Source organism: Vibrio agarilyticus, from assembly GCF_012641465.1.
GTDB lineage: Bacteria > Pseudomonadota > Gammaproteobacteria > Enterobacterales > Vibrionaceae > Vibrio > Vibrio agarilyticus.
The window spans coordinates 115,343-173,013 of the sequence record NZ_JABAIK010000004.1; the positions used below are offsets into that span (position 1 = coordinate 115,343).

Annotated in this window: 50 protein-coding genes and 1 tRNA gene (2 of these 51 running past the window's edge); 20 read left to right on the forward strand and 31 right to left on the reverse strand. The window is 47.6% G+C overall.

Annotated elements, in window-relative coordinates; translation table 11 throughout:
- On the forward strand, positions 1 to 6 hold the end of the coding sequence (locus HGP28_RS05285) for a BON domain-containing protein (RefSeq protein WP_168835417.1). 570 nt of this gene lie to the left of the window's left edge; the window shows 6 of its 576 coding nt (coding positions 571-576); its start codon lies off the left edge, out of view; its stop codon occupies positions 4 to 6.
- Positions 7 to 112: 106 nt separating this feature from the next.
- Here the strand turns inward: HGP28_RS05285 and sspB are convergent, their stop codons facing one another.
- From sspB to zapE, 8 genes are all read right to left on the reverse strand, one after another.
- On the reverse strand, positions 113 to 547 hold the full coding sequence (gene sspB / locus HGP28_RS05290) for a ClpXP protease specificity-enhancing factor (RefSeq protein ID WP_168835418.1): 435 nt from the start codon (positions 545 to 547) through the stop codon (positions 113 to 115).
- 3 nt (positions 548 to 550) lie between these two features.
- Complete coding sequence (gene sspA, locus HGP28_RS05295) at positions 551 to 1,186, reverse strand: stringent starvation protein SspA (protein WP_168835419.1); 636 nt, start codon at positions 1,184 to 1,186, stop codon at positions 551 to 553.
- Between the two features lie 96 nt (positions 1,187 to 1,282).
- The gene (locus HGP28_RS05300) at positions 1,283 to 2,020 is read right to left on the reverse strand and encodes a cytochrome c1 (RefSeq protein WP_168835420.1); all 738 of its coding nucleotides are present in this window, start codon (positions 2,018 to 2,020) and stop codon (positions 1,283 to 1,285) included.
- Positions 2,017 to 3,282 carry a cytochrome b gene (locus HGP28_RS05305; protein WP_168835421.1) on the reverse strand — a complete coding sequence of 422 codons (1,266 nt, stop codon included), beginning with the start codon at positions 3,280 to 3,282 and terminating at the stop codon, positions 2,017 to 2,019. Before HGP28_RS05305 ends, HGP28_RS05300 begins: the two co-directional genes overlap by 4 nt.
- Positions 3,282 to 3,872 carry a ubiquinol-cytochrome c reductase iron-sulfur subunit gene (gene petA / locus HGP28_RS05310; RefSeq protein WP_168835422.1) on the reverse strand — a complete coding sequence of 197 codons (591 nt, stop codon included), beginning with the start codon at positions 3,870 to 3,872 and terminating at the stop codon, positions 3,282 to 3,284. The genes HGP28_RS05305 and petA overlap by 1 nt, the downstream gene beginning before the upstream one ends.
- A 399-nt stretch (positions 3,873 to 4,271) precedes the next feature.
- A complete protein-coding gene (gene rpsI, locus HGP28_RS05315; RefSeq protein ID WP_168835423.1) occupies positions 4,272 to 4,664 on the reverse strand; it encodes a 30S ribosomal protein S9 in 393 nt (130 codons plus the stop codon).
- Positions 4,665 to 4,679: 15 nt separating this feature from the next.
- Entirely contained in the window at positions 4,680 to 5,108 is a 429-nt protein-coding gene (gene rplM, locus HGP28_RS05320) for a 50S ribosomal protein L13 (RefSeq protein WP_168835424.1), read from the reverse strand.
- Between the two features lie 318 nt (positions 5,109 to 5,426).
- The gene (zapE, locus tag HGP28_RS05325; protein ID WP_168835425.1) at positions 5,427 to 6,530 is read right to left on the reverse strand and encodes a cell division protein ZapE; all 1,104 of its coding nucleotides are present in this window, start codon (positions 6,528 to 6,530) and stop codon (positions 5,427 to 5,429) included.
- A gap of 163 nt (positions 6,531 to 6,693) precedes the next feature.
- On the opposite strand from zapE, the gene zapG reads away from it, so the two are divergent.
- The 3 genes from zapG (at position 6,694) to degS (ending at position 10,014) form a co-directional block, all read left to right on the forward strand.
- Positions 6,694 to 7,134, forward strand: a complete 441-nt coding sequence (zapG, locus tag HGP28_RS05330) for a Z-ring associated protein ZapG (protein ID WP_168835426.1) — start codon at positions 6,694 to 6,696, stop codon at positions 7,132 to 7,134.
- Positions 7,135 to 7,279: 145 nt separating this feature from the next.
- The gene (locus tag HGP28_RS05335) at positions 7,280 to 8,644 is read left to right on the forward strand and encodes a DegQ family serine endoprotease (RefSeq protein WP_168835427.1); all 1,365 of its coding nucleotides are present in this window, start codon (positions 7,280 to 7,282) and stop codon (positions 8,642 to 8,644) included.
- Between the two features lie 308 nt (positions 8,645 to 8,952).
- Entirely contained in the window at positions 8,953 to 10,014 is a 1,062-nt protein-coding gene (gene degS / locus HGP28_RS05340; RefSeq protein WP_168835428.1) for an outer membrane-stress sensor serine endopeptidase DegS, read from the forward strand.
- 136 nt (positions 10,015 to 10,150) lie between these two features.
- On the opposite strand, the gene parC is transcribed toward degS, so the two are convergent.
- The 6 genes from parC to nudF all read right to left on the reverse strand — a co-directional run bounded on the left by parC (position 10,151) and on the right by nudF (position 17,248).
- On the reverse strand, positions 10,151 to 12,415 hold the full coding sequence (gene parC, locus HGP28_RS05345; protein WP_168835429.1) for a DNA topoisomerase IV subunit A: 2,265 nt from the start codon (positions 12,413 to 12,415) through the stop codon (positions 10,151 to 10,153).
- A 2-nt stretch (positions 12,416 to 12,417) separates the two neighbouring features.
- Positions 12,418 to 14,349, reverse strand: coding sequence for a DNA topoisomerase IV subunit B (parE, locus tag HGP28_RS05350; RefSeq protein WP_168835430.1), 1,932 nt, complete (start codon positions 14,347 to 14,349; stop codon positions 12,418 to 12,420).
- A gap of 296 nt (positions 14,350 to 14,645) precedes the next feature.
- Entirely contained in the window at positions 14,646 to 15,233 is a 588-nt protein-coding gene (yqiA, locus tag HGP28_RS05355; protein WP_343033811.1) for an esterase YqiA, read from the reverse strand.
- Positions 15,234 to 15,258: 25 nt separating this feature from the next.
- Complete coding sequence (gene cpdA / locus HGP28_RS05360; protein WP_211091894.1) at positions 15,259 to 16,101, reverse strand: 3',5'-cyclic-AMP phosphodiesterase; 843 nt, start codon at positions 16,099 to 16,101, stop codon at positions 15,259 to 15,261.
- A gap of 24 nt (positions 16,102 to 16,125) precedes the next feature.
- Complete coding sequence (locus HGP28_RS05365; protein WP_168835432.1) at positions 16,126 to 16,584, reverse strand: DUF1249 family protein; 459 nt, start codon at positions 16,582 to 16,584, stop codon at positions 16,126 to 16,128.
- A 31-nt stretch (positions 16,585 to 16,615) separates the two neighbouring features.
- Positions 16,616 to 17,248: an ADP-ribose diphosphatase gene (gene nudF, locus HGP28_RS05370; protein WP_168835433.1), complete on the reverse strand. Its 633-nt coding sequence runs from the start codon at positions 17,246 to 17,248 to the stop codon at positions 16,616 to 16,618.
- Positions 17,249 to 17,542: 294 nt separating this feature from the next.
- On the opposite strand from nudF, the gene tolC reads away from it, so the two are divergent.
- Entirely contained in the window at positions 17,543 to 18,883 is a 1,341-nt protein-coding gene (gene tolC / locus HGP28_RS05375; RefSeq protein ID WP_168835434.1) for an outer membrane channel protein TolC, read from the forward strand.
- Between the two features lie 133 nt (positions 18,884 to 19,016).
- On the opposite strand, the gene hldE is transcribed toward tolC, so the two are convergent.
- From hldE to HGP28_RS05395, 4 genes are all read right to left on the reverse strand, one after another.
- On the reverse strand, positions 19,017 to 20,447 hold the full coding sequence (gene hldE, locus HGP28_RS05380; protein ID WP_168835435.1) for a bifunctional D-glycero-beta-D-manno-heptose-7-phosphate kinase/D-glycero-beta-D-manno-heptose 1-phosphate adenylyltransferase HldE: 1,431 nt from the start codon (positions 20,445 to 20,447) through the stop codon (positions 19,017 to 19,019).
- Between the two features lie 131 nt (positions 20,448 to 20,578).
- Positions 20,579 to 23,401: a bifunctional [glutamate--ammonia ligase]-adenylyl-L-tyrosine phosphorylase/[glutamate--ammonia-ligase] adenylyltransferase gene (gene glnE, locus HGP28_RS05385; RefSeq protein ID WP_168835565.1), complete on the reverse strand. Its 2,823-nt coding sequence runs from the start codon at positions 23,399 to 23,401 to the stop codon at positions 20,579 to 20,581.
- A gap of 251 nt (positions 23,402 to 23,652) precedes the next feature.
- A complete protein-coding gene (locus HGP28_RS05390) occupies positions 23,653 to 24,909 on the reverse strand; it encodes a methyl-accepting chemotaxis protein (RefSeq protein ID WP_168835436.1) in 1,257 nt (418 codons plus the stop codon).
- A 476-nt stretch (positions 24,910 to 25,385) separates the two neighbouring features.
- Entirely contained in the window at positions 25,386 to 26,900 is a 1,515-nt protein-coding gene (locus HGP28_RS05395) for a CYTH and CHAD domain-containing protein (protein ID WP_168835437.1), read from the reverse strand.
- 206 nt (positions 26,901 to 27,106) lie between these two features.
- Here HGP28_RS05395 and HGP28_RS05400 point away from each other — a divergent pair, with 206 nt between their 5' ends.
- The 3 genes from HGP28_RS05400 to HGP28_RS05410 all read left to right on the forward strand — a co-directional run bounded on the left by HGP28_RS05400 (position 27,107) and on the right by HGP28_RS05410 (position 30,261).
- Positions 27,107 to 27,787, forward strand: coding sequence for a TIGR00153 family protein (locus HGP28_RS05400; RefSeq protein WP_168835438.1), 681 nt, complete (start codon positions 27,107 to 27,109; stop codon positions 27,785 to 27,787).
- Between the two features lie 142 nt (positions 27,788 to 27,929).
- The gene (locus HGP28_RS05405; protein WP_168835439.1) at positions 27,930 to 29,189 is read left to right on the forward strand and encodes an inorganic phosphate transporter; all 1,260 of its coding nucleotides are present in this window, start codon (positions 27,930 to 27,932) and stop codon (positions 29,187 to 29,189) included.
- Between the two features lie 496 nt (positions 29,190 to 29,685).
- Positions 29,686 to 30,261, forward strand: coding sequence for a TIGR04211 family SH3 domain-containing protein (locus tag HGP28_RS05410; RefSeq protein ID WP_211091902.1), 576 nt, complete (start codon positions 29,686 to 29,688; stop codon positions 30,259 to 30,261).
- A gap of 182 nt (positions 30,262 to 30,443) precedes the next feature.
- Here HGP28_RS05410 and HGP28_RS05415 read toward each other — a convergent pair whose 3' ends face one another.
- The gene (locus HGP28_RS05415) at positions 30,444 to 32,762 is read right to left on the reverse strand and encodes an AAA family ATPase (protein WP_168835441.1); all 2,319 of its coding nucleotides are present in this window, start codon (positions 32,760 to 32,762) and stop codon (positions 30,444 to 30,446) included.
- Between the two features lie 100 nt (positions 32,763 to 32,862).
- On the opposite strand from HGP28_RS05415, the gene HGP28_RS05420 reads away from it, so the two are divergent.
- Complete coding sequence (locus tag HGP28_RS05420; protein ID WP_168835442.1) at positions 32,863 to 34,116, forward strand: multifunctional CCA addition/repair protein; 1,254 nt, start codon at positions 32,863 to 32,865, stop codon at positions 34,114 to 34,116.
- 119 nt (positions 34,117 to 34,235) lie between these two features.
- Here HGP28_RS05420 and HGP28_RS05425 read toward each other — a convergent pair whose 3' ends face one another.
- Genes HGP28_RS05425 through folB form a run of 3 tightly spaced genes read right to left on the reverse strand, consistent with a single transcriptional unit; the run spans position 34,236 to position 35,928 of the window.
- Positions 34,236 to 35,039: an undecaprenyl-diphosphate phosphatase gene (locus HGP28_RS05425; RefSeq protein ID WP_168835443.1), complete on the reverse strand. Its 804-nt coding sequence runs from the start codon at positions 35,037 to 35,039 to the stop codon at positions 34,236 to 34,238.
- Positions 35,040 to 35,092: 53 nt separating this feature from the next.
- Complete coding sequence (folK, locus tag HGP28_RS05430; RefSeq protein ID WP_168835444.1) at positions 35,093 to 35,572, reverse strand: 2-amino-4-hydroxy-6-hydroxymethyldihydropteridine diphosphokinase; 480 nt, start codon at positions 35,570 to 35,572, stop codon at positions 35,093 to 35,095.
- A complete protein-coding gene (folB, locus tag HGP28_RS05435) occupies positions 35,569 to 35,928 on the reverse strand; it encodes a dihydroneopterin aldolase (protein WP_168835445.1) in 360 nt (119 codons plus the stop codon). Before folB ends, folK begins: the two co-directional genes overlap by 4 nt.
- Positions 35,929 to 36,374: 446 nt before the next feature.
- On the opposite strand from folB, the gene plsY reads away from it, so the two are divergent.
- Complete coding sequence (gene plsY, locus HGP28_RS05440; RefSeq protein ID WP_168835446.1) at positions 36,375 to 36,971, forward strand: glycerol-3-phosphate 1-O-acyltransferase PlsY; 597 nt, start codon at positions 36,375 to 36,377, stop codon at positions 36,969 to 36,971.
- 26 nt (positions 36,972 to 36,997) lie between these two features.
- Here the strand turns inward: plsY and tsaD are convergent, their stop codons facing one another.
- Entirely contained in the window at positions 36,998 to 38,014 is a 1,017-nt protein-coding gene (gene tsaD, locus HGP28_RS05445) for a tRNA (adenosine(37)-N6)-threonylcarbamoyltransferase complex transferase subunit TsaD (protein ID WP_168835447.1), read from the reverse strand.
- Positions 38,015 to 38,245: 231 nt separating this feature from the next.
- On the opposite strand from tsaD, the gene rpsU reads away from it, so the two are divergent.
- The 5 genes from rpsU to HGP28_RS05470 all read left to right on the forward strand — a co-directional run bounded on the left by rpsU (position 38,246) and on the right by HGP28_RS05470 (position 42,962).
- A complete protein-coding gene (gene rpsU / locus HGP28_RS05450) occupies positions 38,246 to 38,461 on the forward strand; it encodes a 30S ribosomal protein S21 (RefSeq protein ID WP_001145625.1) in 216 nt (71 codons plus the stop codon).
- Between the two features lie 28 nt (positions 38,462 to 38,489).
- Positions 38,490 to 38,933, forward strand: coding sequence for a GatB/YqeY domain-containing protein (locus HGP28_RS05455; RefSeq protein ID WP_168835448.1), 444 nt, complete (start codon positions 38,490 to 38,492; stop codon positions 38,931 to 38,933).
- A gap of 90 nt (positions 38,934 to 39,023) precedes the next feature.
- Entirely contained in the window at positions 39,024 to 40,790 is a 1,767-nt protein-coding gene (gene dnaG / locus HGP28_RS05460; protein ID WP_168835449.1) for a DNA primase, read from the forward strand.
- Between the two features lie 99 nt (positions 40,791 to 40,889).
- Positions 40,890 to 42,743 (forward strand): RNA polymerase sigma factor RpoD, encoded by a 1,854-nt coding sequence (gene rpoD / locus HGP28_RS05465; protein WP_168835450.1) that lies wholly within the window; start codon positions 40,890 to 40,892, stop codon positions 42,741 to 42,743.
- Between the two features lie 143 nt (positions 42,744 to 42,886).
- A tRNA-Ile gene (locus tag HGP28_RS05470) sits at positions 42,887 to 42,962 on the forward strand.
- Here the strand turns inward: HGP28_RS05470 and HGP28_RS05475 are convergent.
- Positions 42,950 to 43,159, reverse strand: coding sequence for a hypothetical protein (locus HGP28_RS05475; protein WP_168835451.1), 210 nt, complete (start codon positions 43,157 to 43,159; stop codon positions 42,950 to 42,952). The genes HGP28_RS05470 and HGP28_RS05475 overlap by 13 nt on opposite strands.
- Positions 43,160 to 43,904: 745 nt before the next feature.
- Between HGP28_RS05475 and HGP28_RS05480 the strand changes: the two genes are divergently transcribed.
- Positions 43,905 to 44,705, forward strand: a complete 801-nt coding sequence (locus tag HGP28_RS05480) for a hypothetical protein (RefSeq protein WP_168835452.1) — start codon at positions 43,905 to 43,907, stop codon at positions 44,703 to 44,705.
- 8 nt (positions 44,706 to 44,713) lie between these two features.
- Positions 44,714 to 45,484, forward strand: coding sequence for a hypothetical protein (locus HGP28_RS05485; RefSeq protein WP_168835453.1), 771 nt, complete (start codon positions 44,714 to 44,716; stop codon positions 45,482 to 45,484).
- 1,058 nt (positions 45,485 to 46,542) lie between these two features.
- Here HGP28_RS05485 and HGP28_RS05490 read toward each other — a convergent pair.
- The gene (locus HGP28_RS05490) at positions 46,543 to 47,178 is read right to left on the reverse strand and encodes a LysE family translocator (RefSeq protein WP_168835454.1); all 636 of its coding nucleotides are present in this window, start codon (positions 47,176 to 47,178) and stop codon (positions 46,543 to 46,545) included.
- A gap of 403 nt (positions 47,179 to 47,581) precedes the next feature.
- Here HGP28_RS05490 and HGP28_RS05495 point away from each other — a divergent pair, with 403 nt between their 5' ends.
- Positions 47,582 to 49,363 (forward strand): bifunctional lysophospholipid acyltransferase family protein/GNAT family N-acetyltransferase, encoded by a 1,782-nt coding sequence (locus HGP28_RS05495; RefSeq protein ID WP_168835455.1) that lies wholly within the window; start codon positions 47,582 to 47,584, stop codon positions 49,361 to 49,363.
- A 153-nt stretch (positions 49,364 to 49,516) separates the two neighbouring features.
- On the opposite strand, the gene HGP28_RS05500 is transcribed toward HGP28_RS05495, so the two are convergent.
- The 3 genes from HGP28_RS05500 to HGP28_RS05510 form a co-directional block, all read right to left on the reverse strand.
- A complete protein-coding gene (locus HGP28_RS05500) occupies positions 49,517 to 51,388 on the reverse strand; it encodes a methyl-accepting chemotaxis protein (protein ID WP_168835456.1) in 1,872 nt (623 codons plus the stop codon).
- 207 nt (positions 51,389 to 51,595) lie between these two features.
- Positions 51,596 to 52,111, reverse strand: coding sequence for a hypothetical protein (locus tag HGP28_RS05505; protein ID WP_168835457.1), 516 nt, complete (start codon positions 52,109 to 52,111; stop codon positions 51,596 to 51,598).
- A 257-nt stretch (positions 52,112 to 52,368) separates the two neighbouring features.
- Entirely contained in the window at positions 52,369 to 52,947 is a 579-nt protein-coding gene (locus HGP28_RS05510; RefSeq protein WP_168835458.1) for a TetR/AcrR family transcriptional regulator, read from the reverse strand.
- 94 nt (positions 52,948 to 53,041) lie between these two features.
- Between HGP28_RS05510 and HGP28_RS05515 the strand changes: the two genes are divergently transcribed.
- On the forward strand, positions 53,042 to 53,581 hold the full coding sequence (locus tag HGP28_RS05515) for a dihydrofolate reductase family protein (protein ID WP_168835459.1): 540 nt from the start codon (positions 53,042 to 53,044) through the stop codon (positions 53,579 to 53,581).
- Positions 53,582 to 53,585: 4 nt separating this feature from the next.
- Here HGP28_RS05515 and glmS read toward each other — a convergent pair whose 3' ends face one another.
- A complete protein-coding gene (gene glmS, locus HGP28_RS05520) occupies positions 53,586 to 55,418 on the reverse strand; it encodes a glutamine--fructose-6-phosphate transaminase (isomerizing) (protein WP_168835460.1) in 1,833 nt (610 codons plus the stop codon).
- Between the two features lie 218 nt (positions 55,419 to 55,636).
- On the opposite strand from glmS, the gene HGP28_RS19340 reads away from it, so the two are divergent.
- Positions 55,637 to 56,161, forward strand: coding sequence for a type II secretion system protein (locus HGP28_RS19340; protein ID WP_168835461.1), 525 nt, complete (start codon positions 55,637 to 55,639; stop codon positions 56,159 to 56,161).
- Between the two features lie 45 nt (positions 56,162 to 56,206).
- Here HGP28_RS19340 and HGP28_RS05530 read toward each other — a convergent pair whose 3' ends face one another.
- Together HGP28_RS05530 and HGP28_RS05535 are read right to left on the reverse strand one after the other, a co-directional pair.
- On the reverse strand, positions 56,207 to 56,617 hold the full coding sequence (locus HGP28_RS05530; RefSeq protein ID WP_168835462.1) for a type 2 periplasmic-binding domain-containing protein: 411 nt from the start codon (positions 56,615 to 56,617) through the stop codon (positions 56,207 to 56,209).
- Positions 56,618 to 56,626: 9 nt separating this feature from the next.
- Positions 56,627 to 57,671, reverse strand: partial view of a hypothetical protein gene (locus tag HGP28_RS05535; protein WP_168835463.1) — the 3' portion only. Its footprint extends 56 nt past the window's final position; only the last 1,045 of its 1,101 coding nucleotides appear in the window; the start codon falls outside the window, past its right edge; the stop codon is at positions 56,627 to 56,629.

Sequence of the window (57,671 nt, forward strand, 5' to 3'; positions counted from 1 at the left end):
CAGTAAGCGTCTGCTGCTAGGTTGTGATTCAAACAGAGTAAATAGACATACAAAAAAGCAGCGCCGGGCGCTGCTTTTTTTATTCATGAATCGCTATGGTTTTACAACGCGGCTACTTCACCACTCGTAAACTTGGGCGCCCTTTCGGACGAGCCGGCTCTTCACTATTATCATCTTCGATGGAAGCCTCAAGCACGTCATCATCGGGCAAAGCCATATAAGCTTCTTCCGGTTCAAACATAGTACCGGCACCGTTTTCACGAGCGTAAATCGCTTGTACAGCATACAGCGGCACAATCACAGAGTGTGGACGACCACTAAAACGCGCGTGAAAGGTGATGCTGTCATTACCTAACTCAAGGTTACCCACCGCGCGCGGCGCTATGTTCAAAATAATTTGACCATCTTCGACGAATTCTTGTGGTACACGAACCCCAGGAAGTGTCGCTTGAACAACAAGATGCGGCGTCAAATCATTATCAACCAGCCAATCGTAAAATGCGCGAAGCAGATACGGACGGCGTGGTGTCATGCTTGAAATATCCATGAATTAACGAACCAAACGCATTTCACGCTCAGCTTCGGTCAACGAAGCCAAGAACGAGTCACGTTCAAAAACACGGTTCATATAGACTTTGATCTCTTTCGAGCCTGGGCCGATAAGATCAATACCCAATACAGGCAAGCGCCATAGTAACGGAGCAAGATAGCAATCAATTAGGCTGAACTCTTCACTCATGAAGTACTCATATTCAGCAAAAATTGGGGCGAGGGTCAGTAGGTCATTACGCAGCTTATTACGCGCCGCTTCAGATTCCTCAGCATTACCTTTGACAATTTTTTCTGCCAATGAATACCAGTTACGCTCAATGCGGTACATCATCAATCGGCTATTACCGCGAGCAACTGGGTAAACGGGCATCAATGGTGGGTGAGGAAAACGCTCATCAAGGTATTCCATGATGATTTTAGAGTCATATAACGCAAGTTCACGATCAACCAGAGTTGGTACTGATTTGTATGGATTCAGCTCAATCAGCTCTGCAGGAAGATTACCTTCATCAACCAGCTCCACTTCTACGCTTACGCCTTTTTCCGCCAGCACGATACGCACTTGGTGGCTATACAAATCTGATGCACTTGAGAATAGAGTCATCACCGAACGTTTATTGGCAGCTACAGCCATGGAGCCCTCCAGTACACTGAAAAGAAAAAGCAATGGAGGCTAAGCCTCCATTGCACATTAAATATAATTGAGATCTAACGACCGATGATAGCACATTTAATGGACATCACGCCAATACTCTTTCTTAAGCAGCACTACGATGATAGTAAAGAGAACCAAAAATCCCATCACCCACCAACCGAGTGTGTGCCGTTCAAGCTTAACCGGGTCGCCTGAATATTCTAAAAAATTAACCAAGTCACGTACTGCGTCGTCGTATTCGCCACCACTCAGTTCGCCAGTACCGTCGGTTTGAATGCCAACCACGACCGCAACCTCTTCCCCATCGATGGTCTGAGTTTCAATAATCGGGGTCGGTACGCCTTGAAGCTCTTCAAGCACATGTGGCATGCCAACGCTTGGAAACACGACGTTGTTGACGCCAAACGGGCGAGACGGGTCTTGGTAGAACGAGCGCAAATAAGTGTAAAGCCAATCAGTCCCACGAACACGAGCCACCAAGGTCAAATCAGGTGGTGGAGCACCAAACCAATTTGCCGCTTGTCTTGCCGGCATCGCATTCACCATTTTGTCACCAATTTTTGCTTCGGGGTCAAAAATCAAATGCGCTTTCATTAAATCATTGGGGATCCCCAAATCATTCGCCACCCGCTCGTAGCGTTGATATTGAGTCGAATGACAAGCGAAACAGTAGTTCATAAACAGCTTTGCACCATTTTGCAAAGACGCCTGATCCGTTAAATCATTATTCGCACTGTCCAAAGGCACTTTGGCCCCTGCCGCCATCGCCAAGGAAGGCAGCATGGCAAACAAAATTACAAGCCATTTTTTCATTTGAATCTCACCCTCTCTGGTAATGGTTTGGTTGCCTCATTCTTACTGTAAAAAAACAGCAAAACGAAAAACATGAAGTAACACAAGCTAAAGATCTGTGATAACACGGTATATGTTGGTGTCGCAGGCAGCGCGCCTAAGATCCCCAGAGCAATAAAGCTAATGGTGAATTGAACAATATTAATCAAATGAAACTTACTGCGATATCGATATGAACGGACTCGGCAACGATCCAGCCAAGGCAACACAAACAGAACGGCAATCGAAGCGCCCATCAAAATCACGCCGAGCAACTTATCTGGCACGGCACGCAAGATGGCATAAAATGGTGTGAAATACCAAACTGGCGCGATATGTTCAGGTGTCTTCAGTGGATTTGCTGCTTCAAAGTTTGGCGGTTCAAGGAAATACCCACCCATTTCAGGATTAAAAAACAGGACATAACAGAAAAAGAACAAGAACCCGGCAACGCCGACCATATCTTTTACTGTGCCGTAAGGGTGAAACGGTATTGAGTCTATGATGTCGTACTTATTAGAGTAATACTCATGAAACTTAAACTGCGTCTTATAATTCGCGCCCATAGTGCCTTTCGGTAGCTTGGTCTCGATACCATCAGGGTTATTTGACCCCACTTCATGAAGCGCTAGCACGTGCAGCACCACTAATAAAAGCAATACAATTGGCAATGCAATAACGTGGAGGGCAAAGAAGCGGTTCAAAGTGGCCCCCGAAATGATGTAGTCACCTCGAATCCATAGTGTCAAATCGTCACCAATCACAGGGATTGCGCCAAACAGTGAGATGATCACCTGCGCGCCCCAATACGACATCTGCCCCCAAGGGAGTAGATACCCCATAAAGGCCTCTGCCATTAACACGAGGAAAATAAGCATACCGAAAATCCACAGTAGCTCGCGCGGCTTTTGATATGAACCATAAATCAACCCGCGGAACATGTGCAGATAGACCACCACAAAAAACGCCGACGCGCCCGTTGAGTGCATATAGCGCAACAACCAGCCATAATCGACATCACGCATGATGTATTCAATGGATGCAAAAGCCCCCTCTCCAGAAGGGACATAGTTCATGGTTAACCAAATTCCCGTAAGGATCTGATTCACGAGAACCAGCATGGCCAGAGAGCCAAACAAATACCAAAAGTTAAAATTCTTTGGCATCGGATATTCTGATAAATGCTTACGGTAGGCATTCATCATAGGTAGGCGTTTTTCAACCCAATCGAGTACCACTTGCATTATGCATCCTCCTCATCAACGCCAATCAAAATTTTGGTGTCACTTAGATACATATGCTTTGGCACAACTAAGTTCAATGGTGCAGGCACCCCTTCAAATACACGTCCTGCCATATCAAACTTAGAGCCGTGACAAGGACAGAAAAAACCAGATTTGACGCCCTGCACTTGCTCAGAAAAGGTATTAGGTAGATAGGTGGGAGAGCAACCTAAGTGAGTGCAAAAACCAACCGCAATAAAATATTCCGGCTTAATCGAACGGTAAGCATTTTGGGCGTAAGCGGGCTGCTGCTCCATTTGCGATTGGGGATCGCGCAGCTGTCCATCAATCACTGTGAGGTTATCAATAACCGTATTGGCGCGACGAACGACCCAAACTGGCTTTCCTTGCCACTCGACTCGAACCATCTGCCCTTCTTCCAGTTTACTGACATCAACTTCAACGGGTGCACCTGCGGCTTTTGCTTTGGCACTTGGGTTCCATGATTTAATAAAAGGCACGGCGACAGCGGCAGCTCCCAACCCTCCCACAACAGCAGTTGTGGCAGTCAGAAAACGCCTGCGTCCGTTATTTAATGGCGCATTGCTCATCCAAACATTCTCCCATTTGCTCCTTGTGGATAATCATCATTCCTTAACTAGAGCCTGGCTAACAAAGTGTGTAATTCGTTCTTTTTATAGGTGAGAAATGATAATTTAATTCCTCACTTTTTGACAAGATAAAGCTACCTTTTTGTAACAAATGTGAGGTGAGTCGCCCACAATTTCACAAATAATTTAAATTTATTTACGCAAAAGAATGGCCGTTAGATAACGAAGCCGTATTTGAATTTGGAAACAGGATGAGAAGCGGCAATCGCAGGATAGACAGGATAGACAGGATAGACAGGATAGACAGGATAGATAAAAAACAAAAAGCTCGACCGAAGTCGAGCTTTTGAAGCACAGTTCCAGATTGCTCTGGAAGCACCAATTTCCAATCGTTGGAAATTAACGCTTAGAGAACTGTGGACGACGACGTGCTTTACGTAGACCAACTTTCTTACGTTCAACGCAACGAGCGTCGCGAGTAACGTAGCCAGCTGCACGTAGAGCAGGACGTAGAGATTCATCGTATTCCATAAGAGCGCGAGTGATACCGTGACGGATAGCACCTGCTTGACCTGAAATACCACCACCTTTAACAGTGATGTATAGGTCTAGTTTCTCAACCAATTCAACTAGCTCAAGAGGTTGCTTAACAACCATGCAAGAAGTTGGACGACCGAAGTACTCTTCAAGCGCACGCTTGTTGATTACGATGTTGCCGCTGCCTGGTTTGATAAAAACACGTGCAGCTGAGCTTTTGCGACGGCCAGTGCCGTAGTATTGATTCTCTGCCATTTTCGAAATCCCCAATTAGATGTCTAGTACTTGTGGTTGTTGAGCAACATGGTTGTGCTCAGCGCCAGCGTAAACTTTAAGCTTACGGTACATAGCACGGCCTAGAGGACCACGTGGAAGCATGCCTTTAACTGCAAGCTCAAGAACCATTTCAGGTTTACGATCGATCAACTTATCAAAAGTGATTGATTTTAGACCACCTGGGAACTCAGTGTGACGGTAGTACACTTTGTCTTTAGCTTTGTTACCAGTTACAGCTACTTTCTCCGCATTGATAACGATGATGTAATCACCAGTGTCAACGTGAGGAGTGTATTCAGCTTTATGTTTGCCACGTAGGCGAGATGCAATTTCACTTGCAAGACGGCCAAGAGTTTTACCCTCTGCGTCTACAACGTACCAGTCGCGTTTTACAGTTTCTGGTTTAGCAACGAAAGTTTTCATGCTAATAATAACCCGTTAATTCATATTTAAACTTAAAAGAGCATAACCGCTTATGCTCCACACTGTCTAAGAGCCCAGTCATCACCCCTTCGAGCGGTTGGCACTCTCGACCCAATTTCGACATAACGTCGATAAAAGGTCTGCAGTAACGGTGGGTCGCAGGATTATAGAGAAGAGCGGAGAAAAAATCACCTTTTTTTTGTTAATTACATCTCACTTTTTCGCCCCTATCACGTCAATCCATTTGAGATCGTACCTAAGTCACCTTAAGAAACGGAATTCAGCGAAAATGACTCGGTTTGTCGACCCATTCAAACATTACGCAAGATGTTCACGCGCTAAATAGTCATGACTTTGCATCTCGATCAAGCGGGAACAACATCGCTCAAATTCAAACGTCAGTTGCTGGCCTTGATATAAAGACGCTAATGCCACCTCAGCGGACATAATTAAAGTCACATTGCGCTCGTAAAACTCATCAACCAAAGCAATAAATCGGCGCGCCGCTGACTCCTCTTTACTGTCCATCACGGTGACATCAGCCAGCAACACCGTGTGATAAACACGCGCCATTTCGATATAATCATTGGCACTGCGGGCACTTTGGCACAGCTGCTTAAAACTGGCAAACAACACCCCATCCCCGGCTGCAATGACCTCTATTTCACGTCTTTGTATCGCGATGGATTTCGTGACACTGTGCTCTTGATTGACTAATTGATGGTAGTATTGCTCTAAATTTTGACGCGCTGCGGTATCCAACGGATAGTGGTAAATCTCAGCTTGTGCCAAAGTTCGCAAGCGATAATCAATACCACTGTCAATATTCATTATCTCACAATGTTGCTCAATCAGATCGATAGCAGGTACAAAGCGCGCGCGCTGTAACCCATTTCGATAAAGACCTCTCGGTTCGATATTTGATGTCGCCACCAGGACAATGCCTTGGGCAAAAAGCGCTTTGACCAGTGTAGCCAAAATCATTGCATCGGTAATATCACTGACAAAAAACTCATCAAAACAGAGCACATCTACACGCTGCTTGAATTGCGCCGCCACCACATCCAGTGGATCAACCGTATCGTTAAGTTCATCCAATGATTGATGAACATGATACATAAAATAATGAAAGTGCAAACGCTGCTTGCGAGGTGTCTCTAGTGCATCAAAAAACAGATCCATCATGTAGGTTTTTCCTCGGCCAACACCACCCCAGAAATAGATCCCTTTGGGCGCCGGAGTAGGCTCGACGGATTGACCGGTAACACGTTGCCATAAGCTGCGACTGGGCGCGGGAGTATCTTGATAGTTTGTCAATTCCCGTTGTAAACGCTCGAGCCTCTCAATAGCCTGCGCTTGCACTTTGTCATACTGAAAGCCGGATGTTTGAATATCTTGCTGATATTTTTCAAGTAATGTCATAAGCACATTCCACAGCCTGTGAATCGAACGTCGCGCCTTCTGCTCCCTGCAATGAGTCACAAATTTGAACGCGAATTTTTGCTTTATTGCCTTTAGATCGCATAGTAACATGGAGCGACAAGCTGTGTAACCACTCGGTAAACAACATGTTAAAGGAGCAGCAATGATTTGGATGTATACCCTTGGCGGGTTAGTCGTTGGCGTGATCATTGGTGTTGTCGCGACCAAATTGAGCAGTCCCGACCACAAAAAACAAAAAGCCACTTATAAAGAACTTGAAACGGCAAAATTTGCACTGGAGCAGCAACGTCAAGAGCTGGTTGATCACTTCGCACAAGCGGCCGAAATGCTTGATGTACTTGGTAAGGATTACAGCAAACTTTATCAACATATGGCGAAAACGTCGGCTGAGTTATTGCCAAACTTGCCCGCACAAGACAACCCATTTGATAAGAAACTCGCTAAGGCGGATAACCGTGACGACGAAAATGCCGTTAGCGAACCACCAAAAGATTACGCAAATGGCGCAACTGGACTCTTTTCAATGCAACAAGCCATTCCGGTAAGTTCGCCTGACACTCAAACAGTGAGAGAGAGCGCCTAAGCTTCATTCACTGAGATGCTGAACTAATTGAGAAAACATCAGTCTCAACCTTCACTAAGATCCATTGAAAACGACTCTATCCCATCCCATTTTTATATAGAGTCGTTTTCAAAATAAAATAAGATGTTATTGAAGGAGTTATTGGATGAAAAAAACCTTACTTGCCCTTTCTTTATTGTCGCTCAGTTTAAGCAGTGCCTATCTTGCGCCCGCCTACGCAGCGCTTCCGTTCAGCGTCGATGGCAAAGAGCTGCCAAGTCTTGCACCGATGCTAGAACGAGTCACCCCCGCCGTTGTCAGTATTGCTGTTGAGGGTAAACAGGTTGAGCGAAGCCGCCTACCAGAACAGTTCCAATTCTTTTTTGGCCCCGAGTTTCCTGAAGAGCAAGTGCGCGAACGCCCTTTCCGTGGACTGGGCTCCGGCGTCATTATCGATGCCGATAAAGGGTATATCGTGACTAACTATCATGTCATTAACGGCGCCGATGAGATTCGCGTTCGTTTGCATGATGGGCGTGAATACGAAGCTGAATTAATTGGTGGCGATGAAATGTCTGACGTTGCCCTACTCAAACTTGATTCGGTCAAAGATCTGACCGAAGTCACTCTAGCCGATTCAGACAAACTGCGTGTTGGCGATTTTAGCGTTGCGATTGGCAACCCATTTGGCCTAGGTCAAACCGTCACCTCAGGTATTGTCTCAGCACTGGGGCGCAGCGGTTTAAATGTGCAAAACTTCGAAAACTTCATTCAAACCGATGCCGCAATTAATAGTGGTAATTCTGGCGGCGCTCTGGTCAACCTCAACGGTGAGCTGATTGGGATCAACACCGCAATCCTTGGTCCTAATGGCGGCAATGTGGGTATTGGTTTTGCCATTCCTTCCAATATGATGAAAAACCTCACCGAACAAATTCTTGAATTTGGCGAGGTGAAACGCGGTATGCTTGGCGTTCAAGGCGGCGAAGTCACCTCTGAATTGGCCGAAGCGTTAGGCTATGAATCAAGTAAAGGCGCTTTTGTCAGTCAAGTCGTTCCCGACTCTGCTGCCGATAAAGCGGGAATACAAGCCGGTGATATTATCGTTTCCATCAACGATAAACCCATCAGCACCTTCTCTGAGCTGCGTGCAAAAATTGCCACATTGGGCGCTGGAAAAGAGGTCAAACTCGGTGTACTTCGTGATGGCAAGAGCAAAACGTTTGACGTAACGCTTGGTGAAGCGCAGCAAGCCAAAGCCAAAGCCGAGAGCTTACATCAAGGTCTCAGTGGCGCTGAGCTGAGTAATACCACCAGTCAAGATGCCATCGAAGGGGTTAAAGTCACTCAAGTGGCAGAGAACTCACCAGCGGCTCGTTATCAATTGCAACCGGGCGACATTATTATTGGCGTTAATCGTCAGCGAGTGAAAAATCTGGCCGAGTTCCGTCAGGTAACGGAAAACCACCCAGGCGTGCTAGCACTCAATATTCAACGTGGCGATCGCACGCTCTACCTCGTAGTACGTTAATAATATACCCAAATAACTTGGCGTTTGTGAGTGCTAGTCAACAACGCCACAACCTCAAGTAGGACGGGGATAACGGACGCTTTGTTATTGAAGTCACCCTTTCAATAAAAAATGAGGTTTACTAACATAAAAAGCCGCTCAAATGACGCGGCTTTTTTGTTATTTTGCGAGCAAATGGTATCCTTTGCACTCGCTGTTTGATTTAAAGCCACCCTTTATTAGAGAGCAGCCTATACCCCTACAACTTCAAGTGAAAAGGGTATGAATCAGACTTATGTAAACGCCACCTGCCATGGTGCGGAGAAATCATGCTGAGTTATGTATTGAGGTCGGTCTTTTTAGGTCTTGCCACTGCGGCGATTGTCCTTGTGGCCTTACCGACCATAAAAGCGCGAGTGCAACCGTTTGCAACACCACCAAGTAATCTTGCTGAACTGCAGGTCTCTTTTAATGACGCGGTACGTAATGCTGCGCCTGCCGTCGTCAATATTTACAGCCGTCAATATCTCGAAAATGACCGCACGCGGCTGTCGACTCAGGGCTTAGGGTCCGGCGTCATTGTGTCTGAAAAAGGCTATATCATCACCAACTACCATGTGGTTGCGCAGGCAGATCAAATCCTGGTCGCGCTACAAGATGGCCGAGTTGCCGCTGCTCAATTGGTGGGGACCGATCGTCGAACTGACATTGCCGTATTACGAGTTGAAGGTAGCAGCCTACCAGTGATCCCACAAAACCCGAGCTACCAAGCTAAAGTCGGCGATGTTGTACTTGCCATTGGCAACCCATACAACCTAGGTCAAACAACTACATTTGGTATCATTTCTGCGACAGGTCGTTCATCGATTAGTGCCGATGGCCGCCAAGCCTTTCTGCAAACAGATGCTGCCATTAATGAAGGCAATTCAGGTGGAGCGTTAGTCAACACTCAAGGTGAACTGGTCGGCATTAATACCGCCTCATTTCAACAAGCAACCGAGCTGGAAACCTACGGCATCTCATTTGCGATACCTTATCAGTTAGCCTACAAAATTATGGAAAAAATCATTGCCGATGGTCGCGTCATTCGAGGCTATATCGGTATTGATGGACAAGATATCAATGCCGTCACGGCACGCCTTTTAGGCAATGAACACATTGGTGGTATTGTGGTGCTTGGCATCGACCCCAATGGCCCCGCGTCAAAAGCTGGGTTTTCTCCACAAGATATCATCATCAGCATTGATAAACACAAAGTTCAAGGCCGCCAAAGTGTTATGGATATCGTCACTGACTTACGTCCAGGCACAACAATTGATGTTGGGATTATTCGCCAAGGCAAGCCCCTCACCTTACAAGTTACGATTGCCGAAGATCCTCATCGAGGATGATAGTGTCTAGGTTTATACCCATATATGGTCAGTTGATAACCGAAAAGCGTATCAATTCGCCATAAAGAGACACATTGATTAAGGTAAACCCTGAAAAAAACACCGCATTGGCGGTGTTTTTTTAGGTTACGCTGTGCTACGGCGTGTCGACTAAGTCATTTTGCAGTTCAATTTCGGTCACGCGTTGTAAGCCTCGCGGCAGTAAACCACCTCGACGCCCACGCTCACCTCGGAAATTATCCAAATCACTCGGCTTAAGTCCAAGCTTACGCTTACCCGCATAAAGCGTAATGTGCGCGCCTTGCGGTAAGGCCATCAGGTGAGTAAGGAACTCCTCACGCGCTTTGGCTTTAGCGCTCGGAATATTAATGATCTTATTCCCCTTACCTTTCGCAAGTTGTGGCAAGTCTTTCATAGGGAACAACAACATACGACCTAGGTTCGTGATGGCTAAAATCTCATCCGTATCGAGATTCGATATCGCAGACGGCGCCATCACCTCAGACGCTTCTGGCACAGTTATCAGCGCTTTACCACTGCGATTTTTAGACAATAAATCAGCGCCTTTGCAGACAAAACCATAACCGGCATCCGATCCAACCAGCCATAATTTATCTTCTTCGCTCATGATCACCTGACGAATACTTGAGCCCGGAGTGATATTCAAACGCCCTGTTATTGGCTCACCTTGACTGCGCGCCGAAGGGAGAGAGTGCGACTCGAGTGAGTAACTTCGGCCGTCACTGCCAATAAAGACCGCCGGCTGATTGCTTTTGCCCAGAGCATGGGCCAAATAATTATCGCCGGACTTATAACTTAAGCCCGTCACATCAACATCATGACCTTTAGCATGACGTACCCAGCCTTTTTCTGAAAGCACCACTGTAATCGCTTCGCTTGGCACCAAATCACGCTCAGTTAGCGCTTTCGCTTCAGCGCGCTCAACCAAGGGGGAACGACGATCATCGCCGTATTTTTCCGCGTCTGCTTTGATCTCTTTTTTCAGTAAGGTATTGAGGCGACGCTCAGAGCCAAGCAGTTGCTCAAGTTTTTCACGCTCTTTTTCCAACTCATCTTGCTCACCACGGATCTTCATCTCTTCCAGTTTGGCAAGGTGGCGAAGTTTGGTATCTAAAATGGCATCCGCTTGAATTTCAGTGATACCAAAGCGTGCCATTAAGACCGCTTTTGGATCGTCTTCGGTACGAATGATCTCAATCACTTCATCAAGATTGAGATAAGCCACCAGCAAGCCTTCCAAGATGTGCAAACGTGCTAGCACCTTATCTAAGCGATATTGCAAACGACGTGTCACAGTATCTCGACGGAAGGCGATCCACTCAGAGAGAATTTGCACCAAGCCTTTCACTTGAGGGCGGTTATCCAAACCAATCATATTGAGGTTAACGCGGTAGTTACGCTCAAGATCGGTCGAAGCAAATAGGTGATTCATCAACATATCGCAATCAATGCGATTGGAGCGTGGCACAATGACGATACGCGTTGGGTTTTCATGGTCCGACTCATCGCGCAGATCTTCGACCATAGGCAGCTTCTTCGCGCGCATCTGCGCGGCAATTTGCTCAAGCAATTTTGCCCCAGACACTTGGTGTGGCAGTGCGGTGATCACAATATCCCCGCCCTCTTTGTGCCAAACCGCGCGCATTTTGATTGAGCCACGACCGCTGCGGTAAATCTTCTCCATATCCGAAGCGGGCGAAATGATCTCCGCTTCGGTAGGATAGTCTGGACCTTTAACGTATTGCATCACCTCAGTTAATCCTGCTTTAGGATTATCAATTAGGTGAATGGTTGCATCCGCAATCTCGCGCACGTTATGAGGCGGTATGTCGGTTGCCATACCCACCGCAATGCCCGTCACGCCATTGAGTAAAATATGTGGCAGACGTGCTGGTAACATTTGTGGCTCTTTCATAGTGCCATCAAAGTTAGGCTGCCACTCAACAGTACCTTGGCCTAATTCGCCCAATAATACTTCGGCAAATTTTGATAACTTTGCTTCGGTATAACGCATCGCCGCAAACGACTTGGGATCATCCGGAGCACCCCAGTTGCCTTGACCGTCAACCAGTGGGTAGCGGTAAGAGAAGGGCTGCGCCATCAAAACCATCGCTTCGTAACACGCCGAGTCACCATGGGGGTGGTATTTACCCAACACGTCACCAACGGTACGCGCCGATTTTTTGTATTTTGCTGATGCGGATAATCCAAGCTCAGACATTGCATAAATGATTCGGCGCTGAACCGGTTTTAAACCATCGCCAATATAAGGAAGCGCGCGATCCATAATGACGTACATCGAATAGTTGAGGTACGCTTCCTCGGTAAACTTGCGCATTGGCAGTTGTTCTACGCCATCGTAAGTAATTTCAGTCGCCATGCTTACACCTCAGTCTCGGTCAAATCATCACTATTGAGTCCATCGGCCTGATTTTGCAGATCAGCCTGATCGCCATTGCTTTGCAACCAAGTGCGACGGTCATCTGCGCGTTTTTTACCCAGCAGCATGTCCATCATTTCCATCGTTGCCTCACTGTCATCAATCGTGAGCTGCACCAAACGGCGCGTGTTTGGATCCATAGTGGTCTCGCGCAGCTGAAGTGGGTTCATCTCACCCAACCCTTTAAATCGTTGCACGTTGATTTTGGCTTTCTTCTTCGATAGACGCTCTAAAATCCCTTCTTTTTCTGCATCATCCAGCGCGTAAAACACCTCTTTACCGCAATCAATTCGATACAATGGCGGCATAGCAACATAGATGTGCCCCGCTTCCACTAAGGCGCGGAAATGACGGGTAAACAGCGCGCACAACAAAGTGGCAATGTGCAAACCGTCCGAGTCCGCATCGGCTAGAATACACACTTTGCCATAACGCAACCCATCGAGGTTTTCTGTATCAGGGTCAATGCCAAGCGCCACCGAAATGTCATGCACCTCTTGCGAGGCCAGCACTTGATCTGCAGCGACTTCCCAAGTGTTTAAGATTTTACCGCGCAGTGGCATCACCGCCTGAAATTCACGGTCGCGAGCTTGTTTGGCTGAGCCACCCGCCGAGTCACCTTCGACAAAAAAGATTTCGGTACGACTTAAGTCTTGCTGTGAACAGTCGGTCAGCTTGCCAGGAAGCGCAGGGCCTGAAGCCACTTTCTTACGCACCACTTTTTTACTGGCGCGCATGCGGCGATGAGCATTAGCAATGCACACTTCGGCTAACTGTTCAGCCAGTTGTGGTTTTTCATTGAGCCACAAACTAAACGCATCTTTCACCACGCCTGACACAAACGCTGCGGTTTGACGCGACGATAAACGCTCTTTGGTTTGGCCGGCAAATTGCGGATCTTGGATCTTCACCGAAAGCACGTAAGAGCAGCGGTCAAATACGTCATCGCCGGTGAGCTTCACGCCGCGCGGCAGCAAATTGCGGAATTCACAAAATTCGCGCATTGCATCCAAAAGACCTTGGCGCAAACCGTTAACGTGAGTACCGCCAAGTGCTGTCGGGATGAGGTTCACGTAGCTTTCGGTGATCATGTCACCGCCTTCAGGCTGCCAAATGACGGCCCAGTTCGCCGCTTCGGTTTCTGCGCTAAACTCGCCCGTAAAAGGCGCTTCTGGCAAAACGGGATAGCCTTTAACGCCGTCTGCCAGATAATCTTTCAAGCCGTCTTCGTAAAACCAGCGATAATCATTGCCGTTGACCTTGTCACTGAACGTAATTTCAAGGCCTGGGCATAACACCGCTTTTGCGCGCAAATTGTTGACCAGGCGCGTCACAGAGAAGTTTGCTGAGTCAAAATAGCTCGCGTCAGGCCAAAAATGAACACTGGTACCACGATTACGACGACCGCAGGTGCCAGTAACCGTTAAATCTTGCACCTTCTCGCCATGTTCAAAGGCAATTTCATACACTTGCCCATCACGGCGTACGGTCACTTCCACACGTTTGGATAACGCGTTGACCACCGAAATGCCCACACCGTGCAAACCACCAGAGAACTGGTAGTTCTTATTGGAAAACTTACCGCCTGCGTGGAGTTTGCATAGGATCAGTTCAACGCCCGAAATTTTCTCTTCTGGGTGAATGTCGACTGGCATGCCTCGGCCATCGTCAATCACTTCTAAGGACTGATCAGCATGCAAAATGACTTGGACTTTTGACGCGTGTCCGGCCAGCGCCTCATCAACGCTGTTATCGATGACTTCTTGGCCTAAATGGTTAGGACGCGTGGTATCCGTATACATCCCCGGCCTACGGCGGACTGGCTCTAATCCATTTAAGACTTCAATGGCACCAGCATTATATTGTTCAGTCATAATACGGAATGATTCTCAATAATTATTCTAAGCGTCACCGCTAAAACCGACACGATGACAAAAAAGAGGTTAGGATCACAAGAGCATCGCAGCGAAAAAAACGGCGAGCCATCGCGATAAGAAAGACATACTCGGAAAGCATACGGATTATGTCAAGAATTGCGGTAAAAGGTGGGTAAAATCTACGATCTTTTGCGAGTTTTATGCACAGTTCACACTTTATTACCGCATCATCTTGCACCACATCGTCTTGATATTCCCTGATGCCGTTGGCTTAAGAGTAAAGCGTCGCAATATTAAAGTGCTAAAAAGTCAACAATGTCTGCCGCATAACGCTCAAAACCGACAAAACTATGATCGCCGCCTTGCTCCACCGTCTGCTTCGCCTGCGCAAGTTTCGTCACAGCTTGACGGTAATCCAACACCTCATCGCCCGTTTGCTGAAGCAACCAAAAATCACTCGGTGAGGCGAGCGTCACGACATCCAACGCTTTTAACTCATCAATATGGTGCGACTCTAAATGGTAGTGCTCACTGGTGTAAGGGTTGGTCTGCGGGCCAAGATACTCCGCTAACAATTCATAGGGACGCACAGCGGGGTTTATCAGAACCGCACGAAAGCCAAACTGTTGATTGAGCCACAAGGCAAGATAGCCGCCAAGTGAGCTACCAACCAGCCCGATGTGATGGGAATCTCGATGCGATTCCACGATGGATAAAAGCGCATTGGCTGCCGCTTGAGGGTAATTGGGCAACTGAGGCGTTAATACGGTGATATCAGGTCGGTGTTCTTGGCAATACTGAGCCATCACCTGCGCTTTGTGTGACAACGGTGAGCTGTTAAAGCCATGAATATAAAGTAGCAGTGATGGTTTCATTGGCACACTCCTTTGCCGACAATGATGAAAATCAATATCCGGCTGATGTGAAATCCGGCAAAAAGTGATTTGGCTGCAAGCGTTTTACCTGCGTTTCGATAACACCATTTGGCTGAAGTGTCAGTTCTCGCCATCCTGGTGCGTTGCGATCAAGCGCAAAATCATCAGAGTTAGGTTTAAACTGCACACACGTTGATGGCGTCGCAAGCACTCTGACGCCTTGATAAACACAGTCCAGCTCTTGGTGAACGTGACCACACACAACGCCTCGTACATGATCAAACTGCGCCACAAGCTGCCAAAAAGCCTCCGCCTCTTTTAAGGTATGCTGATCGAGCCACTGACTGCCGACCAAACGAGGAGGGTGATGGAGTAAAACCAGCGTATAGCGCTCACGATTCTCACTCAGTGCCTGTTCAAGCTGATCGAGCTGCGTTTGTTCAAGGTAGCCATGTGGCACACCTGCCACCTGTGAGTCCAACAAAACCATCTGCCAATGCTGCCCCAACATGACCGTCGTTGGTGCGTGTATCTGCGCACTTGGAAAAATACTGTGCATTCCGGGCTTATAGTCATGGTTGCCTGGCAGCCAGAAACAGGGCTTTTGCAACGGTTCTATTCCTTTTGCAAAGCGCTGGTATGAGCTATCGGTATGATCTTGCGAAATATCGCCAGTCGCGATAATCGCATCAAAGCCGACTTGTTGACGCACAATAGCGTCCACCACGGCAGTAAAACTGGCCAGCGTATTAACACTCAATAAGCTGCCTTCCTCTGCGGCGAATAAATGCGTATCGGTGATCTGCAGTAATCGCACACTCTCTAACGCGCTGATATCGCTTAGTTGTTCAAGATCACTTTGTTGTTGTTGCAAAATCAAAACCTGACTTCAAAAATATTAAAATTTAATCGGCGCTCGGCTTATCCCATTTTTGAGACAAAACGTTAACCACTCCCCGAGAAAAAGATTCAACTGATGCTTTTCATCCCGCTGCATCAAACGGTCGTTAGGGTAATCGTACTTTGCTTTTATTTGACTAAACTCACCGCTACTCAAGACTTCTGCAACACGAGCATCGTGATACAAACGCACCGTCATGGTCGGCAGTGGGAACACAGGTTGCGTTTCACACTGACAAATTTCCAAGAGTGTGGTGTATTTGGTGACATCCATTACCGTCAATTGATAGACCATCTGCGCGGCTTGGTAACAGCGAACATCCCCCACCTGCGCTTGATGCGGCAATAGCGCATTTAACTTGGCATAATTGGTCTCATAGCAACGCATTAACATTGGCAAATCAACATGGTAGCGAGGTTTTCCTGCCGCCGCCGAGCTGGGTATTTTACGCTTCATATCACAGCCGAACCGTCATAAGAGGCCACGTTCATGAGTCCAACCATTGTGACTTTAGCGTTAAATGATTCAATGCTAACCATTGCAGCGCGATTATTGTGGCACCATTCTCGAATTTACCCTGCGCCAGCCAATCCATTGCCTCTTCTCGACTGAGCACAAACACGCGGATATCTTCATTTTCATAATCTAAGCCATGGATTCCCTTAGCTTGGCTGGCATCCACTTCTCCCACAAACAGCTCGATTCGCTCCGAGCACCCACCAGAGGAGGGATAATAAGAAAGCAGCGACTGCATACGCCCTATCGATACACCAGCCTCTTCTTCCGCCTCTCGACGAGCGACAGCCTCACCGTTTTCATCGCGGTCAATTACACCCGCGACGATTTCGTACTGCCACGGATGTGGATGTTCAAGCGCGCCAACACGAATTTGTTCAATAAAGACAATCTCATCACGCACAGGGTCATAGGGTAGAATCGCGACCGCCTCACCACGTTCAAACAGCTCTCTCTCAACAATGGCACTCCATCCTCCAGCAAATTTTCTATGCTGAAAGCGGTACTTACTCATTCGGAAATAACCTTGGAACAGTGTGTCTTTAGAAATAATTTTCACATCGCTGGGAGTAAACTGTTGATCTTGCTTGTCCAAATTTGGCATGCCGTACCTCGCTCTACTGGGAGTTACCCGTATCGAGTTCTGTTAAGCTTCGACTCTATCAAGGGTCGAAACGTTCAGAAATCTTTAGGCAACATTTTACTCAACCTATTTCGTGACTCAAAGGACTTGGTTCAACTTTCTATACAAATTTTATTCATTCAGTTAAGTGTTTGCATGGAAATATATTGCACAATTGGACAATTAAGTATAAAACTGCAGAAAGTCGGGCAAAGATCCATCATATTGAGTTAAACTCTTGACAACATACCAAACTTTTAATCGCAGGAATGGAAAATGAAAAAACTGCTTCCCTTGGTCATCAGTGCCACTTTAGGCAGCGTCAGTCTGAACGCCTTCGCCGAATCTTTGGTTCAAATTTACGATGTGGCGAAACAGAATGATCCACAGTTACTGCGCACTCAAGCGCAGCGCGATGCCGCCTTTGAAGCGATTACCTCAAGCCGCAGTTCACTGTTGCCACAAATTAGCCTTGCTGCCAGTTACACCCTCACGCGCGGAAAAATTAACCCTGATACAGGGCCGGATCGCGACAACGACGATAATGTTGCCAATATCGGCCTAAACCTAACCCAAGAGCTTTATGACCGTTCATCTTGGATTACACTAGATACCGCAGAAATGACGGCGCGCCAAGCAGACGCAACCCTCGCGGTGACTGAGCAAAGCCTGATCCTTCGTGTAGCACAGGGCTATTTTAGTGTGCTCAGCGCGCAAGATAACCTTGAGTTCATTCGCGCAGAAAAGACCGCGGTTGGCCGTCAACTTGAGCAAACCAAACAGCGTTTTGAAGTGGGTCTCTCGGCCATTACCGACGTACACGATGCGCAGGCGCAATACGACAGCGTACTCGCTAGCGAAATCTTAGCTGAAAATACGCTGGCCAACAGTTATGAAACATTGCGTGAAATCACTGGCCGTAGCTACCAAAATCTTGATGTGCTTGATACCAAGCGTTTCTCAGCGGTCAATTCCACCACTGCACCTGAGCAGCTCATCAATGAAGCGCAAGTGAAAAACTTAAGCTTACTGGCGCAACGCATCGCAGTGGATATCGCCAGAGAAAACATTTCGCTGGCCAGCTCTGCCCATTTGCCAACACTCGATTTGGTGGGTGGTTACTCGATTTCTGATACCAGTGATTCAACGGTTAATAACGGGATCTCTAACGATGGTCGAGCTAACGGCTTTAACATTGGCGTACAATTGGCCGTACCTCTGTATCAAGGCGGTCGCATCGACTCTTTGACTAAACAAGCCGAGTTCAATTATGTGGCGTCAGCTGAGCTGCTTGAAGAAACCTACCGCTCTGTATCTGCAACGGTACGCGCGCAACAAAATAACATCAATGCCAACATTGGCGCGATTCGCGCTTACGAACAAACCGTGATTTCTGCACGCTCAGCACTTGAGGCGAACGAAGCTGGATTTGAAGTGGGTACCCGTACCATTGTTGATGTCCTCGATGCGACTCAAAGTTTGTATGATGCAAACCGCAACCTGTCTAACGCGCGTTACAACTACATCTTAAGCCAATTGCAATTGGCGCAAGCGGTTGGCACGCTCAGCGAGCAAAACTTGGTCGATGTTGACGCAGGCCTCATCCCTGCCAAGTAACACTTAAGTTCAAAGCGCGTTTCAGCACCGAAAACGTGAATCGATAACAAAAAAGCCAGCGATGCTGGCTTTTTTACATTTCAAGGCGTTTGAGTGTCAAAGCATAGCGCTCAGCAACTTAGCGTTGCTGTGATTAGCCCTTGCCGCCTTTGATCGCATTAATGATTTCGCTGGTCGAGCAACCGTCTTCAAAATTGAGTACGCGCACTTCGCCACCAGCGGCGATCACTTCTTTCCCGCCTGCAATCTCATCCGGTTTGTAATCGCCACCTTTGACTAAAAGCGACGGCAACACTTCGGCAATCAATCGTTGAGGCGTATCTTCACTAAAAGGCACAACCCAATCGACCGCGCCGAGTCCTGCCAGCACCGCCATTCGGCGATCCGTCGGATTCACTGGGCGGCCAGGCCCTTTTAAACGCTTGACTGAATCGTCAGTATTCACAGCCACAATCAAGCGATCGCCTAATTTTGCGGCATGATTGAGATACGACACATGACCTGCGTGCAAAATATCAAAACATCCATTGGTCATTACCACCGTTTCACCGCGCGCTTTCGCTTGCTTTACGGCGTCAATCAATGCCGATTCAGTGATAACGCCAAAGTCAGTATCTTGCGTGCCATGAATCGCTTCAGCAAGTTCAATGGTCGACAGTGTCGATGTTCCTAACTTACCGACCACAACACCTGCCGCCGCATTGGCCAATGCACAGGCTTCTTCTAACGCTTTGCCCGCTGCGACAGAGCTTGCTAGAACCGAAATCACGGTATCACCTGCGCCCGTCACATCGTAGACTTCTTTGGCTTGAGTGGGCAAATGAAATGGCGCTGTATCACGACGCACTAGCGTCATACCATGCTCACTGCGAGTGACCAGAAGAGCATCCAAATCAAATTGTTCAATCAGTGCCAAACCTTTTTCGACTAAATCGTCATCGCTGGTCACTTTACCTACCACAGCTTCAAATTCCGACAAATTCGGGGTCAGTAACGTAGCTCCACGGTAGGGTTCAAAATCGGTTCCTTTGGGATCAACAAAGACGGGCACATTGGCCGCACGCGCTTTTTGAATGTAAGCTTGCACATGCTCAAGGGCGCCTTTGGCATAATCAGACATAATCACCGCTTGAACATTGGGCAGAGCGCGCTCCATACGCGCCAAAATCAGTTCAGGATCGGTATTTTCAAACTTGTCTTCAAAATCAAGACGCAATAACTGTTGACCACGACTGATCACACGCAATTTGGTAATGGTTGGATAGCTTGGTAACGCAACAAAGTCACAATTGACCTTCAACGCACTCAGAGTCTCGGTCAGCACCTTAGCGGGCTCATCCATCCCCGTCAGACCGACAATGTGCGCGTGTCCGCCCAAAGAGGCGATATTCATCGCGACGTTTGCAGCGCCCCCCGGACGCTCTTCATTATTATCCACCTTGACCACCGGCACTGGGGCTTCTGGTGAAATTCGTCCCGTAGGACCAGACCAATAACGGTCTAGCATCACATCACCAATCACAAGCACACCCGCTTGACTGTATTCTGGCAAAATGGGTTTCATAAAAAGCATCTCCAATTATTATTCTTTATCACACCTAACAGGTGGTCTATGGCATAAGGACAAGCCTTGCCAAAACATCACGTCGGCCAATCAGACGGACATGCTGAGTAAAATGGTGCCAGTTTAACAGATTATTCTGTTGCCGAGCCACTGTCACCAAACCACTGCTGCCAAGCTGCGATAACGCATTCTCGCTCAGTGATAAATCGTGTTTCTTTCACATCAGCCTCTTGGCCGAGTAAATTACGATGATGTATTTCATCGCGCATCGCGGTATAGGCGTGAATCAGCGCTTGAGCTTGTGACTCATCCATAATGCCTTGCGCTGCCAGCGTTTCAAAAATACGCACATTATCGCTCCAACGCGTCAATTTCCCATTTGTGGCGCTAAAATTGAGCACGAGGTATTGGGCTAAAAATTCGATATCTGTGATCCCACCCAAGTCTTGCTTTAGCATAAAACGTCCGGCTTTTTTCGCGGCCAAGTGGCTGCGCATTTTCTCACGCATTTCGACCACTTGCTGCTTTAAGCTTGCGCTGTCTCGTGGCGCGCAGAGCACATCATGACGAATGCGCTCAAATTCGGTCGTTAAAGGCTCATCACCATAAATCATTCGCGCGCGCACCAAAGCTTGATGCTCCCACGTCCAAGCCTCTTCGCGCTGATACGTTGCAAACGCGTCTGTCGGGCTCACCATTAGACCTGAGATCCCCGATGGACGTAAGCGAGTGTCCACCTCATACAAGATACCAGATGCTGTGCGAGTCGAAAAAATGTGGATCACGCGCTGCGCGAGACGCAAATAAAACTGTTTGCCATCAATGGATTTTTCTCCTGTGGTTTCGACGTTATCAGGGCAATCGTGCAGAAACACCAAGTCCAAATCTGAGTTATAGCCTAGCTCCCAACCGCCCACTTTGCCGTACCCCAGCACGCCAAATCCACGCCCACCTCGCGCTTTAAGGTGGTTTGGTTCGCCATATTTTGTCACCATCTGCTGCCACGCCTGCTGCACGGCGGCATCGACAATCGCTTCAGCCAAATAAGTAAGATGGTCACTGACCTTCATTACCGGTAATACACCAGCAATGTCGGCAGCAGCAATGCGCAATAGACCAATTTGCTTAAACTGGCGCAAGGCATCCATTTGCTGCTCCATGTCGTCTTCTGGAATTCGCGCCAGATAGTCACGTAGCTCGAGACGATAATTATCCAAAGCAATGGGATGATATAACTGCTGTGGGTCAAGCAGCTCATCGAGCAAAATCGGAAAGCGTGCCAATTGTTCCGAGATCATCGGGCTGGCCGTGGTCAGGCGCACCAGTTGCGTCAATGCCGCAGGATGCTCATCAAGCAGTTCTAAATAAGTGGTACGAGTAGCAATTGAGTGAAGCAGGTACAATACCCGTGGCAAGCCAAACTCCGCATCTGGGTGGGAAAATATCGCTTGGAACAGCTTTGGCATCAGTTGATTAAGCACTTCACGACCGCGCGGACCCAATGTTTTTTTGGCTAAATCTTTTTTGAACTGTTCAATCACCTTTGCCATCACGCTAGGGTGTGGCGCATGAATATCTTGTTCTAGGATCACTTCGAGTAAGTCGGGGTTTTGCGCCATATCCCACAGCTCATGAAAATGGCGCGCAATCGGAGTTTCTTCTTCATCGTCTTCGCCGATGAGCTGCTGAAACACATTGTGCACTCGACTCATCTGTGTCACCACTTGAGCCATCAGCTCTTCCCAGCTGTCATATTGCATAGCCAATGCCAGTTTACATTGGTCCAATTCATTGTCGGGCAGCGTTTGCGTCTGTTTATCGGCCATGGCTTGCAGCAAGTTCTCCAGTTGACGTAAAAAGCGATACGCGTCATTTAACGCGTTAGCATCGTCACTAGAGAGTAATTCCAAGCGCTTGATCGCACTCAGCGTCGGTAACAGACCGCGGCCACGTAAGCTCGGCTCACGTCCCCCGCGGATCAATTGAAACACTTGAGCGATAAATTCAATTTCTCGAATGCCACCCGCGCCGAGTTTAATGTTGTTACTCAAGCCACGCCGCCGCACTTCAGTACTGATCATGGACTTCATACGGCGCAACGATTGAATCGCGCTAAAATCGATATAACGGCGGAACACAAACGGACGCAACATCTGACGCAGCTCTTGATATTGTGGGTACATCTCTCGGCCCATCACTCGAGCTTTGATCATCGCATACCGCTCCCAATCGCGTCCTTGCTCTTGATAATAATCTTCTAACGCGGCGTAGCTCATAACCAAGGGGCCGCTATCACCAAAAGGACGTAATCGCATATCAACACGATAGCAAAACCCATCATAAGTCTGTGCATCAAGCGCTTTAATGATTCGCTGACCCAGTCGAGTGAAAAACTGAGCATTATCAATACTGCGGCGCGCGCCTTGAGTTTGGCCGTTTTCAGGATAGGTAAATATCAAATCAATATCGGATGAGAAGTTAAGCTCTCCACCGCCCAATTTGCCCATCCCGATGATAAGCATAGGTTGCGCGTCGCCCTGCGCATTGCACGGTGTGCCCCACTCTCGACAGCAAGCATCGTATTGCCAGCGATAGGTTTCAAAAATCATCGCTTCAGCCAGCTCAGATAAATGCATCAAAGACGCATCTAGCGGCCAAGCGTGGGTGAAATCTTTCCACGCGATGTAGACCATTTCTTGACGGCGAAATCGGCGTAGCTCACGCATCAACTGCGTCTCGTCCTGAGCTTGGGCCAACGTCGTTGCCAGCTCTGTGCGATAGCGCGTTGCTCGCTCTGGCTGCTCAAGCATCTGAGGTAGCACGCGAGCCAGCTCACTATCACGCTCAAGCTGCTCTGTGACAAATGCGCTAAGCGTGGTGACCTTTTGATATTGCATCACATAATCAGCTGGCCAATCGCTGACAATCCCACGCTCTCGTGCCAAGGTCAACATTGCATTATTGGGTGTATCTGGTTGTGTTATTTGGTGCTGCAGTGTGGCCATGGCGGCAGAGTGTGACATTGTGATCCCTTGCGTCAGCGAGAAAATGAAGCCTTGGTTATATCATAATTCGTGGAAAATTTGGAAAAGGCGCGGTCAGACTCAGAGTAAGATCCTCGCGCTGAAAAACACAAAACCCCAGCACATATACCCAATTTTGAGGTCGCTTGGGTATAGACTGAGGTTTCTAAATTGAGGCTAGGTTAAATCTCAAACAATTTGATTTTTTTATCCAACTCAGCCACGTTATTTTGCATCATTTGCGACGTTTCAAGCAGCTCACCGACCACGACAACAGACGCTTGCACCAATTCGCGCACATTGCTCAAATTGCCGTTCATCTCTTCAGCAACGCCACTTTGCTGCTCTGCGGCACTGGCAATTTGGAAATTCATGTCATTGATTTGATTCACTTGATTAACGATGCCGTCCAGCTCTTCTCCGGCTTGCGTCACCAAGCCCACGCCATCAGTCGCTTCATCAACACTTTTTTGCATGATAGCAACGGCGTCACTAGCACTGGCTTGCAACTGAGCAATCATATCTTGAATTTCGACTGTCGCAGTTTGCGTGCGCTGAGCTAGATTACGCACTTCATCGGCAACCACGGCAAATCCGCGGCCGGCTTCGCCCGCACGCGCCGCTTCAATCGCGGCATTCAACGCGAGCAAATTGGTTTGCTCAGAAATGCCTTGAATCGTACCGACAACACTACTAATTGCATCAACACGGGTTTCAACTTGATTGACCACATTAGACGAGGAGGTAATGTCACTCGAAAGATCGTGCATTTTGGTCATACTTTGCTGCAAATATTGGTGGCCGCTTTGCGCCTTTTCATACGCGGCACTGGTCAATGTTGACGCCGCCTTGGCGTTTTCAGCGATGGTTAATACCGTTGCTGACATCTCACTCATAGCCGACGCTAAACTATCTACTTCAGCAAACTCCTCTTGTGCAGACTCTTGTGTTTCCGACATGCTGATCGTCAGCACCTCACTGAGACTAGCGGTCTCTTCGGATGCGTTCACTTGCAGCTGCATAACATCGTGCAGCTGACTGCGAGTTCGCTCAAGCTCACGAGCTAAGTCGCCGTACTCATCTTTACACGCCATATCAAAGGGAACAGATAAGTTCTTATTGGCCATCAAATTAATCGCCGCGCCCAAATAACGGGTCTGCTTTAACATCACTCGAGCGGCAGTCAGCAATAACACGACAAACATCGCAATCATCAATGCCGTTTGCCATGCAACTGTAACAAGGTAGGATTCATAATGTGACTGGGCGATCTGAGCGTCCTGGGTTGCCGCAAGTAACGCATCATAAAAAATAGAGGCATCCCATAATTGCTTACTCACGATAAGCAAGGTGCTAAAGACCATCAATAACACCATTTTGGGGACAAGCCGAATGTCGCAAATCACTCGCTCCCACGGCTTAAATTCCAATTTATTCATATTATTCTCCCACGCGCCTGTCATAATTTGAGTGAATGCCCCAAAAGGTCAAATAGGCATTCGCCACGAAATGGCGTTGCCGCGCGCCTTATTCATGTTGCCTATATTGACAGTCGAAAATTCAACATCCATTGATGGTATGATCCTTAACCTTGAGCGCGCATGGGGCAACTTTTTTATCGAATGGTAGCTCACAGATTTGACCTCGTTCTCAAACTGATAACAAGTTAAGAGCGAGATCGCAGTTTTTACATCTCACCGATTTTCAAGCAAAAGCACATTGAAAAACAATAGATTGCCGTTTATACCCAAGTGACTTCAAGAGGCGGTATATTTCGACCGAGATTTGCTACTATCACCAAAGACCAATAAAAAATGGAGCGCTAAGGCTCCATCTCATTATGTGGCAAGGTGACTTGGAACGAAGTGGCATCAACGCAAGGATGCAAAACAACCAAGCCTACGAGCCATCGGCATTATTGCCAGTACGGTTTCACTTCCAAGCTAATGGCGCGAGTTTGTTCCATCGCGTGTAAAATCGAACGCTCTTGACGACCCAGCCAACGCTCAAGCTGCTCGCGTTCGTCGCCCTCAAGACAATTCACTAGCGGATCAAGATGTCGCAGCATTAGGAGATCATCGATGCCATGCACCAGATCCGCCCAAGGCATGCGAAATGCGTTGCGATCATCAATGTCATAGAGCTCTGCAAAACAGATGCCGGTATAAAGATTGCGTAACAAGCGATAACGCTGATCAATATAACTTTGCGCGTCCATAGTCTGTTCAACAGGAAACGCCTCCATCAACTCTGCCCAAGTGCGATCAAGTTGTTGAGCAGAAAACGGGGCAATGTTGCCAGCCATGGTGTCGCGTGCTTTGTCGTCCAAAAATGGCTGCCAGCCTCGGGTTAAGATCCAACGGCTCAAATCAAGCAATAATCCGGTGTAGCGCGCGCTGCTAAGCAGCTCAAGCATAGCATCGCGATCTGGTAGTGCGACCCATTCCTCGGTTAACTCAGCGACCAAATACTTACGTGCATCCAGCTTACGCAGTACATGCCCTTTATCCTCTAACAAGGTCTCAAGATGAGCGTAATCGTTAAGCCAATTGAGCTCTTGCTCTAACCATTTTAACTCTTGCCGCAATAGCGCACTGGCGCGACGCGGAACCACACCACCAAATACGGTAAAAATTTGGCGAATGAAGCGAATCGCATTGTTGATCTCAACCAGAGCGCGTACTGACTCGCGCTCGGTGTAAATTTGCTCATGGTAGTGCCAATGTGACAAAGCGTGCTCAAGGGATTTCACCAAGCAAGACTCGACACTCTCTTGCCCTGTCATCGGCACCAATTCCAGCGCGTGTACCTCATCGCCTTGATAGTCGGTGGCCAAACGATAACCGCGCGCCGCTTTACTTAAATTGCCCAGTCGCATTCCACCTTCGTCGCTAAGCGTTCGCGCGAGCGTGAATAATGCGTCGGTTTGACCCGATTTGAGCTCAAGTTCTACTTCGCAAATCGATGTTGACACCTCACCGGCATGGACAAGTCCTAAGTCAAACGCAACCTCAACTTTGCTGCCATCTGGCATACAAACCAGCCACTGTTCACGGCTAAAATCGGTAGAAAAAAGAGGAAGCAATTCGCTTTGCAGCTGATCAATCGCTTTGCCTTCCGGCCAAATATCGACAGGGTGCAAATGGAGGTTAGGTTGATTAGAGTCATGTTCGGCGTTGTATTCTGGGCGCTGGTGTAAGCCAGCAACAACACGACCAGCGGTTTTTACCGTCTGCACAAATACACCGTCGTAACGACGAATTCGCATGCCAATGTCATGTTGGCGCAACCAATTATCGACCGTGTCGAAATAGGTGTTTCCCAACTCTCGGCAGCTATGCTGAAGAATTTTGGTTTCGGCGATTTTCTCGCGCAATGTACTAACAAATTCTGGTGAGACAAAAAACTTCAGCTCTATCTCGGTTTCCATAGTGATCCCTTGTAACCCTGATAGGCACAGGATATTGCCTAAACCCGCGGTGAGCAACAAGGAAATATCGTCAGATTCATGATCTAAAACAGTTTCAACAACAAGCCCTTTACGTTACTATGCGCCCCTTTGCAACCTAAGTTCAACATTACACCGATAAATGGTGTATGTTCTATTGGCCATTCCTTTTTTAGATTGTGATAACCATGCCGATGAATACCATTATGGGGTTATTTGCAAAGTCCCCTATTAAGCCTTTGCAGCGTCATGTGGTTTGCGTAAACGAGTGTTGCGCGCACCTCCTTAAGTTTTTTGAAGTTTGCGCACAAGGGGATTGGGAGAAAGCTGGCGAAATTCGCGCGCAGATCTCTCATCTGGAAAGAGAAGCGGATGTGCTCAAACGTGAGATTCGCCTCAAACTGCCTCGTGGCTTGTTCATGCCAGTCGATCGTACTGACATGCTCGACTTGCTGACCCAGCAAGACAAATTGGCCAATCTAGCAAAAGACATCGCTGGCCGCGTTTACGGTCGACGGTTGCAAATTCCTGCCTCGATGCAAAGCGCATTTCTGCGCTATGTTCAGCGCTGCCTTGATGCAGCCGATCAAGCTCAAAAAGTGATTAACGAACTCGACGAACTGCTTGAAACAGGCTTTAAAGGCCGTGAAGTGACGCTCGTTGCGGAAATGATCCATGAGTTGGATAAAATCGAAGATGACACGGATGCCATGCAGATTGAACTGCGTCAACAATTGATGGTCATTGAAGCCGACCTCAACCCTGTTGATGTGATGTTCTTATACAAAATCCTAGAGTGGGTTGGTGGTATTGCCGATCAAGCGCAACGCGTAGGCGCGCGCTTGGAGCTAATGCTATCTCGCTCATAGTTCATCGATAAATTCGTTCACCAACAAATTAATCGAACTGTTTTTTACACACAACAAACCGCCAGTGCGGCGTAGTCGCGTGCTCATGTGTGTGGCTGCAGACTGTTCCGGTATGGATTGTTAACAACAACTGGGTATTACGATGGATATCATTGCGAATTACGGCACGATGCTAATCCTTATCGCTGGATTTTTCGGTTTTCTGATGGCGATTGGTATCGGGGCAAATGATGTGGCCAATGCTATGGGCACATCCGTTGGTTCGAAAGCGCTCACAGTCAAGCAGGCAATTTTAATTGCGATGGTGTTTGAATTTGCTGGCGCCTATCTTGCCGGTGGTGAAGTAACCGACACGATTCGTAAAGGCGTGATTGAAACCTCACTGTTTGTCGACCAGCCTGATGTACTGGTCTTTGGGATGATGTCAGCATTACTGGCAGCAGGGACTTGGCTACTACTGGCCTCTTATATGGGCTGGCCTGTGTCAACGACACACTCGATCATCGGCGCCATCATCGGTTTTGCTTGCGTCTCTGTAGGAACCGAAGCGGTCGACTGGGGCAGTGTGCAAGGCATTGTCGGCAGCTGGATCATCACACCATTTATTTCAGGCCTGTTTGCTTATCTCTTTTTCGTTAGTGCGCAAAAACTCATCTTTGATACTGACAAACCGCTTATTAATGCCAAGCGCTTTGTCCCAGTCTACATGTTTATCACCACCATGGTGATTGCTCTAGTGACCATCAAAAAAGGACTCAAGCACGTTGGCTTGCATTTGAGCAATGGCGAAGCATGGGCGTGGTCTGCAATCGTTTCAGCGCTCGTGATGGCAGGTGGTTATGTCTACATTCAGAAAAAGTTTGCTGATAAAGAAGATGACCATAGCTTTGCTGGCGTAGAAAGCATCTTCAGCGTTTTAATGGTGATCACCGCTTGTGCGATGGCATTTGCACACGGCTCAAATGACGTTGCAAACGCGATTGGCCCATTGTCTGCTGTCGTGTCAACCGTCGAACACCTAGGTGAAGTCACCGCCAAAAGCACCATTGCTTGGTGGATTTTGCCACTGGGTGGGTTTGGTATCGTGGTGGGCCTTGCCACACTGGGCCACAAAGTAATGGCAACCGTAGGTACCGGTATTACAGAGTTAACCCCAAGTCGTGGTTTTGCGGCCCAATTGGCAACTGCGGCAACTGTGGTTTTGGCATCGGGAACTGGCCTACCTATTTCTACCACGCAAACCTTAGTGGGCGCGGTGCTTGGTGTTGGCTTTGCACGCGGTATTGCCGCCCTTAACCTTGGCGTGGTACGTAACATCGTCGCCTCTTGGGTGGTCACCTTACCTGCGGGTGCCCTACTGGCTGTCGTCTTCTACTACGCCATGATGGCTATCGTGGCCTAACTTAGCCCCTTCATCAAAACAACCATTGCCGCGCTTCATGCGCGGCAATTTGTAAGCGCTCTGTCAGATTTTACCAAAATTTGCCCACAACACGGCGCTTTCTCCACCTTGCCGGTTGCATGGACTGGGGAAAGTTTTTACTATTCGAAACACTTTTATACCCAAGTAACCTCAAGATGCATGATTCAGCGAGAATGACTTGGTTTATCAGTGAGGCGAGGATTTGAAGATTGAGTGGTGCTCAATCGAAAATCGTCAACAAAGCTGATGAACCAAGGCAGCTCGCCCCTTGGGAGCCAACCACTGAACCGATAGCGGTGTTAAACAACTTGAAAATAGACTCACTATTTCGCTGCGTTGTTTGCCTTGCTCTCAGCTCAGTGAGCCGGCTCTGAATCCAGCATCTTGAAGTCACTTGGGTATATACCTCCTCACTACCGATTACTTGAAAGGATTTACCGTGAAAAAACTGTTTGCTGCGGTTTTCATCGCGTTGATGGCCTCGTCTGCTGCGTGGGCACAAAGCCGTTATATTGCTGATGAACTGTTCACTTACATGCACTCTGGCCCAAGCAACAACTATCGCATCATCGGTAGTGTGGATGCGGGAACCAAAATTAACCTGCTTCAAACCAACAAAGAAACCGGTTATAGCGAGATCGTTGACGACCGTGGTCGCAAAGGTTGGGTGCAAAGCAAATTCGTGACCGCACGTGAAAGTGTTGCGCTGCGTTTGCCTCGCCTTGAAAAAGAGCTAGTTGAGGTAAAAGCGCAGTTAGCCAATGCGCGCCAATCTGCCGACTCAGAAAAAGCAGGCCTGGCTGACTCGCTCGAACTGCGTAATCAGCAAATCAGTGAGTTAGAGCAAAAATATGGTGAAATTAACGCGCAACTGACCAACATTGAAAGCGAAAACCGCCAGCTCCGCGCCAAAATCGACACTCAGAAAGACGATTTACTGCTGAAATATTTTACTTACGGCGGCGGTGTCGCGGGATTGGGCCTCCTCTTTGGCTTGATTTTGCCGCACTTGATCCCTCGTCGTAAGAAATCCCCTAACGGCTGGGCATAACATCAGCTCTGTTATACCCAAACATCTTGAAGGTGCAGGTAGGCAGCAAACGAGCAAAGCCTCTGAGCATAGATAAACTATGTGATGAGGTTTGTGAGAGACCGCTAACACAGTTGCACCTTCAAGTAGGACGGGTATATACAAAAAAGGTCATTCATCGAATGACCTTTTTTCATTTTAAATTAGCCTTGCCACTCATACAGAGCTGGTAAGGAAATTTTGACGCCATCAAAGGCGACAACCACTCGTTGCGGCTGTATTTCAACCAGTTGTAATTGTGATGAAATCCACTCTTGCTGACGGAATTCACGGCCATTAATCTTGACCCAACGTTTGCTGGGATCTCCAGCGTAAAGGTGCGTCTGTAAATTCAGCGGCGGTAAACGCCCTTGCCATTGCGCCGCTTGTCGCTCCAGTTCAATAACCGCCCCATGATTGTCTTCCTCACTTGCAGTATGAGAAGCGTCTTCAAGTTCACTCGGCTCATCAAACACACGGGCATTTTCAAGGCGAGCCACTAACTCAGGTGATAAGGAGGACAAATCGAGATCATTGAGTGATGGCAATGATGCCTCTTGTGAGTCATTTGCCGCAATCACGAATGGCTTGCTCTCCGCCGAAGAGGCCTGCTCAAGGCGCTCAGCGCTCGGCGCAAGGACGCTTGCCGTGTTATTAGGGGTTGTCAGGATATCGCGCTGTGGCGCGCGGACAAGCTCACCAAACTCAGGAAGCGGCAGACTTTCCACGTCATTTAGCTCACCATCCACCAATGCACTCCTCGCTCCGTCCTGCGTTACTATATAGAGCAAGTTGGGCGCGGTAGGCTGCACCAAACGTTGCAACCGGCGTAAGGTTCGCTCACCGGCAATGCCATCTACTCCCATTTTCTGCCAGCGCTGAAACAGCTCAACACGGGCGGTCAGCTGCGCACCAAAATGGGCGCTCTCAAGTGGTGCCTCACCCAAAGCATGCGCCAGTAAGCGGTCTAAGTGAGCAATATCACTGCCCTGCATTCCCGGTTTTAACATCTGAGTCAGTGGCGCAGACCAAATTTCAATCGCCTCGCCCTGCCAATACGCCTGTAACTGCGTACTCGATAGTCTCAGCGCCTGAGTCGGTGTCAATACCGTGGCGTGCTCACCGTCAATGCGATACAACACAACGTAGTGCGGCGTGACCTCTCCTTGTTGATACAGCGCCAATACCACAGGGCGATTGTGTTCAATCAGCTGCGCCCATGTTGTTGGCACGCGCTGACACACAAACGTCGAGCTCGACTCACTCAGGCATAGCCGTTCTTGCACTGTCGCGGCAAAGCCCCAAAGGCCATACAGCTGCTTAATCGCAAGCTCGGCGTTTTGATTATTTGTAAACAAGGGAGCTACGCTCTCGTGCCGCATGTCAAAAGATGGGCTGTCAGTTGCGCTCTGCGATGGTACGCTTGGCGTTGCTGGCCTGTCTGCCATCACCAACTTAGCGCTTGTTTCAATCACATCATCGGTGACCGTCGCGCTCTGTGTTGTCAGCTCGCCTGATATCGGCTCGACGTCAAACCGCCATTGCGGCATCATCGTCGACATACTCACCGCGCCAAGAGCCACGGCCACCGCGCCGGCTACCGCCGTTCTTTTTATCCACTGACGCGTGCGCAACGCGTTTGATGGGGTAGCACGGTTCAAATGATAAATATCGGCCTGCCCTGCCATGACAGTGACACAGGCTTGTTTCACTTGCTCTAGGCTCAATTTTTTTTCACCACGGCGATACGCGCTCAACAGCACGCCTTCACAGATCAAATTGATCAAGCGTGGGATCCCATGGCTGTATTTAGCGATTTGCTGAGACATTTTTCGATCAAACAGTTCAGCTCGGCGGCCTGCCTGCTGCAAGCGAAACGCTATGTAATCCTCCGTCTCTTGCGCATCAAGAGGAAGAAGGTGATAACGCGCGGTGATCCGTTGTGCCAACTGACGCAGTGCAGTCGTTCGTAGCAGATCTTGCAGCTCTGGCTGTCCCACCAGCACCACTTTGAGTAACTTATGCTGCTCGGTTTCTAAGTTGGTCAATAATCTCAGCTGCTCAAGCACTTCTGCGGCCAAATGCTGCGCTTCATCAATCACAATCAAGGTTTGCAAACCTTGGCGATCTGCGGCTAATAAAAATTGGTGAATGGCATGATGCAGCTGCTTGAGCGAAGCTCGCTCTGGGTAATCAATCGCAAAAGCATCGCAAATCGCCTCAAGCAATTCACCGCTGGAAAACGTCGGGTTTAGCAATAGCGCCGTTTGCATTTTATCGCCCAACTGCGCTAACAGCGCTTTCGCAACGGTCGTTTTCCCTGTCCCCACCTCGCCGGTTAGTAAAGCAAAACCACCACCACTACCAAGACCAGCTTGCAGATGAGTAATGGCTTCTTGATGGCGCGCGCTCAAGTAAAAATAACGTGCATTTGGCACAATAGAGAACGGCGGCTCTTGCAGAGCAAAAAAGTCGGTATACATAACCTCTAACCTTGGCCGAGCGTGAAAAAACGATAGAGAGCAAAGTACCATTGCTTGCTACAATGTCCAGCAAATCGCGTTAAGTTGAGAGGAAAAGCGAGTGCAAGTTTATTTGGTGGGGGGCGCGGTACGCGATCAATTACTCGGTTTGACCGCAAATGGCAATGCAGCAAACAGTAGCACCGATAATGATTGGGTTGTTGTGGGCGCAACGCCAGAGGAAATGCTTCGCCGCGGATTTGTCGCAGTTGGCAACGATTTTCCGGTGTTTCTTCACCCCAAAACCAAAGAAGAATATGCCTTGGCACGAACCGAACGCAAAGTGGGCCATGGCTATACCGGTTTTGCTTGTTATTTTGATCCCTCAGTCTCGCTTGAAGAGGATCTCATGCGTCGCGATCTCACGATTAATGCGATTGCGAAAAATCAAGCGGGAGAGTTAATCGACCCTTATGGCGGCGCGCGCGATCTCGAGCAAAAAATATTACGTCATGTGTCGCCAGCGTTTGTCGAAGATCCTCTACGTGTGCTGCGCGTCGCGCGGTTTGCCGCCAAGTTTGCACCACTCGGGTTTCGCATTGCCGACGAAACCATGCTCTTAATGCAACAGATGGTCGCCAATGGTGAATTGGGGCATTTAACGCCTGAACGAGTGTGGCAAGAATGGCATAAATCATTACAAAGCGCCGCGCCTGAGCAATTTTTACGCGTGCTACGTGATTGTGGCGCGCTCGCGGTTGTGCTACCTGAAATTGATGCCTTGTTTGGCGTGCCTCAACCCGAAAAGTGGCACCCTGAAATTGACACTGGCATTCATACGTTATTGGTCGCGCAACAGGCCGCACGTTTAACTCTTAGCCCTGAGATTCGCTTTACTGCGCAAGTGCATGACCTAGGGAAAGGGGTGACACCACCAGCCGAGTGGCCCAGCCATAAACGCCATTGTCAGACCGGTTTAGCGCTAATACGCACGCTGTGCGAACGGGTAAGAGTGCCCAATGAATATCGCGATTTGGCGCTCATCGTGTGCGCCCAACATAGTAACATCCATCGCGCTGGTGAATTACGCCCCGACACTATGGTCAAATTATTTGATGCTATTGATGTGTGGCGCAAACCAGAGCGTCTTGACGGATTGCTACTGAGCTGTGAAGCAGACCACGCGGGGCGCTTAGGACTCGAGCACGCCCCCTACCCACAAGCCGATTGGGTTCGTGGCGCTCATCAAGCCGCGGCCAATGTCGCGGTCAGTGAAATTGTTGCGGCAGGATTCAAAGGACCCGCAATACGCGATGAGCTGCGAGCTCAGCGCGTTCAAGCGGTAGCGAAATACCTTACTTTGATTCGAAGCTAACGTCTCAACAGCGGGTATCCCGTTTCCATTTGAAATGGCAGATTCAAATCGGATAGGAATGACGAGGAAAAGCGCTCGCTTTTCTCTCGTCAATGCTCGCGCTTTCTGACTCAACCTTATTATTGGCTTAATAAAAGCGCAAACAGACCAAAACCAAGCACAAGACGATAAATCACAAAAGGCGTCATGCCCATTTTTGAGATGAGCTTTAAGAAAAAGTGAATGCAGATATACGCGCTAATAAACGAAGTCACCACCCCTGTCAGCAAAAAGCCAACATGCACAGGTTCATCGCCTGTCACCAATTTAAGCCCAAGATAACTGCCAGCCAGCAAAATGATTGGGATCGACATTAAAAATGAAAAGCGCGCCGCAGCTTCGCGCGTAAATCCCAAATAGAGCGCCGCAGTGATGGTGGCGCCAGAGCGAGAAGTACCCGGGATCATCGCAATTGCCTGCGCAATGCCAATCATTAGTGCCTGTTTCCAGCCCACTTGAAACTCATCCATGCGTAGCTTGGCCGTGCGGTCTGCCCACCAGAGCAGCAAGCCAAATACCACTGTGGTGGTGGCCAAAACATACGCACTGCGCAGGTAAAGCTCGATGATGTCTTTCATCAGCAGACCAAACACACACGCCGGAATCGTAGCAATCACAATCATCCACGCCAGTTTGCTCTCTTTGCTGCGCTCACCTTGAAAAATCGAGCCAAGCCACGCTTTGAGCAAGGTGATGACTTCAACGCGAAAATAGATCACCACAGCCAATAGGGTTCCGACATGTACCGCAACATCAAAGGCTAAGCCTTGATCGGGCCAACCGAGGATCACTGAGGGTAAGATCAGATGCGCGGAGCTGGAGATAGGAAGAAATTCGGTCAATCCTTGGATCAGCGCTAAAACAAACGCTTCAAAATAACTCATTTTTTTATCTCTTTTTTACCCTCAAGGGGCATTAGCCAACAAATTTATTTTTATCACAGCGTCAATGACACCAAATTCAGCTCGGGAAAAGGCCCTTTTTCCTGCCATATCTCTTGCATCGTGCGACCATCGCCGGGAATGATCAATTCAGGTGCCAAATCATACAGTGGTTGAATGACAAAGGGATAACGAAAAACATCTTCACGCGGCAAGGTGATAGGCGCACGACACACCTTATCGCCAAACAACAAAATGTCGATATCCAATGTTCTATCTTGGTATTTTTGCGCATCGTGCGCTCGTCCAAACGAAAACTCAATCTCTCGCAGCGCAAAACGCAATGCATCAAGCTCAAGATCGGTCTCTAATGCCACCACCCAATTAAAAAAGGGCTGACTCTCAAAGCCTAGCGCAGGACACTCATAAATGGGGGACGCGCGAAGCTTTCCTAGCGGTTTGAGTGCTTGCCACGCTGCGCGAGCATGCGCACGGCGCGCCAAATTTCCACCAATACCAAGATAGACTCGATTCACCGCTCGCCTCGCTCAATCACCACACCTACAGCGCTCGCTTGCACTACTGCGCCCGGTTTTGCCAGACGAATTTTAACCCAAGGCACAGAGAATTGAGTCATGATAAGCGTCGCGATCTCTTCCGCGACACGCTCAACCAAAAGAAAACGCCCTTGCTCAATATGAGCAATAATCGCTTGGCTCACTTGGGCATAATCAAGCGCATCGTTCACATCATCACTCAAGCCTGCAGGTCGGTTATCGTGAGCCATTTCGATATCAAGCACCAACTTTTGCTTGATCCCTTGCTCCCACTCGTAAACGCCGATAGTGGTGATCACTTCGAGTTGGTGAATAAAAACTGTATCTCGAGCCATGTTCGGTTTCCTTTTGAAGTGACAGGTCGGATACCTCCTGCCACGTATTTCATCGTATGCTTGGCGAGTGCGCTGCAACTTCACCACAACCTGTGTATGATAGCAATTGCACTCAAAATGCCTATACCCAAGTCACCTCAAGATGCGTGGTTCAGCGAGAATGACTTGGTTTGTCAGTGAGGCGAGGATTTGAAGATTGAGTGGTTCTCAATCGAAAATCATCAACAAAGCTGATGAGCCAAGGCAGCTTGCCCTTGGGAGCCAATCACAGAACCGATAGCGGCGTTAAACAACTTGAAAATAAATTGCTATTTCGCTGCGTTGTTTGCCTTGCTCTCAGCCCTGTGAGTTGGCTCTGAATCTAGCATCTTGAAGTCACTTGGGTATATACCCAAGTCACCTCAATTAGTTTGGTGACATTAATTTCCAATGAGCAAAGTTAATATATGGACGCACAGGCCCTATTGATGACCATCGCAGCTTACCTACTGGGTTCAATATCCAGTGCGGTGCTGATTTGTCGCCTCATGCGTTTACCCGATCCAAGAACGGTCGGTTCACGCAATCCCGGAGCTACCAATGTGCTCAGACTGGGTGGAAAAGCCGCTGCCGTTTCGGTGCTCATTGCCGACATGCTTAAAGGCACAATTCCTGTTTGGATAAGTTACTTCTTAAACATTGACCCCTTTATCCTTGGCATTATTGCGATTGCCGCCTGCCTTGGCCATATGTACCCCATTTTCTTTCATTTTCGTGGCGGAAAAGGAGTGGCAACGGCGCTTGGGGCCATTGCGCCCATTGGTTTGGATTTGACCGCTATGGTTATGGTGACTTGGCTAATCGTCGCGCTCACCACTAAATATTCGTCGCTGGCGGCAATTGTCACCGTACTCCTGGCGCCGTTATACACTTGGCTGGTGAAACCCCAATACACACTGCCCGTTGCTATGCTGTGCTGCCTTATTATGCTGCGTCATCATCAAAATATTTATCGACTGGTGCACGGCAATGAGCCCAAAATCGGCCAAAAAAAACCGCAATAAAAAGCATTGCGGTTTCTCATAAAGGATTAACGTAATGGCTGCAATTGGTCAATTGGCCAACGCGGACGCGCTTCAATTGACAAATCACTTACTTCACCATTTTTAAGGCGCTGCATACCCGCATAAGCAATCATGGCACCGTTATCAGTACAAAACTCGGTTCTTGGGTAATAGACTTCGCCACCGATTTTTTGCGCCAATTTGGCTAACTCGGCGCGCAAACGCTTATTCGCGCTCACGCCACCGGCAATCACAATTCGCTTAAAGCCAGTTTGCTCAAGGGCGCGTTTACATTTAATTACCAAAGTGGCGCAGACCGCCTCTTCAAAAGCCAAGGCGATATCTGCTCGAGTTTGCTCATCATCACCGTTGGCAGCAATCGTATTAGCTGTAAACGTTTTTAAGCCCGAAAAGCTCATATCAAGCCCAGGCACATTGGTCATCGGGCGCGGGAACTTAAAGCGACCTGGTGTCCCCTTCTCAGCCAGTTTTGACAGCAATGGGCCGCCGGGATAATCAAGCCCCATCAGTTTGGCGGTTTTATCAAACGCCTCACCGGCTGCATCATCAATTGACTCACCTAAAATGGCGTATTCGCCAATCCCTTTGACTTCTACCAGCATCGAATGGCCGCCTGATACCAATACCGCCACAAAAGGAAATGGCGGTGGGTTATCTTCAAGCATTGGAGCCAGTAGATGCCCTTCCATATGGTGCACAGGCACCGCAGGAATACCCCAAGCGTAAGCCAAACTGCGGCCAATGGTCGCGCCCACCAGCAGAGCGCCTACAAGGCCAGGACCTGCGGTATACGCGATGCCGTCAATGTCTTTAGGCTCAAGGCCAGCTTCCGCCAGCGCCGCCTTGATAAGCGGAATGGTTTTCTTAACGTGATCGCGCGAAGCCAGCTCAGGCACCACACCGCCATAGTCAGCGTGCAGCTTCACTTGGCTGTATAATTGGTGGGCCAATAAGCCTTGTTTATCGTCGTAAATCGCGATGCCTGTTTCATCACAGGAAGTTTCAATGCCAATAATTCGCATGGTGTTCTCAATCAACTTCAAGGCGGTTGGAAAAATTGGGCGCCAGTTTACCTCGCGAGGCGCCAACAAACAAATTTTGTACAGACAATGAACGACAAAAGGCTTTACAAAGGCCAAGTGATCGGATTAAAATTCCGCACCATTTTTGATCAAGCTGGTAATGGGTCAAGCAGCCTTGCTTTGAACCGTTGAATTCCAGCGTTAACGAATAACCCCTGAGGTGAAAGGCATATGCCAGTAGTTAAAGTACGTGAAAACGAACCGTTCGACGTTGCTCTACGTCGTTTCAAGCGCTCTTGCGAAAAAGCAGGTATCCTTTCTGAAGTGCGTCGTCGTGAGCACTACGAAAAACCTACTACCGTTCGCAAACGTGCTAAAGCAGCTGCTCAAAAGCGTCACGCTAAGAAGCTAGCTCGCGAAAACGCTCGTCGCGTTCGCCTGTACTAATAACTAAGCTTCCACACGGAATTTAGTTATGGCTCTGATTGATACACTCAAAGACGAGCAAAAATTAGCGATGAAAGCCAAGGACAAAGTGCGCCTTGGCACTATTCGTTTGGCTTTAGCCGCCATTAAGCAACGTGAAGTTGACGAACAGATCACTCTGAACGACGACGACATTATTGCGGTGCTGACTAAAATGGTCAAACAACGTCGCGACTCTGTTGCTCAATATGAATCTGCAGGTCGCCAAGATCTGGCGGATGTTGAGTTAGCTGAAATCACAGTTCTTGAGGATTTTATGCCTCAACCGCTCACCGAAGACGAAGTGATTGCCTTGATTGAATCAGCAATCAGTGAATCAGGTGCTGCTGGCATGCAAGACATGGGCAAAGTGATGGCAGTTCTCAAACCGCAAATTCAAGGGCGTGCAGAGATGGGTAAAGTAAGCGGTCTGGTTCGCGCTAAACTCGCTTAAGTTACTCAACTCACTTTGCAACAAGCCGTGCTATCCTATGGAGCGCACGGCTTGTTTGTATCTACTCTTTTTCTTTTTTTGTTAGGTTTTATGGCATCTGGACATATTCCACGCAGCTTTATTGATGATCTTTTAGCTCGACTCGATATTGTCGACATCATTGACGCGCGGGTAAAACTTAAGAAAAAAGGCAAAAATTACGGCGCTTGTTGCCCGTTCCATAATGAAAAAACACCCTCGTTCAGTGTGAGCCAAGAAAAGCAGTTCTACCACTGCTTTGGTTGTGGTGTGCACGGCAACGCCATCGACTTTATGATGGAATACGAACGGCTGGAATTTGTTGAAGCTATTGAAGAGCTCGCGTCATTTCTCGGCTTGGATGTGCCGCGTGAACAGCGTGCCTCCAGCGGCTCTAGCGGGTTTTCCTCCGCCCCACAAGCCAGCAGTGAACAAAAGCGCTCACTGTATGACTTAATGGCGAGCATTAGCCAATTTTATCGCCAACAGCTCAAACTCGGCAGCAGCAAAATCGCGATTGAATACCTTAAGCAACGTGGTCTTTCGGGTGAAATTGTTCAGAAGTTTGGTATCGGCTACGTAGCAGATGAGTGGGATTTAGTACGCAAAAACTTTGGTCAAAGCGCGCAAAATCAAGAGATGCTCGTTTCTGGCGGTATGCTGATTGAAAATGATCAAGGCCATCGCTATGACCGATTTCGTGGTCGCGTTATGTTCCCCATTCGTGACCGTCGTGGCCGAGTAATTGGCTTTGGTGGCCGTGTTATTGGTGATGGTACGCCAAAGTATCTGAACTCGCCAGAAACCCCCATTTTCCATAAAGGCAAAGAACTTTATGGCCTTTACGAGGTCATGCAAGCCTACCGTGAACCGCCTCGCGTATTGGTGGTGGAAGGCTATATGGATGTGGTGGCTCTTGCTCAATATGGCGTTGACTATGCAGTGGCCTCTTTGGGCACCTCAACCACGGGCGATCACATTCAATTGCTGTTTCGTCAAACCAACACGGTGGTGTGTTGTTACGATGGCGACCGTGCAGGTAAAGACGCAGCATGGCGCGCGTTGGAAAACGCTCTGCAATACCTAAAAACAGGTAACACGCTGAAATTTTTGTTTTTGCCTGATGGCGAAGACCCAGACAGCTTTATTCGCAAATATGGCAAAGCCGCATTTGAACAGCAAATTGAACAGGCTACGCCACTATCAAGCTATTTGTTTGATAACCTGATTGAACTTCACCAAATCAATTTAGGTAATCATGAAGGGAAATCGGCGCTACGAGCTTATGCCAGTGCGTTGATCGAAAAAATTCCCGACCCGTACTTTCAAGAACTACTGGAAAAATTGCTCGATGAACGAACCGGTTTTGATAACCAGTTACGTCAACCGCGTAAAAAAGCCAATGATCAGCGCCCTCAGCCGCATCGTACGCTCAAGCGCACGCCAATGCGCGAGGTCGTCGCACTTTTGGTGCAAAATCCCAGCTATGCTGAATTGATCCCAAACTTAGATTCAGTTCGCGGTTTGGCAATACCGGGGTTGAATTTACTGCACGAAGTGCTTGATAAATGTAGAATTGATCCCCATATCACTACGGGTCAGCTGTTAGAACAGTGGCGAAACAGTCAAAATGAAGCGCTACTTGCGCGGTTAGCGAGCTGGGAAATTCCGCTCGATGACGACAATCAAGAAGAACTATTTTTAGACTCATTGGACAAAATTTTTGCTCAATGCGTTGAAAAACAAATTGAAACCCTGCAGGCCAAAGCAAGAAGTGTCGGCTTATCAGCCGAAGAAAAACGGGAGCTGCTAGCATTAATGCTAGATTTGAAAGCGTAACCCTGATTGATTAGTCAGCAACGATTTAATTTGTTATAATGAGTGGTTTGCATACCGCACACTAATTCCTTCACCAAATTACGAAGTTGGATACCGTCTATGGATCAAAATCCGCAGTCACAGCTGAAGCTCCTTGTCATTAAAGGTAAAGAGCAAGGCTATCTGACCTATGCCGAAGTCAATGACCACCTACCTGCTGAAATCGTCGATTCAGAGCAAGTAGAAGATATCATTCAGATGATCAACGACATGGGTATCAAGGTCGTTGAAACCGCGCCTGATGCTGATGATCTCGCGCTGAACGATGACAACAACATTACCGACGAAGATGCTGCTGAAGCAGCCGCCGCCGCGTTGTCTAGCGTTGAGAGCGAAATTGGCCGTACGACTGACCCAGTCCGCATGTACATGCGCGAAATGGGTACAGTAGAACTACTCACGCGCGAAGGTGAAATCGACATTGCAAAACGCATTGAAGATGGTATCAACCAAGTGCAATCTTCGGTGGCTGAGTACCCTGGAACCATTCCTTACATTCTTGAACAATTTGATAAAGTTCAAGCAGAAGAATTGCGCCTGACCGACCTTATCACAGGCTTTGTCGATCCTAATTCAGACGAAACAAGCGCGCCAACTGCGACGCACATCGGCTCTGAGCTGGCTGAGTCTGATCTCGATGACGAAGATGATGATGATATGGATGAGGACGATGAGGACGCTTCTGATAACGAAGAAGAAGTCGGTATCGATCCTGAAGTGGCGCTTGAGAAGTTTACCGCGCTTCGCAACACCTACCAGAATCTGCAGTTAGCGATTAATGAACACGGCGCCGAAAGCCAAAAATCAGCCGAAGCCAATGAGCTTATGCTGGATGTGTTCAGAGAGTTCCGTCTAACACCAAAACAGTTTGATCACTTGGTTAACGAGCTACGCACTGCTATGGATCGCGTACGTACCCAAGAACGTCTTGTGATGAAAGCGGCGGTAGAATACGGCAAAATGCCGAAAAAATCGTTCATTGCGCTCTTTACGGGTAACGAATCAAGCGAAGCGTGGCTGGATGAAATTCTTGCGTCCGACAAACCTTATGCTGAGCGTATCAAGCGCAACGAAGATGACATTCGCCGTTCAATTATCAAACTTCAAGTTATTGAAAGCGAAACTAAACTTACCGTACAAAGCATTAAAGACATCAGCCGCCGCATGTCTATCGGTGAAGCCAAAGCTCGCCGTGCGAAAAAAGAGATGGTGGAAGCAAACTTACGTCTGGTTATCTCTATCGCGAAGAAATACACCAACCGTGGTCTGCAATTCTTGGATTTGATCCAAGAAGGTAACATTGGTCTAATGAAAGCGGTTGATAAGTTTGAATACCGTCGTGGTTACAAGTTCTCGACTTACGCCACATGGTGGATTCGCCAAGCGATCACCCGTTCAATCGCGGACCAAGCGCGTACCATTCGTATTCCGGTGCACATGATTGAAACCATCAACAAGCTGAACCGCATTTCGCGTCAAATGCTTCAAGAGATGGGTCGTGAGCCGCTGCCAGAAGAGTTGGCAGAGCGCATGCAAATGCCAGAAGACAAAATTCGTAAGGTGCTGAAAATCGCGAAAGAGCCAATCTCAATGGAGACACCAATCGGTGACGACGAAGATTCGCATCTAGGTGATTTCATCGAAGATACCACGCTTGAGCTACCATTGGACTCAGCGACAGCAACCAGCCTGAAAATGGCAACGCGCGATGTCCTTGCAGGCCTCACACCACGTGAAGCAAAGGTATTGCGTATGCGTTTTGGTATCGACATGAATACTGACCATACCCTTGAGGAAGTGGGCAAGCAGTTTGACGTTACTCGCGAGCGTATTCGTCAAATTGAAGCAAAAGCGCTACGCAAGCTTCGTCACCCAAGCCGCTCAGAGACTCTGCGCAGCTTCTTAGACGAGTAATCGTTTAGTCAAAAAAATCAAAAAGGTGGGCGCAGCTCACCTTTTTTGTATTCAACTAAACTAAGTGATTAAAAAGCAAACGCAATTGCCCCTGTTAGTGGCTAGACACTCACAGCCCCTTCCCCTATAATTGGCGACCTAATGGCCCCTTAGCTCAGTGGTTAGAGCAGGCGACTCATAATCGCTTGGTCGACAGTTCAAGTCTGTCAGGGGCCACCAAATTCTTGATAAGGCGCATGGAGAAATTCATACGCCTTTATCTTTTCCAGTCCGGTCCCTATCCGGTCTGCAATGATTTCCGGTAAACTCTGGTCCATCTGTTCAGCTAAATTCTCCCACGTAGTCACCACAGAACCACATTGCCAATCACTGCACCATATCTGCCAATAGAAACCATCTTTGTCTGTTTGAGCCATTTCATGCCGCTTAACACCAGTACCGGATCTCAGAAAAACTCGCCGCTCGAACCAACAAATCAATATCAACATTCCTGTCCACTAGGCTCAAGTAATTAATATTCAGATGATTTAGATATCGAGTTCAGAGAGCAAATGACCACCCATGATCCAAAAGCTAATGACGCTGACCATTCAGGTGAAAAACAGCATTCTTAATAACCAATTACCATCTCAGGGTAATTGGTCTGTTATGTCATAAAACCATTCACTTAGAACTATCTCAGCCCCACTCTCAGGGCCAGAACCAGCGAGTGATCACTAGGAGGGTATTCATACTCGAATCTGGGATAACTCTACTCTAAAGGGCTGTAGTGCGATTCTGCTATAAATCAGAGTGCTAAGTCGGGTGTCTGATATCAGCTGAAATTGCACTGAAAAATGCAGATAGCGTTGTCGAGCTGAAACCGTCGCCACCGTCGGGAAACTCACAAAAAATTGCTTCAAAGACCGGAGGAAGACCGGGCGAGAGAAATTGGTGCTGTGATTCGGGGAAAGCTATGTGGTGAAAGTCAGGCAGAACAAGGCTTGAGGGATGATAGCTAGGTCAGTCTCGTGTGACCGACCCAGCTTTCAAATTGTTTTTGTTAGTACCAATGTAAGTGCTGATACTAATCTCAATGTTAAGATTGAACTGTGTAATACATCACCTAAGCGTTTGAACATCTATGCTGTTCAAAAGTATTTTTGAGTACAGGTAGAAATTTTGAAATCTAATCGGAAAAGCCTTTCATGGCATCTAGGAATTCTCACACTTTTCATTTCTTTTTCCTCGCATGCGATAGATAGAGAGGGCTTGCTACTTGATTATCGCGTCAAAGCGGTTGATGACTTTGATGGAAAAATAGGCGCTACTTGGTGCGAAATTTTTGACCATGAAAATGAGGGGGATATAGGCACATGGCGCCCAAGCGGAAGTTCGTTTTCTTATAACAGATCAACGAAAAAAGTATCTTTCGACGGCTGGAGTGGAATAGAAACGAGGGAATTGAAATATTCAGAAAATGGTAGGAAGCACATTTATTTTAAAGGGACAAGAATATTAAGCTCCGACGTCGTGGAAGAGTGGAAACGTGGTACCAAAACATATCAGCACATATCTACTGTCACAGAGAAAATCCGTGGTACATGGGATTCCGAAAGAAGCCCACGTTTAATAGTGACTATAACGGAGTCCACGAACACTTTTAATACAGAGACAGAATTTCGAGCAACCTGCTTTGTAAAGTCCGAGTTAACCGGAGACTTTGGTTTTGGTCAAATAGAGCCTATACCCAATACCGTCTCGGTTGAAATAGGTAACCCGAATGGCAGTTTTGAAGAAGAGGGAGAAGAGGATAGCTTCAGCAAGCAGTTTAGCGATACGTTCGAAAAGGGATCTAGTGCGCTATTTGGGGATTGTGACAAGAAAGAAAAGGGGCTGCTTTTCACTCTTGACTGTCCAACTGCACCCAAACGGCGTACACCGATTTACGTTGATGGTTTTGGTGGCTTTGGGCGAGGTTGAGGCAAACTATGAAAAACACTCTTATTCTTATGTTACTATCATTCAGTGCTTTCAGTTTTTCTCAAGAAGCAGTTATTCTGAATGGGCCCGAGCTAGTGATATCGGCCAAAGAAGGAATTCCTGACTCTGCTGAAATAAGTCAAACGATTTCACTACCAGACTCTCAAATTCTAGCTATTCCCTATTGGTTTGAAGGGTCACCATCTGATACAAGCGTAGAAGTCTCATTTAACGGAGCTATTTTATCTATCACTGACAGCTTACCTATTGCGGAAGACGGCGTCGGTGTTCTTAGTGTCAATATCGCAGCGTACAGCATGATGGAGGGAATCTTTGCTATCAAACTTACATCAACCAGCCCTGCCTCTTTTATGTTGGTCACAGACATCGACTCCGACATTATCACTATTTCAGGCAAGCCTGTTTATGAGACAGCAAGTGGTGAAATGGTGGTTCTTTCACCTACTATAGAACACCAAAACAATTCTCGAATGCGGTTAACTTGGGAACAAACATCTGGAGAGAATGTCGCTATGGTTGCCAATAATGACGGCAGTTTGAGCATTATAGCGCCAGTAACCGACCGAGACCAAAGCTTAGATTTTAAATTAACAGCAGATGACGGCTCAAATATTTCTGATGAAACGTATGAAGTAATGGTGAGAGCATCTGACTCTAGTGCAGCCACTGCGAGTTCTGGGGGGAGTGTATCGATTTTGTTTTTTGCGCTATTACTTTTACTCTTTTATCGAGAGCGAAAATGTGGTTTTAAGCGTTAATTGCAACTTTGGGCTGCTACTTTCTTCAAATGAGCAATGGAATATGTTTGAGCCAAATACTGCAAGTGTTTCTGCACTTGGCATATTAGTAGAAAAGTCCGCTCTTTCCCGGTCTCTCTCCGGTCTTTAGCCTACCTCTCAATTCAATCATTTTTCGAATTTCCCCGACGGCGGCGACGGTAGATTAGCTAATGAATTTCGATAAGTGGTTGCGAAGTAAGGCAAGGGAAAGTTTGCGGGTGAGATTCGGAGCAACGATGCTATGTTGATTCCACGACGTATGGGTTCGAGACTTCGCTCATAATCGCTTAGTCGACAGTTCAAGTCTGTCAGAGGCCACCACTTCTTTGTGGTAAAGAATTTGAAAGCCTGATGAGGAAACTCGTCAGGCTTTTTTTGTTTCGTCCGGTCCCTATCCGGCTCCCTCACCAAAGCAACAGCGACTCCCGTTCCCTTAGGCTCAAGTGATTAATATATAGATGATTTAGATAACCAGTTCAGGAAGCAAATGACTACCCATGATCCAAAAGCTAATGACGCTGACCATTCAGGTGAAAAACAGCATTCTTAATAACCAATTACCATCTCAGGGTAATTGGTCGGCTTTATCGTAAAGCCATTCACCTAGAACAATCTCAGCCCCACTCTCAAGGCTAGAACCAACCAGAACACACTGGACTGATATTCATACTCGAATCAGAGATAACTCTGCCCTAACTGGCTGTAGTGCGTTTCTGCTATGTGTTAGGGGGCTGAGTCAGCTGGCTGGTATCAGATGAAATTGCACTGAAAAAATGCAGATAGCTTTCGCTAACCGGAAACCGTCGACGCCGTCGGGGAAACCACTAAAAATCACTTCAAAGAGCGGATACGGACCGGACGAGAGAAATTGGTGCTGTGATTCGGGGAAAGCTATGCTGAGGAAGTCAGGTAGAACAAGGCTTGAGGGATGATAGCTAGGTCAGTCTAGTGTGACCGACCCAGCAATCTAGGATTTTAGATTGGGGTGTTGAGCTAACCCATTGCTGCACGTATCCCTATCCGCATCAACTACTAAACTATGATCGTGAACTCAATAAGATACCACCACCCATACTGATAAATAGGCCACCCACAACTTTGGATAACTTGTCTTCAAACTGAATCGACTTAAACTTTCGACCAACTCCACTAAAAATTAAAGCGTACGCAATGTGAACCAAAAATACGATGAGACAGATCGAGCAATACATAATGCTAAATTGGAAGAGTTGAGACTTGGTGGCATCAATAAACTGAGGCAGAAATGCGGATAAAAAAATTAAAGTCTTAGGATTACTTGCTGATACCACAAATGCTTGTTTGAATAATATTCTAGCTACTGGCGCACCACTAACTGTAGCCATTTCCTTACTTACTAATACTCCAGTGTGTTTCTTTATTAAAGTCTGGCACCCAAGATATATGAGATATACACCACCTATACATTTCATCGCAAAAAACCATGCTGGCAACTGCGTTATTATGCCGCCAACGCCAACAGCTACCATACTTACAACGATAAACTGACAGGCTAAATTACCAATTATCGTTGATATAGCTGATTTACAACCATATTTTATGCTATTTTGAACAACTAGTAATACATTAGGGCCGGGAGAGAGAGTTACCGCTAGATAAGCCATGCTAAACATCAGCCAAATTTCCACACTCATAGAACATTCCTTTGCTCAAATTAAGTATCCCATAAATCAATACCATAACTTAAGACATGCTAAACTGATGCAAACTTAGGTTTCAAAGATTACAGCGACCTTTTCTTTCAGTTATAAACCTGAGATTGCTCTAGTTTTGAGTTACCGAGGATCAGCTTCATAGTCTCTTTATCACAGCATCTGACTCAGCTTTAACTGACAGCTGAGAGATATCGATAGTGAGTCAGTAGCAAAATCCGGTCTTTTCTGGTCCCTTTCCCTAAAAACTCTCACTCAGATAAACTATCCTGCGCGACGTCATAACCATGCCATCATACCGTCATCAAACGCTCATAAAAGCGCCGCACATTTGACATTTCCATGAACTAAACTTGTTGTATTTTAAATCAATGAGGCGCGCGCAATGGAAGGTCACACCAAAGTAACACGACATTCAAATCAAAAGAGCCCTTTTCGTTTGCCGCGTAAAACCCCCTTTGGCCTTGGTGAACAGGTCGCAGAATGGCTCACCGGGCTATCCTACCTTGATAAACTCTACGCCCAACGCCCAAACAACAGCGATTGCCGTCAGTTTTTACGCTACACACTGGAAGCGCTCGGAATTCACTACCACATTGAGCAAGGCGAGCTGGCTGGTGTGCCTCGTGAGGGCGCTACAGTGGTCATTGCAAATCACCCATTAGGTGGCGTCGAAGGGGTGATATTGGCCGAACTTCTTCTAATGATTCGCTCCGATGTACAAGTTCTGGCTAACCACTATCTCAAAACATTACCGGAACTCAATGAGCTATTTATTGGCGTCGATGTGTTTGAGAGCGATAAAGCTCATCATGCCAACATTAAGGCGCTGCGCTGCGCGCATGACCATCTCGCCAATGGCGGTTTATTACTGATATTTCCCGCAGGAGAGGTTTCTCACTTTAGTGACAAACGCGCGACGTTGCTTGAGGACAAACCTTGGAGCCGCTCACTGGCACGACTGGTCCGCAAACATCAAGCTTGCTGCGTACCAGCATTCATTCGTGGTCGTAATTCGAAAAAGTTTTATCTGGCAGGCAAAGTGCACCCGATGCTTCGCACTTTATTGCTCGGACGCGAACTGCTTAATAAGCAGAGCCAAACCATTGGCGTTGCGCTCGGGCAACCCATTCAAGCCAAAGAACTGGTGCGCCTGAATGACGATGAAATGGTGAACTATTTGCGCCTCAACACCTATCTACTGAATCACACTAACGTTCACACCATTCGCTTTCAGCGCCCTTCGCTCGCCAAGCCCATCGCCCCGCCGCAAGCGACACTGGCTCTTATTCATGAAATTAATGCCCTCCCCGGTGACGCGCATCTGCTCAATAGCGGCGACTTTGAGGTCTATTGTACTAAAGCCTCTTTGATCCCAGCGCTACTCAAAGAGATCGGTCGTTTAAGAGAGAAAAATTTTCGCGAGGTTGGTGAAGGCACTGGCAAACCGTGTGACTTAGACAGGTTCGATGCTCACTATCATCATCTTTTTATTTGGGATCGTAAGTTGCAACGCTTGGTCGGCGCTTACCGGCTTGGCCTAGTGGATAAATTATTATCACATTTGGGGGTAGATGGGCTCTATTCTCGTACCTTGTTTGAATACGACGAACGCTTCATTGCTGCCATGGGCACCTCAATTGAAATGGGGCGTTCAGTCATTGATGCGCCATACCAAAAAAGCCTCAACGCTTTATTACTTCTGTGGAAAGGCATTGCCCATTTTGTGGCGCGTCATCCACAATACACCCACCTTTTTGGCCCGGTGAGCATCAGCAATCAATACAGTGCGACCGCGCGGCAACTACTGGCACAAACGTTGGCTCTGCACCACCCATATACCACTGCCAGTGCCTATGTTAAACCGACGCACCCACTTCCAGCGCCACCCGGTGAGTGGCACACCCACATGTTAGCTGCATTAGCAGATACTCAATTGCTGGCAAAAGTCATTGCGCGAATTGATAAAGGCAAAGGGATCCCAGTATTGCTAAGACAATATTTAGGCCTTAATGGGAAATTAGTCTGCTTTAATGTCGATCCCGCATTTAATCACGCGCTGGATGGGTTGATTGTGGTTGACCTACGCAATGTGCCAACCAAAACTCTAGGCCGTTATATGGGCAGCGAAGAGGCTTATGTCTATCTCACCCATCATCGAATCTAAACAAAACGGCTCACATGATTATGTGAGCCGTTTTTGTATATATACCCTTTCCACTTGAAGTTGTTTGGGTATATACCCAAGTGACCTACATGGGCCGCTATGTGATAACCTATGACAGGGTATACTCATGATGCGGCTTAAAAGAATCCATGGCTAGACAATGAATTGACTCAAAATCGCGTCTTGCTTACGCACATTGCCCATCTGTGTGTTCATCAACTCGCGCTCTTGCTCTGTGGCTTGTGACACGTCGGTTGCCAACTCTTTGATCTTTACTGTATTGCTATTAATTTCTTCCGCAACCAAGCTTTGTTGCTCTGCAGCAGCTGCAATTTGCACGTTCATATCGCTGATTTGGGTAATGGCTTGTTGAATTCGCTCGAGCGATGCGGTTGCGCTTTGCGCCTTTGCGACCACATCTTCAACGCGTTGATGGCTCTGGCGCATGGCATCAGAAACCGAGCCCGCACCCGCTTGCAGTTTATCAATCATGCCACGAATTTCCGTTGTTGATTGCTGCGTGCGCTGCGCCAGTGTGCGCACTTCATCGGCCACCACCGCAAAGCCTCGACCCGACTCACCAGCGCGCGCCGCTTCAATTGCTGCGTTAAGTGCCAGTAAGTTAGTTTGATCGGCAATACCGTTAATCACTTGCAAAATGGTCTCGATATTACCTGTTGCTGATTCCAACCCTTGCACTTCTTCAACTGCCACTTCAATACGTTGTGACAGCCCGTTAATCGCCTCAGTGGTATCATCAAAGATCATCGCGGCCTCACGTGTAACCTCGTCGACATCCTGCGCCACGCCAGCGGCGTTTTGAGCATTATTCGCCACATCACCCGCACTCACTGACATTTCATTCATCGCGGTGGCTAACAATTCAAGCTCTTGCATTTGGCGCTGCATTGCAACTGCTGTTTTGTCTGCGCTGATGGCGTTTTGTTCGGTTTGTTTTAAAATCTCGCCCCCTAGTGCTTTAGTGTCGGTGACTCGCTGCTGTAAGGTGTGCGCAAATTGGTTAAACCCACTCGCCAATTGAGCAAATTCTTCATCCGTTTGAGTGCTAAGACGCTTGGTTAAATCACCCTCTCCTGTCGCCACTTCTTTAATCGCCCCATTTAATGACTCAAGTGGTTTAAGCAGATGGCGCAATAAAAATCCAAGCAATATCGTACTGATGATGACAGCAACCACTAAAGACCAAATGGCACTTTGGCGCATTTTACTCTGTGCTGCGAACGCTTTTTCCTCATCGACAATCGCACCAACGTACCAATCCTCTTCGGCTAAACGCGAAAAATAGACCAGTTGCGCCTTGCCATTATGCTCAATACGTTGAATGCTTTCTTTTAAACTCAGTCCAGGCAGCACGTTATTCAGAGACTCTCCATTAAGAGCCCTGTCCGGATGAGCGATAACTTGACCTTCAGCGGTGGAAATAAACAAATAACCAGCATCCAGCAACTGAATGTCATTCACCAGCCCGCTCAAGATCGCTAGATTGAAATCGAAGGTCATTCCCGCAACAAAGCGGCCACCGTTTTGCACAGCTGTCGCAATAGAGACAACGATATCTTTGGAAACGACGTCCAGATAAGGTTGGGTAAATACCAATCCACGCTCACGCTTGGCATCTTGATACCAAGGTCGCATGCGCGGGTCAAAATCGCTCCCCGCCTCCCAACTGTCTAAGTTTTCAATAAATTGACCATCATTTTCATAACCAAAACCCACTACGGCAAAATTGGCTTTCAGCTCGGGCCGTTCAAGAACTTGACGAACGAAATCACTATTATCTGACGATTGCTCAATCACCTGAGTCGTCATTTGCGCTAGCATTTTTTTGCCATTGACAGCCGCTGTAACGGAATCTTTTACGCCGTGCACCAACTCGGTAACACTGGAATGAACCAAACGCTCAACTTCTTGGCTCACTATTTTGTTTTGCTGATAAGTCAACATACAAACAGTGGCAAATAATAGCGCCGATGAGGCAGCAACCACTTTGTGACTAAATTTCATGGTATTTCCCTTGGAATAAACTGATGATTTTGTTTTTTTTATTTTTTTGTTAGTTTCGTTACAACACTTAATGAGTAAGCGCTGTGATTTAATAAACTAAGGATGATTATTAAACAATATACAAATTTGATTCATTAATATATATCAACTATTAGTGACATAATTGTTATCAATGACAAGCTGGATGTATATAGCCATCTATAGCCATTACGTGTATCGCCCATTACCGTTAAGCCATTCATGAATCACATCTTCACGCGCCACAATATCCTCTTGCCACGTCGCTAACTCGGCGGCGAACGTGGCAGAGCTCATGCCTTGAAGCCTAACCGTCCCCGCATCACTGATTGCCGTCAGCCGATAGGTCAATTGCACCAAGGAGGTTTCTTGGGATAATTCGGTTTTCTCTTCTTGTTCACTAATGCAGACGGTAACAGTGCCAACGCTGATCCCTGACTCCATGCGGGTATAAACAATTCGGCCAAGAGCTTCATCGTACTGCTCCACCTGATACAAAGTACCATCAGCGTTAGCAAACAGATCCCCAACCTGGTAACCATCCCCCAGCAGCAATGTCGCCACCCAGTTCGGCCGCCAATAGACCTCACCTTCTGCACTAAATAAACGCGTGGCAACGGCTTTGGTATAAGGTACGGCAATGCTCTCACTCAATTCAATATGCGCTTTAGTATCAATCACTAACTCGTTATCTTGGTAATCCATAAGCCCTCTTTATTGCTCGCTGAAACATCGTTAAAGGTTCAAAAAGTATAGTCTTCATCGAAAGCGTGGGTGTAATAAGAGAAGGGGTTAATTTATGTCATTTATACCCGTTCCACTTGAAGCTGCAGGGCTTTTGTTTAAAAAATTAAGGGGCTGGCTCTCACAAAGCTCATCACATAGTTTGTCTATGTTCACGAAGTGCGCAGAAGCTTTGTTCGTTTGCCGCCTACCTGCAACTCCAAGTTGTTTGGGTATTATTAGGAATGCGTTGCGGTTGGATACGATAGCAATCCATGACAAATGAGCGCCAGTGGACCAGTTAGCATGTCATCCGTTAGCAAGCTTGAATCGTGAGAGCAACTGACCGAAAGCGCAAAACCATGAAGGTAATCGACCAGTAAATGCAAACCTGTGCGCGCCACAGCCGTTGGCAACCCAAGTGGCGCAATAATTGTCTGATAACGAGCGGTAAACACCGACGCTGGCCCGTTTGATGACATGCTCAACATAGTCTGAAGTAACCCATTATAGTCTCGCAACAATGTGACGTAACTGAGACTCAAACGCCTCAATTCTTGCTGCCAATCTTCACTCAGTTTGGGCTGGTAAATCTCATCCACTAGTGCCACCGTCAACGCTTCTAACAATGCGTTTTTGTTGTTGAAATAGTGGTATATCGCCATCGGATCGACATCAAATTGACGCGCAAGCTCACGCAAGCTTGGTACTTTACCATCATGTTTCATCAACGCTTTTGCAACGGCTAAAATTCGCGCTTCACTTAATTGCGCGCGCGCCTTTTGAGGGCGACCGCGCGTCTTCTCATTGACAGCCATTGATGCTTCTCGCTACACTTTTATTCTACACTGTAGAATAAATAATAATGCACCCTTTAGCGCCGTGAAATTCTTTGCCAAAAGCGAGATCTTTATGACGAATATTGTTTTTATCGCCACCAGCCTTGATGGCTATATTGCCGACAAAAATGGCAGCCTCGAATGGCTACACTCGGTCCCGAATCCTGATAACATCGACACCGGATTTTTCGCCTTAATGGAGCGGGTTGATGCTCTCATTATGGGTCGCAACACACTTGAGGTTGTGCTGAGTTTTGGTTGTGATTGGCCGTATTCAAAGCCTGTTTTTGTTCTGAGTAACACATTAACTACAGTGCCTGAGGAGCTTGAAGATAAGGTCTTTTTAGTCAACGGCGCATTGCCTGATGTGCTAGCCGATCTCAATGCCAAGGGGTTCCACCAATTTTATATTGATGGCGGCATTACGATTCAGAACTTTCTCAAACTCGATCTCATTGATGAAATGGTGATCACTCAATTCCCGATTTTACTCGGCGGCGGCGCTTCGTTGTCTGGCGAGCTCGATGCGCCGCTTTATTTTGAGGTGGCTAAGAGTGACGTGGTGCTTGGCAACCTCGTTCAAACGCATTATCAGCGCATACGCTCACTGTAACGCCTCATTCCACTGTAACGCTTTTGGCCAGATTGCGTGGCTGATCGACATCCGTGCCTTTGATCACCGCCACATAGTACGATAGCAGTTGCAGTGGAATCGTATAAACAATCGGAGCAATCAACGCATCACAATGAGGAACATCAAGCACTCGCATGGTAGCGTCACTGGCAAACGCGGCTTGTGAGTCGGCAAAGACATACATCAATCCACCACGGGCGCGCACTTCTTCGACATTCGATTTGAGCTTTTCCAATAATTCGTTGTTTGGCGCAACAACAATCACTGGCATGTGTGCATCAATCAGGGCTAATGGCCCATGCTTCAGTTCGCCTGCGGCGTATGCTTCGGCGTGAATATAAGAGATTTCCTTTAGCTTAAGCGCGCCTTCCATAGCAATTGCCGATTGCTCTCCGCGTCCTAAAAACAGCGCATGATGTCTGTCGGCAAACTCCTCTGCCAAGGTTTCAATGTCCACCGCCATTGAGAGCGTTTGTTCCAGCTTATTTGGCAATTGATGCAGCGCATCCACCATCGCGGCTTCTTGCTCGGTGGTCATTCCGTTATAACGACCAATCAATCCCGTTAGTAACATTAAGCCACAGAGCTGCACCGTAAACGCCTTCGTCGACGCAACGCCAATTTCCGCGCCAGCTCGCATCATATACGCCATATCAGACTCGCGAACCAACGACGAACCGGAAACATTACAGAGCGTTAGTGTGGTTTTATAACCCATCTCCTTAGCAAGCCGTAGTGCGGCTAGAGTATCGGCGGTTTCTCCAGACTGGGAGATAGTAACAAACAGCGAGTTGGGATGAACATAAGACTTGCGATAACGGAACTCAGAAGCGATTTCCACATTACACGACACGCCCGCCCACTGCTCCAGCCAGTATCGCGCAACCAATCCGGCGTGGTAACTGGTGCCGCACGCGATGATCTGTACGTGTTCAATTTGGCTTAAAAATTCCGCCGCTTGCGGCCCAAATGCCGTCACTTCAATGCGCTCTTGGCTGATGCGCCCTTCAAGGGTGCGCTGAATGGCCGCTGGCTGCTCATGAATTTCTTTAAGCATATAGTGCCGATACTCGCCTTTATCGCCAGCATCAAAGCTCATTTCAGCGTCGTGAATCTCGCGCGATACAGCCGCACCCGTTTTATCGTAAATTTGCACCGAAAAGCGCGTAACCTCGGCAATATCCCCTTCCTCTAGAAAGGCGAAACGTCGTGTCACAGGCAGCAATGCAAGCTGATCTGAGGCAACAAAATGCTCACCTAAACCATAGCCAATCACCAAAGGGCTACCCGAGCGCGCAACCACAAGACGTTCGGGCTCGCGTTTGTCTAAAATAACCGTGCCATAAGCCCCTTCCAATTGCGCGACTGTTCGCTGCACCGCTTCCAGTAACGAGTCGGAACTTTCACGCTCAAATGCCACCAAATGCGCTATCACTTCGGTATCGGTTTCGGATGTGAAAAGGTAACCTCGCTCACGCAGCGATTCTCGTAATATCTGATAGTTTTCAATAATACCGTTATGCACCACGTAAATATGACCACTCGATGCATGAGGGTGCGCGTTGGCTTCACTCGGCTCGCCATGGGTCGCCCAGCGAGTATGCGCGATCCCGGTTCCACCTGGCAGCAATTGATTTTTCATCACATCGGCCAGTGCCTGAACTTTTCCCACTTGCCTTAGACGAACCAACTGCTGATCGCCATCAACCACTGCAATACCCGCAGAGTCATAGCCGCGATATTCCAAGCGACGTAATCCTTCTAACAAAATATCGGCGACATCACGCTGCGCCACAGCGCCTACTATTCCGCACATCGAATTTCCCCTAAATCGATTCTTTATTATTTAACCATAGATGACTTTACTCATTTTTTTGAAATTCTCGACGACCTGCGCCAAAGGCACCAGATCACTTAACTCAATGCTTTTACTTAATTAATTAGTGTATATCCAAGTAACATCAAGGTAATGGCGTGCGAAATGCTCGATAATAAAGAGTCGAAATAAACTGAAATGATGCAATAGATCAATCAATGAAAAAAAATGGCTTTACCCTTATCGAAATGGTGGTGGTAATTGTGATTTTGGGCATTCTTGCTTTCACCGCCGCACCACGATTTTTGGCAATGCAGACCGATGCGAAAAACGCCGCGCTTGAAAAGTTAAAAGGGGCCGTGGAGTCAGGCTTGGCTTTAGGCTATCAAAAACTCGCCATTCACGGATTAGAGGATGAAAACTATCTATACAGTAAAGAAGATGAAATCCCTATCGAGGGCTGCGGCGAACGCTGTATTTTTCGCCATGGTTACCCTGAAGCCGATTATTACACCTTGAGTATTTTAGTTGAGGGGATCAATCAGGATCATCAAAATGTGAAAGACTGGGGAGTAATTAGAGAAGATGATGAGAGTTACACTATATATATCACTTCAACCAAGAACCTTAGTTATAATGACCTAGGTGAGCCAAGCCTTATCAATCAAAATTGTTATCTTCAATATACCGATGCAACACTTACTCAAGATCGCTATCAGTTGAAGCTCATTCCCTGCGAATAAAAGACACCCACGATACATTGTCTGCATCGTGGGTGTCTTACGCATTTAGTAACGTAGCAATACTTTAACGTCAGCGGTCACCGCAGACTCATCAACATAACCAATGGCGTTAGGGTTGCCTGCAATCGTTGTTACTACCGCAGCGTCATTTGCAACTTGAATAGGCGCTTGCGCTTTACCGGTAAACACCAGACGTGCCCAGCCAGATTGGATTTGCGCTTCACTGCGACCCGTTGCAACTTGGTGAAACGCAATGCGCCCCGCCGCACCGTCATTTAATTCAACGATTTGTGCATTGGCACCATTGCTCAGTTTGGTTGATTTGCCCATAAAGAGGTTTTGCACCTCATTTTGCGACAAAGCATCAACACCTGAAGGGTGACCCAGCACCACGATTCCCGCCAAGGCATTAAACGACAGTAACGATGCAGCAAGCAAAGTAGACAAAGTTTTCATAGTGGCTCCTTAAAACACAAAATCAACGGACGCTGAGTAGACCATAGTGTCATCCTCAGTAAAGTTCGTCATGAAGCCACCAGTTGCGCCATGGAAGTCGGCGTAAGTGGTATCAAATTTAACCGCAACATTACTGGCGTAATCCCAGCGAAAACCAACAGAATAAGAAGTGCGTTCATATTCTCTTAAGTATTCTGGAAACAATGATCGATCGTTATTGTCTGTTGTTGACACTGTTCCTGCCGAAATATACGGCATAACGCTGCCTACTTGATAACCCAATACCGCAGAAATACTTTCAAAATCGTAGAATGCACCGGTCAATTCCATACACATTGCTTCTGCATTGAACAACCAATCGCCATCATTGTATTGAACCCCAAACGCTGTAAACGTTGCGGTCTGCTCTTTGTTCATTTCAAATAGGTTAACCAAACTCAATGGATTGCTATCAGACATGGCTTCTGTTGTTGCTTCTCCAAAAGAGCCACTGATAACCCAATCATTTCCATACCAAGTGGCAGCCAATGCCATGACATCTTTCAAATTGGTTTGGTGACCAAAAATACCACTGTCACGCTCTTCTACTTGACTTTGTCCCACAAACGGCTGCAACTGTAATGTGGTCCCCGCGATGTCAATAGGAATCAATGCATCAATACCGGTAAAGCTCGAAATAACAATCATGTTTTCATATACTTCCTGATTTGGACGCAACATTGGATAAGCGTAGCCAATATCAAGATAATCAGAATACATGTAAAACGGTGTACGAATCTTACCGCCACGCATAGTAAAGTTATCAAACTCATAACTTAAGTACGCCACTTCAAACGCAGGCTCAAAATCATAACGACCATTAGCAACAACCTGAGTGGTCACACTGGCACGATCATTAATTTGCATATCAAATTGCAAACCAAATAATGTGTCATGCTTATAACCCACTTTCTCATAGTGCCCAGCGTAACCAACATCATTGTCAGCATAACCTACACCAACAGAACCAAATCCCCCAATGCGGATATCATTTAAAGACGCGGCGTTAGCAAAC

Bases quoted from the DNA above. Each gene is read 5' to 3' on its own strand.
- rpsU (WP_001145625.1), top strand. From the start codon at position 38,246: ATGCCAGTAGTTAAAGTACGTGAAAACGAACCGTTCGACGTTGCTCTA.
- petA (WP_168835422.1), bottom strand. From the start codon at position 3,872: ATGAGCAATGCGCCATTAAATAACGGACGCAGGCGTTTTCTGACTGCC.
- HGP28_RS05395 (WP_168835437.1), bottom strand. From the start codon at position 26,900: ATGGAAACCGAGATAGAGCTGAAGTTTTTTGTCTCACCAGAATTTGTT.
- HGP28_RS05410 (WP_211091902.1), top strand. From the start codon at position 29,686: ATGGCCTCGTCTGCTGCGTGGGCACAAAGCCGTTATATTGCTGATGAA.
- HGP28_RS05495 (WP_168835455.1), top strand. From the start codon at position 47,582: ATGGAAGGTCACACCAAAGTAACACGACATTCAAATCAAAAGAGCCCT.
- rpoD (WP_168835450.1), top strand. From the start codon at position 40,890: ATGGATCAAAATCCGCAGTCACAGCTGAAGCTCCTTGTCATTAAAGGT.
- HGP28_RS05515 (WP_168835459.1), top strand. From the start codon at position 53,042: ATGACGAATATTGTTTTTATCGCCACCAGCCTTGATGGCTATATTGCC.
- tolC (WP_168835434.1), top strand. From the start codon at position 17,543: ATGAAAAAACTGCTTCCCTTGGTCATCAGTGCCACTTTAGGCAGCGTC.
- hldE (WP_168835435.1), bottom strand. From the start codon at position 20,447: ATGAAACCCATTTTGCCAGAATACAGTCAAGCGGGTGTGCTTGTGATT.
- HGP28_RS05400 (WP_168835438.1), top strand. From the start codon at position 27,107: ATGCCGATGAATACCATTATGGGGTTATTTGCAAAGTCCCCTATTAAG.
- HGP28_RS05485 (WP_168835453.1), top strand. From the start codon at position 44,714: ATGAAAAACACTCTTATTCTTATGTTACTATCATTCAGTGCTTTCAGT.
- rpsI (WP_168835423.1), bottom strand. From the start codon at position 4,664: ATGGCAGAGAATCAATACTACGGCACTGGCCGTCGCAAAAGCTCAGCT.
- glnE (WP_168835565.1), bottom strand. From the start codon at position 23,401: ATGTTGACCTTGGCACGAGAGCGTGGGATTGTCAGCGATTGGCCAGCT.
- HGP28_RS05305 (WP_168835421.1), bottom strand. From the start codon at position 3,282: ATGCAAGTGGTACTCGATTGGGTTGAAAAACGCCTACCTATGATGAAT.
- HGP28_RS05415 (WP_168835441.1), bottom strand. From the start codon at position 32,762: ATGTATACCGACTTTTTTGCTCTGCAAGAGCCGCCGTTCTCTATTGTG.
- HGP28_RS05455 (WP_168835448.1), top strand. From the start codon at position 38,490: ATGGCTCTGATTGATACACTCAAAGACGAGCAAAAATTAGCGATGAAA.
- HGP28_RS19340 (WP_168835461.1), top strand. From the start codon at position 55,637: ATGAAAAAAAATGGCTTTACCCTTATCGAAATGGTGGTGGTAATTGTG.
- zapG (WP_168835426.1), top strand. From the start codon at position 6,694: ATGATTTGGATGTATACCCTTGGCGGGTTAGTCGTTGGCGTGATCATT.
- HGP28_RS05500 (WP_168835456.1), bottom strand. From the start codon at position 51,388: ATGAAATTTAGTCACAAAGTGGTTGCTGCCTCATCGGCGCTATTATTT.
- HGP28_RS05490 (WP_168835454.1), bottom strand. From the start codon at position 47,178: ATGAGTGTGGAAATTTGGCTGATGTTTAGCATGGCTTATCTAGCGGTA.
- sspA (WP_168835419.1), bottom strand. From the start codon at position 1,186: ATGGCTGTAGCTGCCAATAAACGTTCGGTGATGACTCTATTCTCAAGT.
- HGP28_RS05300 (WP_168835420.1), bottom strand. From the start codon at position 2,020: ATGAAAAAATGGCTTGTAATTTTGTTTGCCATGCTGCCTTCCTTGGCG.
- HGP28_RS05510 (WP_168835458.1), bottom strand. From the start codon at position 52,947: ATGGCTGTCAATGAGAAGACGCGCGGTCGCCCTCAAAAGGCGCGCGCG.
- degS (WP_168835428.1), top strand. From the start codon at position 8,953: ATGCTGAGTTATGTATTGAGGTCGGTCTTTTTAGGTCTTGCCACTGCG.
- HGP28_RS05365 (WP_168835432.1), bottom strand. From the start codon at position 16,584: ATGAAGCGTAAAATACCCAGCTCGGCGGCGGCAGGAAAACCTCGCTAC.
- parC (WP_168835429.1), bottom strand. From the start codon at position 12,415: ATGGCGACTGAAATTACTTACGATGGCGTAGAACAACTGCCAATGCGC.
- HGP28_RS05405 (WP_168835439.1), top strand. From the start codon at position 27,930: ATGGATATCATTGCGAATTACGGCACGATGCTAATCCTTATCGCTGGA.
- HGP28_RS05335 (WP_168835427.1), top strand. From the start codon at position 7,280: ATGAAAAAAACCTTACTTGCCCTTTCTTTATTGTCGCTCAGTTTAAGC.
- parE (WP_168835430.1), bottom strand. From the start codon at position 14,349: ATGACTGAACAATATAATGCTGGTGCCATTGAAGTCTTAAATGGATTA.
- sspB (WP_168835418.1), bottom strand. From the start codon at position 547: ATGGATATTTCAAGCATGACACCACGCCGTCCGTATCTGCTTCGCGCA.
- tsaD (WP_168835447.1), bottom strand. From the start codon at position 38,014: ATGCGAATTATTGGCATTGAAACTTCCTGTGATGAAACAGGCATCGCG.
- HGP28_RS05425 (WP_168835443.1), bottom strand. From the start codon at position 35,039: ATGAGTTATTTTGAAGCGTTTGTTTTAGCGCTGATCCAAGGATTGACC.
- glmS (WP_168835460.1), bottom strand. From the start codon at position 55,418: ATGTGCGGAATAGTAGGCGCTGTGGCGCAGCGTGATGTCGCCGATATT.
- HGP28_RS05530 (WP_168835462.1), bottom strand. From the start codon at position 56,617: ATGAAAACTTTGTCTACTTTGCTTGCTGCATCGTTACTGTCGTTTAAT.
- plsY (WP_168835446.1), top strand. From the start codon at position 36,375: ATGGACGCACAGGCCCTATTGATGACCATCGCAGCTTACCTACTGGGT.
- dnaG (WP_168835449.1), top strand. From the start codon at position 39,024: ATGGCATCTGGACATATTCCACGCAGCTTTATTGATGATCTTTTAGCT.
- zapE (WP_168835425.1), bottom strand. From the start codon at position 6,530: ATGACATTACTTGAAAAATATCAGCAAGATATTCAAACATCCGGCTTT.
- HGP28_RS05390 (WP_168835436.1), bottom strand. From the start codon at position 24,909: ATGAATAAATTGGAATTTAAGCCGTGGGAGCGAGTGATTTGCGACATT.
- rplM (WP_168835424.1), bottom strand. From the start codon at position 5,108: ATGAAAACTTTCGTTGCTAAACCAGAAACTGTAAAACGCGACTGGTAC.
- HGP28_RS05505 (WP_168835457.1), bottom strand. From the start codon at position 52,111: ATGGATTACCAAGATAACGAGTTAGTGATTGATACTAAAGCGCATATT.
- nudF (WP_168835433.1), bottom strand. From the start codon at position 17,248: ATGCCAAATTTGGACAAGCAAGATCAACAGTTTACTCCCAGCGATGTG.
- HGP28_RS05475 (WP_168835451.1), bottom strand. From the start codon at position 43,159: ATGGCTCAAACAGACAAAGATGGTTTCTATTGGCAGATATGGTGCAGT.
- folB (WP_168835445.1), bottom strand. From the start codon at position 35,928: ATGGCTCGAGATACAGTTTTTATTCACCAACTCGAAGTGATCACCACT.